Genomic DNA, 56,824 nt, shown 5'->3' with positions numbered 1-56,824 from the left:
TTACCTGAATTTCGGTGAGTTCCAGTTGGCCGGCTCATCGCCGGAAATTCTGGTGCGCGTACGCGATGGAAAGTTGACCATCCGCCCGATCGCCGGCACCCGTCCGCGTGGCAAGACGCCGGAACAGGACAAGGCACTGGAAGCCGAACTGCTGGCTGATCCGAAGGAGCTCTCCGAACACCTGATGCTGCTCGATCTCGGCCGCAACGATGTCGGTCGCATTGCCAAACCGGCCAGCGTGCGCGTCACCGAAAAGTTCGTCATCGAGCGCTACAGCCATGTCATGCACATCGTCTCCAATGTCGAAGGCGATGCACCGGATGATATCGACGCGGTCGACGCCCTCCTGGCTGCCCTGCCCGCCGGTACGCTGTCCGGTGCGCCCAAGGTGCGCGCCATGGAGATCATCGACGAGTTGGAATCGGTCAAACGCGGCGTCGTCTATGGCGGCGGCGTCGGTTATATCTCCAGCGGAGGCAGTGTCGATATCTGCATCGTCCTGCGTACGGCGCTCTTCAAGGACCGGATGATGTACGTCCAGGCCGGCGCCGGCGTGGTGGCTGACAGCGTGCCCCAGACGGAATATGAGGAAACCTGCCATAAGGCCGGTGCGCTCATCAAGGCCGCCCAGGACGCCTGGCGCTATAATTATCAGCAGAACTGATGGGCTTTACCGCGCGGATTCGCTGCCGACCGGCACCGCCTCTTTCGGCGTGCCGGACAGCTCAAAGTCGGCCTTGCCAGCGGGCATGGCCGGCTTACCTGCCGCCACAGGCTTGCTGCTGGCGGGGCTGAGCGCGGGACTTTGGGTAAAGACGTAAGCCAGCAGGGTCGCCGCACCGATAAAGGCGCAACCGGCCAGCAATGGCACGACACCCGGCAGTCGGTTACGGGCAGGCGCACGTAACAGATCCTGTGCCGTGTCCAGGCGCTCATCAAGGCGTCCGTCTGGCTGTACCGTCTCTGCTATGTCCCGAATCGTTTCCATGAGCGGAAGCTTAAGCATATTTGCCACGTCGCAAAAGTCTTCTGACGTTTAGGCTTGGAAAGCCCGGCGCTTTTGCTTACATACGGCTGCTTGCCTGGTCGCGCATTTTATCCAAAAAGTGCACGATAGCATGAACACACTTTTTGGAATGCGCTCGACGGAGGGTGCCAATGATCCTGGTCATCGATAATTACGACAGCTTTACCTACAATCTCGTCCATTACCTCGCGGAACTGGGCGCGGAAACGCAGGTCTGGCGTAACGATGCCCTGAGCGTTCAGGATGCCCTGGCCCTGAAACCGCAAGCCATCCTCCTGTCGCCGGGCCCCTGCGCGCCCGATCAGGCCGGAATCTGCCTGCCGCTGCTTCGCGCCGCACCGGAAAACATGCCGGTACTCGGCGTCTGCCTCGGTCACCAGTCCATCGGCCAGGCTTACGGCGGCGATGTCATCCGCGCCAAGACCCTGATGCACGGCAAGACCAGCCTGATCCATCACAATAATAAGGGTATTTTCAAAGACTTGCCCAATCCTTTTACAGCAACGCGTTATCATTCGCTGGCCGTAAAGCGCGAGACCCTGCCCGACGATCTGGAAGTCACCGCCTGGACCGATGACGGCGAGATCATGGGCGTCCAGCACAAGACGCGCCCGATCCACGGCGTCCAGTTCCACCCGGAATCGATCGCCACCGAAGGCGGCCATCAGTTGCTGGCCAACTTCCTCAATCTGGCCGGCATCGAAAGCCACAATCTCTATGTCTGACGCCTTCAAGCCCCTGCTGGCCAAGCTCGCCGAAGGCCAAACCCTCAATGAGGAAGACGCCGAACAGTTCTTTTCCGCCTGCCTGCGCGGCGAACCGACGCCCGCCCAGGTGGCCGCGGCTATCACCGCCATCCGCATCCGCGGCGAGACGGTCGGTGAAATCGCCGCCTGCGCCCGCGCCATGCGCAAGGCCGCCATCCATCTGGATCATCCGTATGACGTCATTGATGTCTGCGGCACCGGCGGTGACGGCCTGCACACGCTGAATATCTCGACTGCCGTGGGTTTCGTGGCGGCAGGCGGCGGGCTGAAAGTGGCCAAGCACGGCAACCGCGCCATTACCTCGAAATCTGGCACCGCCGATGTGCTGGCGGCGCTGGGCGTCAATATCGACGCTACCCTCGAACAGCAGCGCCGGGCGCTTGATGAGGCCGGCATCTGCTTCATGTTCGCGCAATCGCATCATGGCGCCATGCGGCATGTCTCGCCAATCCGCCAGCAACTGGGCTTTCGCACTATCTTCAACCTGCTGGGGCCGCTCAGCAATCCGGCCGGCGCGAAGCGTCAGGTCGTAGGCGTCCCCTCGCCGCGCTTTGTCGAACCCATAGCTCAGGCGCTGGGACAGTTGGGCGCCGTCAAAGCATGGTCCGTCCATGGTTCCGGCCTAGACGAACTGACCACGACGGGCGAAACCGATGTCGCCGAATGGCGCGATGGCTTCTTGCGCCTGTTCAAGATAACGCCGGAAGCGGTGGGCCTGCCCCGCGCGGCTTTGGCCGATATCACAGGCGGCGCGCCGGAGCATAACGCCGCTGAACTGGCCGCCCTGCTGGACGGCGAGAAAAGCGCCTACCGCGATATCGTGATGCTCAATGCCGCCGCGGCTTTCCTCGTGGCCGATACGGTCGAGACCCTGCGCGAAGGCGTCGAAAAGGCGGCCGAAGTCATTGACGATGGCCGGGCCAGGCGGGCGCTTGACACACTCATTGCCACTACCCAGGCGGTGTAACACCTAGAGCAGTATTTTGAGTTGGATCAAAATACTGCTCTAGTTTTTTGTTTTCACGCGCAATTTGCCCGAAAAGTGCTGCACACTTTGTCGGATTGCGCTCTATAACGCAACTGTTGATCCCGCGTGATGACGCGGCATGTTAGGCTGGATATGACTGAACCCACAGGAGACGATATGCTGGATATTCTCGACAGGATCGCCACCTACAAGCGCGAAGATGTCGCCACGCGCCGCGTCAAGACCACGCTGGACAGCCTCGAATCCCAGATAGCGGCGGTGGGCGCGCCCCGCGGCTTTGCCAGGGCCCTGGTCGCCAACAAGCAGCCAAACAGCCTCTCGCTGATTGCCGAAATCAAGAAGGCCAGCCCGTCAAAGGGCCTGATCCGCGAGGACTTCGACCCCAACTACCTGGCCCAGTGCTATGAGGCCGGCGGCGCATCCTGCCTGTCGATCCTGACCGACAATCCCAGTTTCATGGGCCACGAATCACACTTCCAGTCGGCGCGTGCGGCCGTATCCCTGCCCTGCATTCGCAAGGAATTTCTCGTCGATACCTGGCAGGTGACCGAATCGCGTGCCATCGGCGCCGATGCCATTCTTGTCATCATGGCGATGATCGATGATTCCCTCGCCGCCGACCTGATCGACACCGCCCATCATTATGGCATGGACGCGCTCGTCGAGGTCCACAATGCCGAGGAAATGACGCGGGCACTTAAGCTGAACTCCAAGCTGATCGGCATAAATAACCGTAATCTCAGGGATTTCCATGTCGATCTGGCTGTAACCGAAGAACTGGCGCCCATGGTGACGCCGGAACATATCCTGGTGGCGGAAAGCGGTATCTTCACGCCATTCGATGTCAAGCGGCTGGCTCGTACCGGCGCCACGGCCATGCTGGTAGGCGAAAGCCTTATGCGACAGGGCGATGTAACGGCGGCGACAAAAAAACTCTTGTCGTTAGCTTGACATTAACAAGAACACATATAGAACATCAGGCATAGGTTCATGACTTGTTCCCGAAAATTGGGGAACGAGCGCTGCTTGAGGTTTTGCCATGCTGACGACCAAACAACGCGAACTCCTGATGTTCATTCATGAACGGATCAAGGAGACCGGCGTGTCTCCTTCGTTCGATGAGATGAAGGAGGCGCTTGATCTGGCGTCCAAGTCGGGCATTCACCGGCTGATTACGGCCCTAGAGGAACGCGGCTTCATTCGCCGTCTGGCGCACCGGGCGCGGGCGCTGGAAGTCATCAAGCTGCCGGACCAGGCCACGGCCTCTGCCCCGCCGCGTGGCCGCCAGGCTTTTGTGCCGCAAGTGGTGGAAGGCAGCAGGCCCGCTCCCGAAGCCCCCAAGGCGGTCAATGACGACACACGCGAATTGCCGCTTTTGGGCAAAATCGCCGCCGGCGTGCCGATCGAGGCCATGGGTCATGAACGCGACCGCCTGCATATTCCCGAATCCATGCTGGGCGCCGGCGAGCATTATGTCCTCGAAATCGAGGGCGATTCCATGATCAATGCCGGCATTCTCAATGGTGACTATGTCGTAATCAAGAAAACAGACACGGCACAGTCTGGCGAGATCGTCGTGGCCCTGGTCGATGACGAGACCGCCACGCTCAAGCGCCTGCGCAAGAAGGGGGCGTCGATCGCCTTGGAAGCCGCCAATCCGAACTACAAGACGCAGATCTATAATGATGGCCAGGTCAAGGTTCAGGGACGTCTCGTCGGCCTGATGCGCAAGTACCACTAAAATGAAGCGTCGCCTTCGGCCTCCGAAGGCCGAGACCAGTAGCGATTGCCTCTCAGGGGCTGGGCGGCCTTGATCGCCCAGCCCTTTTTTGTACGCGTCAGTTCCAAAGCCCCCAATGTACGGAAATCACCGGCGGTGATATGATTGACGCCGCGGCATTGCGCTGGCCAGTCCCCCATTGGATTGCGCATGACCACCAGGTCGCTGGCAAGGCACAACTCAGTCAACCGCTCCGCTTTCGGCGGCCTGTTGCTGAACCAGAACCCGATCCGGAACGGATTTTGCGGAAGGGGCACGCAAGCATAGCCCTTGCAGGCATAGTTTTGATCCCTGGAAGGGTCATCCAGTAATTTCAAGCCATAGTGCTGAGTCCATTGCTCAAAGCCATATTGCCGGCCCCTGGAGCGCACCACATAGGCACTATCCCCCACACGGATCGCCGCATTGCCGCCTTCCGGATCGATCCACACATCCGGCGGCGCCACACGCGGCCACCAAAGGATGGTCGTCGCCGCCAGCAGGCCGGCCCAGCGCGCCTTGCCGCGCACTAGGCAAATCCACAGCAGACCGATGAAGGCTATGCCCAGCACATAGGGCGGCGCACTGGGCCAGTTGATCACCGCCTGCGGCAGGTGGGAAGTCAGGGCAGCGATGCGTTCGATCAGCCATAGCCCAAAACCCGCGACGCGCAAGGCTGTGCCGCCTAAAGGCGTGGCACTGAAAACCGTCCCCAGAGCCAGGGCCGGCATGACGATGAAGGCCGTCACCGGTGCCTCGAACAGGTTTGATAACAGACCATAGACCGAAAACCGGTTGAAATAGGCAATGGCGAAGGGCGTTGTGGCGGCCGTGGCGACCACCGAGGCCAGCAATGACAGCCACACCCCGCGCACAGCCGACTGGATCGCCTTCACCCACATCGGCACGCTGATTTCCCCTACCGGTTTCTTCAGGCTTTCCGCCAAGGCCAGCAACGCCGCCGTGGCGCTGAAGGACATCTGGAAACCGGGCTGGATCACCGCTTCCGGCGTCAGGCAAATGACCACGATCGCGGCGATCGCCAGCGCCCGCAGGCTGAGCGCGCGCCGATCGAGCAGGATAGCGCCAAACGCGACGCAGGCAACCACCGCAGAGCGCACTGCCGGCGCGGGGGAGCCTGACAGGGCGAGATAGAGCAGGATACAGATAATACTCAGACCCGCCGCCCATTTCTTGACCGGCACATGCAGGGCCAGCCACTGCACGCAGGCCATCAGCCCGCGCAAGGCGAAGAAGATGAAGCCGCCAACAATCGCCATGTGAACACCGGAAATCGACAAGATGTGCGCCAGCCCGGAATCGCGCATGTCCTGGATCAGGCTTTGCGGGATGAAATTCTCATGCCCGGTGACCAGCGCCGCAGCGAAGCCGCCGATGGCGTGGCCGTTCTTCCAATCCGGCGCGGTCGTCTGCACCAATCGTTCGGTAATCGACCAGCGCAGGCGATTGAGCTTCATCACCAAGTCCAGCCGCCAACCATGCGGCGGCGAGGCGATAATTCGCGGCACGCCCGGTACAAGTCCAACGCCACCAATGCCCTGATACCAGGCGCTGCGGGCGAAATCATAGCCGTCCGGCATGTTCGGCGGTGGCGGCGGATTGAGAATGGCGAAGGTTGAAATGGCGTCTCCCGGCTTGATTCCGACTGCTTCCAGCGTACCTGGCCGCAGCGAAACTCTCAGCCGCAATGGCGTGCCTTCCGGACGGACGCCACGCATGGCAATAGGCGCCAGCAAAAGTCGTGGCTGGTCCTCGCTCGGCGATACCACGTCGATCACATATGCCTGAAGCGTATAATTGCTCACCTCCGGGCTTAAAACCGGCGCTTTCACATGCTCTGTCCTCAGCTTGCAAACCGCAGCGCCAAGCGCGAACGCCGTCAGAAGGATCAACACACTGACAAGGTGACCATTCGCACCATACCGGCGCGCCAGTGCCAGCGCGACCAGGCATATCACTGCCGGTATAAGCGCCCACCACAAGGCAGGCTCGAACGGCAGGTTGAGATAGATGGCCGCCCCCGCACCCATGGCTACCGGCAACCACAGGAACAGGCGTCCTGTTTGCAGGGCCATCGCAGCCTCAGTCCGGCTTTTGAGGAAGACGATTACGGAATTCAAACGAACAGGTCTCTGAATAGCGACAAAGGGCTTGGGTTGCCGGCAAAGAGAGCTATAAGACGCTCACAAAATCGTCCCCCCTGATGTACAAATGACCATGACCCAATCCAAACCGCAAGCTGTAGTCACCCGTTTTGCCCCTTCGCCGACTGGCTATCTGCATATCGGCGGTGCGCGCACGGCGCTCTTTAACTGGCTATATGCTAAACATACCGGCGGCAAGTTCCTGATCCGCATCGAAGATACCGACCGCGAGCGCTCGACCCGCGCGGCGGTGGACGCCATTTTTGAGGGCCTGGACTGGCTTGGCCTCAAGCCGGACGATACCGTCGTTTTCCAGCACGCGCGTGAAGACCGCCACAAACAGGCGGTCACTGAGCTGGTGGCAAAAGGCCGCGCCTATGCCTGCTTCATGACCCAGGAAGAAACGGAGATCGCCCGCGAGGCTGCCCGTGAAGCCGGCCACGCCCTGCGCTCGCCGTGGCGCGACCGGACGCCTACTGTAGCGGAACTCGAACAGCCGCACGTCATCCGCTTCAAGGGACCGCTGGCCGATACACTTGTCGTACCCGACGCGGTGCAGGGCGATGTCACTTTCAATACGAAAGACATGGATGACCTGATCCTGCTGCGTAGCGATGGCACCCCGACTTATAACCTCGCCGTCGTGGTCGATGATCATGACATGGGCATTACCCATGTCATTCGCGGCGATGATCACCTGAATAACGCCGCCCGCCAGAGCCTGATCTATATGGCGCTCGACTGGCCGGTACCGACCTTCGCCCATATTCCGCTGATCCATGGCCCCGATGGCGCCAAGCTTTCCAAGCGCCACGGCGCGCAGGCGGTCGGCGATTACCAGGGCCTGGGCTACCTGCCCGAAGCCATGCGCAACTATCTGGCACGTCTGGGCTGGTCGCATGGCGATGATGAAATCTTCGATGACAAACAGGCGATCGAGTGGTTCGACATCGCGGATATCAACCGCGCACCGGCCCGCCTCGATTTCGCCAAACTGGGCTCGGTCAATGCCCACTGGATCCGCGTCGCCGACGATCAGCGCCTGGTCGACTTGGTCGCCGCCGAACTGACCGCCACCGGCCATGCGGAAACACCCCAGGCACGCGAAATCCTGGCCCGCACCATTCCCCTGGTAAAAGAACGCGCCCAGACCATCGTGCAACTGGCGGAGGCCGTTCACTTCGCTGTGGCGAAAGGACCAGTGCCGCTGGATGAAAAAACAAAAAAACTTATGACTGAGGAAACAATATCACGGCTCAATCGTCTTCACGAAAATGTGTTGACCTGGGACGACTGGAGCACCGAATATATTGACGGACAATTGAAAAATTTCGTGGAAAATGAAGGTATTGGCTTCGGCAAGATCGGTCCGGTCCTGCGCGGCATTCTGTCAGCCGGCCACCCCGCACCGGATATTTCAAAGCTTTTGGCCTCGATCGGGCGCGAAGAGACCCTTGTTCGCCTGACGGGGGGTCTTTTCATTTAGGATTACAGTTTGTAAAGCAGGCGCGACGCCGATTTAGGTGCGCCGCACACAGGACCGGCCAAACGGTCTAAACCTTTTACCGAGGTAGCGTAATATGAGCCAGACTACTCCCGCCCAAATCAATTTCGAAGGCAAGGCCGTCGATCTGCCCGTGATGAAGGGCACGCTTGGCCCGGACGTCATCGACATCCGCAAGCTGTATGCCGAAACCGACGCCTTCACCTACGATCCGGGCTTCACCTCCACGGCCTCCTGTGAAAGCAAGATCACCTTCATCGATGGTGACAAGGGCGTATTGCTGCACCGCGGCTATCCGATTGGCCAACTGGCGGAAAAGTCGTCGTTCCTTGAAACCTGCTATCTGCTTCTGCATGGCGAATTGCCGACGGCCGCCGAATTCGAGCCTTTCGAGAACTCGATCACGCGCCACACCATGCTGCACGAGCAGTTCGACAAGTTCTTCTCCGGATTCCGCCGTGACGCCCACCCGATGGCGATCATGACCGGCGCCGTCGGCGCCCTGTCGGCTTTCTATCACGACAGCCTGGATATCCATGACCTGAAGCAGCGCGAAATCTCGGCTCACCGCCTGATCGCCAAGATGCCGACAATTGCTGCCCGCGCCTATAAGTACAGCGTCGGCCAGCCGTTCGTGCATCCGCTCAACAAGCTCAGCTATTCGGAAAACTTCCTGCGTATGTGCTTCGCCGTGCCGGCCGAAGAATATGTGCCCAATCCAATCCTGACCAAGGCGATGGACCGTATCTTCATCCTCCACGCCGATCACGAACAGAACGCCTCGACCTCGACCGTCCGCCTGGCAGGGTCTTCGGGCGCCAATCCGTTCGCCTGTATCGCCGCCGGCATCGCCTGCCTGTGGGGCCCATCGCACGGCGGCGCCAACGAAGAGGCGCTGAACATGCTGAAGGAAATCGGCACGCCTGAGCGCATTCCGGAATTCATTGAAGGCGTCAAGGCCCGCAAATACAAGCTGATGGGCTTCGGTCACCGCGTTTACAAGAACTACGATCCGCGCGCGACCGTCATGAAGCAGTCGGCCGATGAGGTTCTGGAAGCCGTCGGCGACAAGAACGATCCTCTCTTCCAGGTCGCCAAGGAGCTGGAAAAAATCGCGCTGAACGATGAATTCTTCATCGAACGCAAGCTGTATCCGAACGACGATTTCTATTCCGGCATAACCCTGTCGGCCATGGGCTTCCCGACCACCATGTTCACCGTGCTGTTCGCCCTGGCGCGCACGGTGGGTTGGATCGCCCAGTGGAAGGAAATGATCGAAGATCCGGGCCAGAAGATCGGCCGTCCGCGCCAGCTCTATACCGGTGCTGCGCAGCGCGACTATACGCCGATTTCGCAACGCGGCTAAACTATTGGGGCCTGGGGGCTGTGCCCCCAGGTCTTTTCTCTATTCAAAGAAAAACCCGGTCCAATAGACCGGGTTTTTCTTTGAAACAAGGCAAGGTTTGTGGGGTCACGCCCCCTACGCCCATTAGCTTAGGCCGAGAAACGCCAATACCGCCGCTGCTGCTTTTTCAGCGGGTGGCTTCTGGCCGCGCCCCATAATATCAAGCGCCGTGAACTGTTCAGCTATCTGCCAGTCGCGCAACACTTTATCGCCCAGCCGCTCATCCACAGCCTGAACCAGATTATCGACCGTTGCGTCGTCCTGGATAAATTCCGGTGCGATCCGCTTGTCGGCCATAATATTGAACATGGTGACGTGCTTCAGCGTCGAAATCCGGCGATAGATCCAGTAGGTCAGCGGCTCAACCTTGTAGGCGATCACCATCGGACATCCCGCCAGGGCCAGTTCGGTCGAGACCGTGCCCGAACAGGCCAGGGCCAGGTTGGCGGCATTCATCGCTGAATGCTTGTCCGCTTCGCCATAGACCAGCAGCGGCTTCACCGGCCATTCCGATACACGGCGCTCAACCAGGTCACGTACCGTATCCGCTACCGGCATGACCAGCCTAAGATTTGGATGCGCGACGCTCAACCTGGCAATCGTCTCGGCAAAGAGCGGCGACAGGCGCTTGATTTCCGATGGCCGGCTGCCCAGCAAGACCAGCAGCAACGGATCATCCCGCAAATCAATCCGCTTGCGAAATGCAATGGGGTCGGCATCACTCAGGTCAATATTCAGCGCCGGATTGCCAACCACTACGGTTTTCAGGCCCGCCGCCTCGAAAAACGGTGGGTCCATCGGATGCAGGGCAAGCAGAAGATCCACCGATTGCGCCAGGGTTTTTGCCCGGCCAGGCCGCGCCGCCCAGACCTGCGGCCCGACATATTTGATCAGCCTGACCTGCGGCATCACCTTGCGGATAGCGTTGGCGACTCGCAAGGTAAAGCCCCAGGAATCGACCAGAATGACCACATCCGGCTTTTCGGCCTGCGCGTAAGCCACCGTTTCGCGGACGCGCTTCATGACGCGTCCATAAGCTTTTACCGCTTCCAGCAGCCCCAGGATCGATAGCTCCGAAATATCGAACGGGCTGACGACGCCCTGTTCGGCCATGCGCGCGCCGCCAATGCCGAAGAAGGTCAGGCCGGCGTCCGGCGCCTGGCGGCGCAGTTCGGCGATCAGGCCGGCACCCAGGGCGTCGCCGGAGGCCTCGGCGGCCACAACCATGATGCGCTTAGTGGTCATCGTGGCCATAGATGAACACTCCCAGTTCGGCGGCACGGGCGAATACGGCCGGTTTATCGACAATCAACAAGGCCTGGCTTTTCGCCACAATGCCGCAAAGGCCGGCGGCGGCGACATCCTCGACCGTTTGAACGCCGATGGTCGGCATATCCAGACGCAAGTCCTGTATGGGCTTGGCGAGCTTTGCGAGCACGCCCTTGCGATTAGCAAGCGTTCCCCGCAATGACGGATTGAGCGTATGGATTCGGCCCAGCATGGCCTGTGTACCTTCCTGCGCTTCGACGGCCAAAGTGATCCGCCCGGCCACCACTACCGCCTGGCCGACATCGAGCGCGCCGATGGCCGCCGCTATGCGCATGGCTTCCTGGGCATCTTCCATGGCTTCGGGTGACGGATCAGGCCCCGCTTGCAATCCGCAACCGATCAGCAGGTCCGGATCGGCCTCATGGGCGCCCTCGATATGATAGCCCTGGCTGGCGATAACCTTGGCGACCTGACGCAGCAGGGAATCGTCCCCGCCCCTGCCCGCTGCCTGGATGCTTTGCAAGCTCTGGTCTTTCTGCATGGCATCGAAATCGGGCCGCTGGACGTAGCCGCACATGGTCACGGCTTTGCACTGATCTGTAGCCAGTATTTCGAACAGCCGGGGGAAATCGCCAAGGCCGAGCGTATGGCCGGGGTGGTCATTCAGTTCGGCATCTGACAGACCTTTGATACGGATAACCGTATAGGGACGTTGCGTCTGCATGAGGTATCGGGCGATCTCGACCGGCAGGGCGCCGCCGCCGGAAATCAGGGCAAGTTTGGTGTGGGACATTAGCTCCGTCCTGTAACGGGGTGTGGGGTCCGTGACCCCACAAATCTTGGCTTTCTTTTCTTTCTCCGCCTAAAGGCGGGGAAAGAGAAGAAAATAAAGGCTTGGGGCCACAGGCCCCAAACCCCGAAACATGACAGTATCAATGATCCGAAGGCAAACAGATCGGCCGCGTCGAATCCTCACGGATAAACCGAACGATCTCCACCACCTGGTCGATATCGGAAAAGTTCTCCAGAACGTCATCGAGACGTTCCTGGAAGGTGCCCTCCTCGGCAAACATCATGCGGTAGGCCGTGCGCAGAGCCAAGATTAACTCGCGCGAGAACCCGCGGCGCTTCAAACCCACCAGGTTCAGCCCCTCAAGCCGCGCATGATTGCCCCAGACCGAACCGTAAGGGATAACATCCTTGGTGACAATCGCGCCGCCACCGATAAAGCTGTAACGCCCCAGGCGCGCAAACTGATGCACTGCGCAGGAACCGCCGAGAAACACGAAATCCCCGACCTGCACATGGCCGCCGATCGACGCCTGATTGGCCATGATGACGTTGTTACCAAGGATGCAGTCATGCGCGATCCCCGATCCGGCCATGAACATGCAGTCATTGCCGGCCACTGTCACGCCGCCGCCCTTTTCGGTGCCGGTGTGCATGATGACATGCTCACGCACCAGAACCCGGTCGCCAACAGTCAGTTTCGTCGGTTCGCCCTTGTGCGCCAGATGCTGCGGCGCGCCGCCCAGGCACGCAAACGGATGAATCGTGCCGTCAGCGCCGATCTCCGTCACGCCGTCGATGACGACATGCGATTTCAATACGGTCCGGTCCCCGATCTTAACCTGCGGCCCGACAATGCAGTAAGGCCCGACCTGGACGCCTTCGCCTAGCTGAGCGCCGTCATGGATGATCGCGGTCGGATGTATCGTTACAGTCATTTCGGGCTCTCAACCACCATGGCGGCGAACTCGGCCTCGCAAACGATCTTGTCGTTCACATAAGCCTCGCCGCGGAATTTGAATATGTCGCCGCGATGACGCACGACCTCCACCGGCATACGCACCACGTCGCCCGGCCGCACCGGACTGCGGAACTTTACACCATCCACCGACATAAAGAAGATGGTCTTGCCTTCAACATCTGCGTCCAAAGATTTCGACATCAGCACGGCGCCGGTCTGGCCCATAGCCTCGATCAGCAGCACGCCGGGCATGACCGGGTTTTCCGGAAAATGGCCATTGAAGAACGGTTCGTTGAAGGTGACATTCTTGATGCCGACCATCGATTTATTACGCACCCAGTCTTCGCCGCGATCAATCAGCAGGAAGGGGTAGCGATGCGGAATGCGTTTGAGAATTTCAGCGTAATCCACGCTGGCCTGAGTGTCAGTCGCATCCGGCGCATCATCAGCGGTCGTGCTCATTAAAGTCTTACCCCTTGTCCTTCGTCATTGCGTTCTTCTCCAGCCAGACCATTTCGCGCAGGAATTGCCGCGACGGCCGGGCGGGAAATCCGGATACCATGGTGGCGGCCGGTACATCCTTGAATACACAGGCGCCGGCGGCGATCTTCGCGCCCGCACCTATGTCGATATGGTCTATCACGCCGGCGCGGCCGCCGAACATGGCGCCGTCACCTACCTTGACCGATCCTGAAATGCCGGTATGCGCCGCCAGGATGCAGTTGCGTCCGATCTGGCAGTTGTGGCCGATCTGGACCATATTGTCGATCTTCGTCGCCTCGCCGATAACCGTGTCGTCATAGGCGCCGCGATCAATACAGGTGCCGGAACCGACGCTGACATCATCCTGCAGGATAACCCGGCCCAGTTGCGGCACGTCAACCAGGCCCTTTCCGTCACCGCTGACGCCAAACCCGGCCTCGCCGATATGGCCGCCCGAAAGCACCCGGACCCGGTCGCCCAATAAGGCGCAATAGATCGTGCTGTGCGCCCCGATGCGGCAATCCCGTCCGATGCGGCAGCCGGGACCGATCACCGCATAGGCTTCGATCCGCGTACCAGCGCCGATCTCGACATCCTGGCCAATCACCACGCCAATACCGATCGTGACGTCCGCCTCCATCTTCACGCTTGGATGAATGGCTTGTGTGCCCTCGTGCCGCCGCGTCCGGTAGAGCTGCGCCGCCACGCGCGCCCAGGCGGCCTGGGGACTAGCCGTCGCCAGGGCAACGCTGGCCGCCGGCACCTGATCGATGAAATCGTCGGTTACGAAAACGAATTCCGCCCTGGTCCGGTGCAGGTTCGTCAGATAGCGGCGATCACTGAAAAAAGCCGCATAACCGCTCCCTCCAAACGACAAAGGGGCGCAGGCCGTAATGAACCCGCTCCCCTTCTTTTCCGGCACAATCAGCCGGCTGGAGGTCAACGCCACCACCTGATCCAGGTCTATTTTTGAACCGATATCAAAAAAACGCGGATCAGGCATGAACGGTGTTATCTCTTGGTTACTTCGTGGGGGCTGCTCCCGCCGCCGGCTGGTCAAGCTTAACGCGATCGAAAGCCGGCAGGGTCTCGCCCGAGGCATTCATCTTGGCAACAACGTCCGTGGTGATGTTCATCGCGGGGTTGGCGTAGAGGAAGCTGGTTTGAGTCGCCGCACCATTCGTATTCGCAGTCATGTCATAATGCAACAGGGAGTCGGCTGAGAGAACCGTGGCGCAGCTCTTGGCGGTGACCACAGCGTTGATTTGCGGGATCATCTTCTGGAAGATGGCCTGCATCACTTCCTGCTGGGTGTACTGCATTTCCTGGTTGCGCTGTTGCACCTTGGCCTGGAACTTCTGGCGCTTTTCTTCCCACGCCTGAGCCTTACCTTCCCAGGCGGTCTTGCCGGCCGGGGTGGCGGCGCTGGTCTTCTGCGAAGCGGCCAGGGCCTTGTATTCGTCCTCGATGGCCTTGCCCTCGGCGCCAAGTTCGGCATCGACCTGGCCCTTCAGTTGCACGAGGCGGTCAGAGGCAGACTTGCCCATGTTCGAGGTCGACATGGCGGTCTGCTCATCGAGGACGCACTGGCCGGGAACGGCGGCGCCGAAGGTCGGCGGCGTCGGAGCAACCGGAGCGGCGGCGGCCGGCGCGGCAGCCTGCGCCAGGACCTGGGTGCCGGCGCCAGCCATCAGAACAGCGGCGGAAGCGATAAGGAAGAGTGATGCTTTTTTCATAGTTTTGTTCATCTCTGGGTATTGGTTAGAATTGCGTGGATTGCGAGAAGCGGAACGACTCGACCTTGTCATACGACTCTTTCGACAGAACCTGGCTCAGATCGAACTGGACCGGTCCCATCGGGGATTTCCAGCGGATGGTGATACCCGCCGAAGCGCGAAGAGACATATCATCGACGATATTGGTAAGCGCCTTACCAGTGGAGTCAATCTTTAGGCGATCGTCAACATTGCCGAGCGTACCTAAATCGAGAAATAGAGCGGTTTTAAGGCCATATTGGTCCGGCAGGCCGTTGGGGATACCCAGTTCGGTAGACAGGATACCGTAGGTCTGTCCGCCCAGCGCATAGCCGGTCGAGGTATCGCGCGGCCCCATGCCGGCATATTCAAAGCCGCGCATCGTATCGCCGCCCTTGAAGAAGCGGTCGTTGATGCGGATGGCATCACCGCGCCACGGAATGATCGAACCGGCGGTGCCGGAGACATGCAGGATCATGTCCTTCTTGAAGCCGTGATACCAGTGGCCTTCCAGTTCCGAACTGACATACTTCACGTCGCCGCCCAGGCCGGCAAAGTCCTGGCGCAGGGTGAACATCCAGCCACGCGTCGGCTGGATATAGTCGTTACGCAGGTCGAAGGCCAGCGAGTAGCCGACGCTGGAGGTCACGCCGGTGCCGCAGCTATAGAGCAGGCCATTACAGGCGTCCGACGAGGTATAGGTAATATCGTCGCTTCGGTAGTTGTAACGCAGGCGCAGGGACGAGAAGCCGTTCAGGCTGTAACCCAGTCGCAGGCCGGCACCGTAGGAGTCGGTCGAGTAATCGACGCCGTTATAATGATAGGAGCTCTGGAACAGGTCGAAGCCCGCCGAAACATCACGGCCCATGAAATGCGGCTCAGTAAACGAGAAGTCGATGGTCTTCTGGATCGAACCGGTCTGGACGCGGGCGCGGACCTGCTGGCCGGTACCGCGGAAGTTCTGCTGGGCGATCGATATATCAAGGATGAACTTCTGGATCGACGAGAAACCAGCGCCGAATGACAGTTCGCCGGTCGGCTGTTCGAGCACAGCCACTTCGATATTGGTCTTGCCCGGCACGGCCGATGGCTTTTCGGTGATCTTCACGCCGGTCTCATCCTGCTTGAAGAAGCCGAGGCCACGCACATAAATCTTGGAGCGTTCCAGCAGCGCCTTGTTATAGGCGTCGCCTTCCGACACCAGCATCTGGCGGCGGATGACCTTGTCGAGCGTCTGGGTATTGCCGACGATATTGATCTTGTCGATATAGACGCGCGCGCCTTCATGGACATTGAAGACCAGGTTGACATTGTGCGTGTTCGGGTCGGCCTCTTCCGAAGGCCGGATATCGACGAACGCATAACCGGCCGCACCGGCGGCGAAGGTCAGGTCATCGACGGCTTTTTCGACGCGGTCGCTCTCATAGAGCTGGCCCGGACGGATGGAGATGGCGTGCTGGAGGTTTTCGGCCTTCAGCTTGTCATTATCGGTCTTGATGGTGATGCGACCGAAATTATACTTCTGGCCTTCATCCAGGGTATAGGAAATGGCGAAGTCCTTGCGGTCCGGCGTTAGCTCGGCCACCGCCGAAATGACACGGAAATCGTAATAACCGCGATTGGTATAGTACTTGCGCAACTGCTCGCGGTCGTAATCCATCCGGTCAGGATCGTAATTGTCATTCGACGAGAAGAACTTCCACCACAGCGATTTCTGCGTGACCACGACCGATTTCAGGTCGTTATCCGAGAAGGCATGGTTGCCGATGAAGTTGACGGTCGAAACACCGGTCTTCGGGCCTTCGTTGATCTCGAAGATCAGGTCGACGCGCTTTTGCGGCAGTTCGACGATCTTCGGCGTGACGGTCGCCGAAATACGGCCGCCCTTGCGGTAAAGCTCGATGATGCGCTGGACATCTTCCTGCACCTTGGCCTTGGTGAACACGCCGCGCGGACGGATCTGCACTTCATCGCGCAGCTTGTCCTTGGTCATGGCGTGGTTGCCCTCGAAAACCACCTGGTTGATGATCGGGCTTTCCACGACCGTCACGACCATTTCATTGCCGTTCATGGCGATCTGGACATCGGAGAACAGGTCGGTGCGGTAAAGCGTCTTGACGGCGGCGTCGATCAGTTGCGCATCGACCGTCACGCCCGGCTGGAACGGCAGGTAGGAAATGATGGTCTGCGAATCAATCCGCTCATTGCCGGCCACGACGATGTGATCGACATAGGCCGTCTGTTCGGCGGCGGCCGGGGCCTGGGCTTCCTGCGGGGCGGCGCCGGCAGCCGGCGCGGCATCGGCGGGCGCCGTTGCGGGGACGGCATCCTGCGCCGGCGGCGCGGCGTCCTGGGCGTGCGCCCCAGTCGCCATAAGGCCCAGATGGGTCAGGGCCAGTACGCTGACGCCGAGAGTAAGGGAGCGGGTAAGGGTCATATGGCCTCTTGTAACCGTGGTCTTTGCGGCGCGAACGGCCGGCGAAAAAGCGAAGGGGTTGGTCAGTCGTATCACGAGAACAGCCCCCCGATGAACTTGGTCAGTCCGATATTGTTAATGTCATTCCAGAAAGCGAATAGCATTAAGCCTAATACCAGCACTATGGCAATCCGGAAGGCCGCATTCTGGAATTCGGCCGAAATCGGCTTTTTGGTCACACCCTGCCACAGGATAAAGGCCAGGTGGCCGCCATCGAGCGCGGGAATGGGCAAAAGGTTCAGGAAGCCGACGCCGATCGAGATATAGGCCATGAGTTGCAGATAGGTGAGAGTCATGCCGGCGACGATTTGCCATAGGGGCGCCTTGACCTGGGCCGCCGCTATGGTCACGTCGCCCGTCGTCTTGGCCATCCCGACAATGCCGCCGATCTGATTGCCGCTCTCTTTTCCGGTGAAAATACGGCTAATATAGGTCAGGTTTGTATCAAGCACCTGCCAGGTCTTGTTGTTGCCAATAACCAGTGCCTGCCAGGGATTTACCGGCCGGCTGATCACATTGCCGCCAACGGAAATGCCAATAACACCGCCCTTGATCGTTTCGTTGTCACGGCCTGGCATACTGAGCAGGGCCCGCTTAGGCGTCACGGTCAGGCTGACAAGTTTGTGGTTACGCTCCACCTCGACGCGCGTAGGCGTCTCGGCCCTGAGCGCGATCAGCGTCACAAAATCCTCGTTGCTCCTGATTTCGTGGCCATCCACGCTGACGAAAGTGTCGCCGACCTTCAGCCCGGCCACCTCCCCGACATTCCCAGGCAGGAATGACAGAATCGTCGGGCGGCTGATCTGATCGCCAACCGTAAAGGTAATGAGGCTGAAAAGCGCGATCGCCAGCACGAAATTGGCGGCCGGCCCGGCCAGGATGATCAGGAACTTCTGCCACAACGGCTTGAAGTGATAATAGTCCTTCACCGCCTCGGCGCCTTCGCGTTCGGTGATGGCAATACGCGAGGCTTCCAGTTCCTCCGGCGACGGCATCATGGAGGTGATGTTTTCATCGCCGGCAAACTTGACATAGCCGCCCAACGGCAGCGCGCTCAGGCACCACTCGACACCCTGCTTGTCCGTCTTGCGCAGGAGAATCTTGCCGAACCCGACCGAAAAGCGCTCGATGCGGGTCTTGAACAGGCGCGCCACGCTGAAATGCCCCAGTTCGTGAAAAGTCACGATCAGGGAAATTATCACCAGGAACGGCACGATGTATGCGATGATACTCAGCAAAACGGTTTCCCCTGACGCGTTGCGACCACGACCTTACGCCGACAACCTGGCGGTGGCGAAAAGCTCGCCCACCAGGCGCCGGATCTCGCCATCGATTTCCAGCGCGCGTGTCATGGTCCCGTCGTTCGTATCACGACTTGCGTGATCTTTGGAAGGGATAGACGGCAATTGAGCCCGCATCATGGCGGATTCGACAAATTCGGCGATCTGCAGGAAGCCGATCTGACGGTCAAGGAATGCCTGCACGCAGACCTCATTGGCGGCATTAAAGACAGTTGGCATCCCCTCCCCCGCCTCCAGCGCCTCGCGCGCCAGGCGCAGCATCGGAAAGGCCGTCAGGTCGGGCGCGCTGAAGGTCAGGGTGCCGCGCGCCGCCAGGTCGAGTTTCGGCGCCTGCCAGTCGATGCGCTGCGGCCACCCCAGGCAGTAGGAAATCGGCACGCGCATGTCCGGGGAACCCAACTGCGCCAGGGATGACCCGTCCTTATATTCGACCATCGAGTGAATAACCGACTGCGGATGGACCAGAACGTCGATCTGGCTGGCTGGCATATCGAACAGATAGGCCGCCTCGATGAATTCCAGCCCCTTGTTGGCGAGCGTGGCGGAATCAATGGTGATCTTGGCACCCATGTTCCAGTTCGGATGCTTAAGCGCCTGCTCGACCGTCACCGCCTTCAGGTCCTCGCGTGAACGGCCCAGGAACGGCCCGCCGGAAGCGGTCAGGATCAGCTTCGATACCCGCGCCGGATCGTCCAGCACCTGGAAGATGGCATTATGCTCGGAATCGACCGGCAGGACGGTGCCGCCATGGGCCTCCACCCGATCGATCAGCGCCCGGCCACAACAGACCAGCGCCTCCTTGTTGGCCAAAGCCAGGATGGCGCCGGTGCCCGCCGCCGCCCAGGTTGGTTTGAGGCCGGCAATGCCGACGATCGCCGCCATTATCCAGTCGGCCTTGCGTCCCGCCGCTTCGCACACGGCTGCCGCGCCACAGGCAATCTCAAGTCCGGACTCGCCGATCAACGCCTTGAAGGCCGGCCACTGAGTCTCATCGGCCAGAACCGTGATCGCGGGCCGATATCTCAGCGCCTGTTCGGCCAGCAGCGCCACGTTCTTTCCGCCGACCAGGGTTTCGATCACATAGTCTTTCCCCGCTACGCCCGTTTCATCGAGCAGCCGCAAGGTAGACACACCGATCGAACCGGTCGAGCCGAGAATGGATATACGCCTGGTGGAAACAGAATTCATATTTCAGTGCCTAGCATGACCAGCAGACGTATACCCCCGATGGCGACAATGGCAAACATCAGACCGTCGACGCGATCGAGCAATCCGCCATGACCGGGAATCAGCGTGCCGGCATCCTTGACGCCGAACCGCCGCTTGAGCGCCGATTCCCACAAGTCGCCCGCCATGGTGGCCAGCGCCACCAGCAAACCGACGACCGAAGCCGAGGTATCATGCTTGAAGAGGCCGGTGATATCCGACAAAGCGCCCGCCGTCAGCATCCCGGCAATCAGCCCACCGGCGAATCCGGCCCAGGTCTTGTTTGGCGAATAGCGCGGCCACAGCTTCGGGCCGCCGAAGAATTTACCCGCGGCGAAGGCGGCGCTGTCCGCCGCCCAGGCGATCAGAAAGGCGAAAAACACCCATTCCACGCCGCGCTTGCTTTGATGCAGCCACATGATGACGATGGCCGGCCAGCCGATATAAAGCGCGCCATAGGCCGCATCCACCCAGCCGACATGCAGGCGGTAGGCATAAAGGCCGGCGCACAGCGAGCCGAAGCACAGCATCAGGATAGACAGAAGGGGATGGCCCAGATAGCCGACGAACAGCGCCGCTATGGCCGCCGTCGCTACAGCCACGGCGATCCGCCCGGATATGTTGGGCGCCATCATCACCCCCCATTCGATGCAAAGAAGCGCCACGCCGACGCTGATCATCACCAGGAAGGGCCGGTGGTCCTTGAGCATGGTGATGCCGAGGACAACCGCTATTAGTACCAGGGCCGATACGACGCGAACGGCGAGTTCACGCCCCTTGCTCTTCGGTTTTCCATCAGGCACCACGGCATGGTCATCAGAGGGCTGGCTTGACATGTCCCGCTTCCACAGCGCCGAACCGGCGATCCCGGCGGGCAAATATATCCAGCGCCGCCTTCAGGGGTTCATAGCCATAATCGGGCCACAGGATATCCTGGAACACAAACTCGGCATAGGCCGCTTCCCACAGCAGGAAATTCGACAGCCGGTGTTCGCCGCTGGTCCGGATCAGCAGATCGAGCGGCGGCAGCCCCTGCGTTGACAGATACCCGCCAAAGGTCTCCGGTGTAATATCGTCGGGGTTCAGGTCGCCCGCCCGGACCTCAGTGGCGATGCGCTTCACCGCCTCTATAATATCGGCCTGCGCGCCATAATTCAGCGCCACCTGAAGGTAAAAGCGCGAATTATCCTTCGTCTTTTCATGGGCCTCATTGACCATGCCGACAATATCCGCCGGCAGGCCCGCTTCCTGGCCAACGATCCGCACACAGACGCCTTCCTTGCGCAGTCGCTCCAGATCAGACTTGATGAAGGCGCGCAGCAAGCCCATCAGGTCATTGACCTCGGCTTCCGGGCGACGCCAGTTTTCCGTTGAGAAGGCAAAGACCGTCATGTGAGTCACGCCCAGATCGACCGCCGCCGTAATGGTGCGCTTCAACGCATCGACGCCCGCCTTGTGTCCCATGGTGCGGATCTGGTTCTTCGCCTTCGCCCAGCGACCATTGCCATCCATTATGACCGCCACATGCAGCGATTTTTGGGGCCGCGCCTTCACATCATGACTCTTTTCACCCGCCTGCGGGGTTATGGTGAGAGCATCCGTGGGGCCTAAAGGCATAAAGGCAACTTTCGTTTGGCACAGGCCGGACTAAAACGCGTCACAGGTAAAACGGCGAACCGCTTAAACCTGCATGATCTCGGCTTCCTTGACCTTCAACAATTCATCGATACGCTTGATCGCCGCATCGGTAAAGCCCTGCACCTCAGTGCCGCCCTTCTTCTCTTCGTCCTCGCTGATCTCCGAGGCTTTTTCGGCCTTCTTGAGGTCATCCATGGCCTCGCGGCGGACATTGCGCACGGCAACCTTCTGGGTTTCCGCATACTTGCCGGCGATCTTGACCAGCTCCTTGCGGCGCTCCTCGGTCAGCGGCGGGATCGGAATACGCAGGGTATTGCCGTCGGTGATCGGATTGAGACCCAGACCGGCGTTGCGGATAGCTTTTTCAACGGCCGTGACCGTGCCGCGATCAAAGACATTGACGCTAATCATGCGCGGTTCCGGCACTGAGACCGATGCGCAGGCATTGAGCGGCATGGAGGAACCATAGGCATCGACCATTACTTGGTCGAGCAGCGAGGCCGAGGCCCGGCCGGTGCGCAGCCCGGAGAAATCGTCCTTCAGGGCGTCGACCGCCTTGTCCATGCGGTCCTTGTAACGGGTGAGTTCAGGCTTTGCCATGACGATATCTCGCTTATTGTGTGATGACAGTGTAGGTGCCCTTGCCGTGAATGACCTCATTCAGGGCGCCGGGCGTGCGTATGGAGAAGACCACGATCGGGATGGCGTTTTCACGCATCAGGCTGACAGCCGACGCATCCATCACCTTAAGATCCTTTGACAAGACCTCAAGATAGTTGAGGTTTTGATAGCGTTCGGCCGTCTTGTCCTTCTTCGGATCGGCAGTATAGACACCATCGACCGACGTGCCCTTGAAGAGCGCATCGCAATTCATTTCAGCAGCCCGAAGGGCAGCCGCGGTATCGGTCGTGAAGTAAGGCGCGCCGGTACCGGCGGCGAATATGACCACCCGGCCTTTTTCGAGGTGACGAATGGCACGGCGGCGTACGAACGGCTCGCATACGGCATTCATCTGGATGGCGGATTGCACGCGGGTATCGATGCCTTGCTTTTCCAGGGCATTCTGCATGGCCAGGGCGTTCATTACCGTGGCCAGCATTCCCATGTAATCGGCGCTGGAACGTTCCATGTCCCCGGCCGCCTTCGACAGGCCACGGAAGATATTGCCCCCGCCGATCACCAGGCACAGTTCCACTCCCAGGCGCGCAACGGCGGCAACCTCGGCGGCGACAGCCTTGACGGTATTCATATCGATGCCAAAGCCCTGGTCGCCCATCAGAACCTCGCCGGAAACCTTCAGCAGGATGCGCTTATAGGCCAGCGGTTCCGAAGTCTGCAGGGCTTGGGATGTCATGGTCGGCTCCGGTGAATCAGTCAGGCGTCAGATATATGACGGCTTTAGCGCTTTAAGCGCGCTTTGGATAGGCGGAAGACCCCGGCAGGGCCGGACTTCCACGCCTGATTGTCATAAAAAAGAGGCGCCGGCATGTCAAATGCCGACGCCTCCAAAAGCCCCGAAAAGGAATGCTTTTAAGCGTTTATCAGACGCCGCCCGTCATCGAGGCGACTTCGGCCGCGAAATCATCGACCTTCTTTTCCACGCCTTCGCCCAGGGCGAGACGCGTAAATGCGGTGATCTTCACCGGGGTGCCGAGGGTCTTGGCGGTTTCCGCTACCAGTTCCTCTACGGTCTGGTCCGGGTTCATGACGAAGGCTTGCTTGTGCAGAACGACTTCTTCATAGAACTTGCGGATACGGCCTTCGATCATCTTTTCGATGACCTGCAGCGGCTTGCCGGATTCCTTGGCCTGCTCGGTCAGGACGGCCTTTTCGCGCTCGACGTGTTCCTGGTTCAGATCTTCGACGTTCAGCGACAAAGGCTGGGTGGCGGCGACGTGCATGGCAACCTTGCGGCCCATTTCCTTCAGCACTTCCGGATCACCGGCCGACTCGATGGCGACGAGCACGGCGATACGGCCGAGGTCCGGCGCGATCGCATTGTGGATGTAGGTGGCGACGACGCCTTCCGACACGCTGTGCTTGGCGAAACGGCGAACGACCATGTTTTCACCGATCGTGGCGATCAGGTTGGTGATGTCGTCGGAAACGGCGGCCGCGACGTCTTCCACCGTGTTGGCGGCGATACCGGCCTGGCCGGCCTTACGCGCCAGGGCCTGGAACAGGTCGTTGCGGGCAACGAAATCGGTTTCGGCGTTGACCTCGACGGCAGCGGCGGTCATGCCCTTGCCTTCGACCTTCGACGCGATGACAACCAGACCTTCCGCAGCGACGCGGTCAGCCTTCTTGGCGGCCTTGGAAAGGCCCTTGGCGCGCAGCCAGTCCAGGGACGCTTCGATGTCGCCGCCATTTTCAGCCAGCGCCTTCTTGCAGTCCATCATGCCTACGCCCGACTTTTCGCGCAGTTCCTTGACCAGGGCAGCAGTGATTTCAGCCATGAAATCCTCCTAAGTTTGATGTTTCAGATTTCGCAGCTTCATAGCCGCGATACATGTCAATTCAGCAACAGCTTAAAGCCAATTCCGGCTTTAAGCTGTCACATGTCTCGTAAGGCCGGGCGACTTTACTCCACCGCGTTGGCCCCTATATAGGAAGCCTTAGGCTTCGCTGGAAGCGTCTGCGGCATTATCGGCAACCAGGGCCGGCTCGATCGGATCGACCGAAGCACCCAGGTCACGGCCCGAAGCCACTTGACCAGCGGCCAGACCGTCCAGAACCGAATCAGCGATCAGGTCGCAGTACAGTTGCAGGGCGCGGGCAGCGTCGTCGTTACCCGGAACCGGATAGGTGATGCCGTCCGGATCGGAATTCGAGTCGAGGATGGCGATCACAGGAATGTTCAGCTTGCGGGCTTCCTGGATGGCGATACCTTCCTTGTTGGTGTCGATCACAAACATCAGGTCGGGGATGCCACCCATGTCCTTGATACCACCCAGCGACAGTTCAAGCTTTTCGCGCTCGCGGGTCAGGGTCAGCAGTTCCTTCTTGGAACGGCCGGCCGGATTGTTGTCGAGGACGTTTTCCAACTCACGCAGGCGCGCGATCGAACCGGAAATGGTGCGCCAGTTGGTCAGGGTGCCGCCGAGCCAGCGGTGGTTGACATAATACTGGGCCGAACGCTTCGCAGCAGCGGCCACCGGGCCTTGCGCCTGGCGCTTGGTGCCGACGAACAGGACGCGACCACCACTGGCAGCCACTTCACGCACCTTCAGCAGGGCCTGGTGGAACAGCGGCAGGGATTGCGACAGGTCGATGATGTGAATGTTGGAGCGCGACCCGAACAGGTAGCGTTCCATCTTGGGGTTCCAGCGGTGAGTCTGGTGACCGAAGTGCGCGCCGGCTTCGAGCAGGAGGCGCATGGAGATTTCTGGCATAGCCATAATGTAGTATCCTTCTTCCGATAATCCGCCGCAGATAGAAAAGCTTGGCCGGGCCCATGCCCGTTTCCGCCTCGGAACGCTATCAGCCCGATTTAGGGAAGATGGCGCGCACCTGCGTGTGAGATGGCCTGCACCTATTCACAATTTCAAAAAAAAGCAAGCCTCACCGGCAAGAAAAGTACGAATTGCAACCAAAGGATCAAATCCAGCCTTTGAGCCTCTGTCACTACTATTTAAAAAGACCAAATTCAAAAAACTAGGCATCCTCCAGTTCAATGATGCCCGACATATGCTTGAGCGCCCCCCGCAGATGCGCATCCAGATTATAGCGCAGTGGCAATTTGAACTCGATGACCCCCTCCCCACCAAGATCGGCGGTCAAGCTGATCTCCCCTCCTTTAGGAGATTTCGACGCTTCCAGCTTTTCCTTCAGTTCAGCCATATTGATCACATTGGCCAGTACATGCACTCTCAGGCCCATATCATCGGTCTTGAGCGTTTCGGACATGGGACCGGCGTCATCACCGAAGAAACGCACCTCACCATCGCGGCCTTTGCTTCGCACCTTGAGAACGATCGAATTGCCCACTTCCAGATGATCGCGGTTCTTGCGCAGCGATTCCGGCGGGAACAACACCTCATACTCACCACTGGGGTCGGACAAGGTGACAAAGGCAAATTTTTCACCTGAGCCCTGTGCGGCCCGCTCCTGTTTGCGGCGGATAATACCCGCCATACGGAAGGCTTCACGTCCTTCAGATGCCAGGGCCACCGCATCGGCGTAGAGGGTGACATTCCTACGCTTGAAGACATCCAGCATGTCCTGCAACGGATGGCCCGACAGATAGAAACCAATAGCCGCCAGTTCCTCATCGAGGCGCGCCGGTCCTGACACCGTGGCCACATTCGGCAGACGCGGCCGCGACGATTCATTGGAACCGAAAAGGCTGACCTGGGAGGCCGCCCGATCCGCCGCCATGCTCTGGGCATAGGCCATAAGGATATCCGCCGCCGCCACAATTTGCCCGCGATTAGGATGGATGGAATCAAACGCCCCTGCCCTGGCGAGGTTTTCCAGTGCGCGCTTATTGACCGCCTTCGGGTCGATACGCTCCAGGAAGTCGAACAGATCGGTAAACTTGCCGCCTTCCTCACGCGCCTGAACCACGCTCTGCATGGCTTCAAAGCCCACATTGCGGATGGCGCCCAAGGCGTAAAGCACCTCGCCATTTTCGACATCGAAATCGGCCATGGATCGGTTGATATCGGGCGGGCGGATCGTGACATTGAACCGCCGGGCGTCCTGATAGAAAACTGCCAGCTTGTCGGTATTGGTCATATCGAGGCTAAAGGTCGCCGCGAAGAATTCGACCGGGTGATTGGCTTTCAGATAGCCCGTCTGGTAGGAAATAAAGGCATAGGCAGCGGCGTGCGATTTGTTGAACCCATAGCCGGCGAATTTGTTGACGAGCTCGAAAATGCTGTCGGACTGTTTTTCAGGCACACCTTTTTCGGCCGCACCGGAAATGAACCTTGCTTTTTGCAAGTCCATCTCCTCTTTCTTCTTTTTACCCATGGCCCGGCGCAGCAAATCAGCTTCTCCCAGGCTATACCCGGAAAGAACCTGGGCGATCTGCATCACCTGTTCCTGATAGATGATGACGCCGTAGGTTTCCTTAAGCACCGGTTCCAAACTGGGGTGGAGCATATCGATTTCCATCCGGCCGAATTTCCGGTCGACATAGGTATCGATATTATCCATAGGCCCCGGCCGATAGAGCGAGATAAGCGCCGTGATCTCCTCCAGCGAGCTACACTGCATCTTGCGCAGCGTGTCGCGCATTCCCTGGCTTTCAAGCTGGAACACACCGATCGACTGGCCGGACGCCAACAGATCATAGGTCGGCTTGTCATCCAGCGGCAGGGTTGAATAATCGATATCGACACCGCGCTTTTTCAGGTAGTTCTGCGCCCGCTTGAGCGTGGTCAGGGTCTTCAGGCCGAGGAAGTCGAACTTGACGAGACCGGCGCTTTCCACCCATTTCATGTTGAACTGGGTCGCCGGAATATCCGACCGCGGATCACGATACAGTGGCACCAGTTCGGTCAGAGGCCGGTCACCGATCACGATACCGGCGGCGTGGGTGGACGCGTTACGGTACAGACCTTCAAGCCTCAACGCTGTATCGAGCAAACGCCTGACCGCATCGTCGTCATCTCGCGCTTCTTTCAGGCGTGGCTCGATTTCGATGGCCTGGGCCAGGGTCGTCGGATTGGCCGGGTTATTCGGCACCATCTTGCACAGACGATCCACCTGCCCCAAAGGCAACTGCATCACCCGTCCGGTATCACGCAAAACGGCGCGTGCCTGAAGCGTACCAAAAGTAATGATCTGTGCCACCCGGTCACGACCGTACTTTTCCTGCACATAGGAGATCACCTCTTCGCGGCGCTCCTGGCAGAAGTCGACGTCGAAGTCCGGCATCGAGACCCGTTCCGGATTGAGGAAGCGCTCAAACAGCAGACCAAAGCGAAGCGGGTCCAGATCGGTAATCGCCAACGCCCAGGCCACGGCCGAACCGGCACCGGAGCCCCGCCCCGGTCCGACCGGAATATCGTGCGCCTTACCCCACTTGATGAAGTCCGAAACGATCAGGAAGTAGCCGGGAAAGCCCATCTGGATGATGATGCCAATTTCCCGCTCCAGACGCGCCCAGTAGTCTTCCTCCGGCACGGCCAGCTTGACCTGTTTCAGGCGCATTTTCAGGCCCTCGCGCGCCTGATAAGTCAGCTCTTCTGCTTCGTTGCGGCCGGCGCCGGTATCGAAGCGCGGCAGGATCGGATCGCGTTTGCTGACAAGAAAAGCGCAACGCCGGGCGATTTCCAGCGTATTGTCGCAGGCTTCGGGCAGGTCGGAAAACAATTCCCGCATCAGGACAGCCGGTTTGAACCAATGCTCTTTCGTAACCTTGCGGCGGTCTTCCTGCCCCATATAGGCGCCATCGGAAATACACAGCAGGGCCTCATGCGCCGAAGCCAGATCCTGCGTGGCAAACTGCACGTCGTTAGTGGCTACCAGCGGCACGTCATTGGCATAGGCATATTCCACCAGCCCGACTTCCACCACCCCGCCCTTGACGCCGCCCTGAGGCGATCCGTCATGTCGCTGCAGTTCAATGTAAAAGCGGTCCCCAAAGGCCTCCTGCATCATTCGAAGCGCTGTCACCGCCTCGTCCGGTTTGCCCTGACGGAACAGCACGTCTACCGGCCCATCAAAACCACCCGAAAGCAGGATCAATCCCTCGTTATGCGCGACCACCTGCTCCCAGCGGACATGCGGTTCTTCGGCGGCATCCGCATCGACATAGGCAATGGAAGACAATTTGGTGAGGTTGAGATAGCCCGCTTCATTCTGGACAAACAAAACGACGGTCGGAATCTTGCCCCAGCGTTCTGATGGCGCGCCGCCAATGCCCCTGACCGGGAGCGAACAGCCAATAATGGGCTGGACACCCGTATCCTTGCACACCTGGGAAAATTCGAGGGCGCCGAAGAGATTGCAGCGATCAGCAATTCCCACGGCCGGCATGTTCTGTTTATGGGCCAGCTTGCCCATATCATACGCCTTGATGGCGCCTTCCAGCAGCGAATAGGCCGACTTGACGCGCAGGTGGATGAAATCTTCGCTCACGACGCGCTCCTATGGGTGAACCCGGCCCGGTTCGCGCGACTCACGCCGCCAGCGACACCACATGGCACATGAGGAAAACAAAACCCGTAACGGCGGCAAATGACAACATGTTATGCAGGGCGCTGACCATTTTTCCACATTCCTTTGCGTTCTATTGATGTTCCCTAATTCATGATTTGTTCTATATTCTTGTTTTGTTCCAACCGCAATAGGGATTGTGTTCCACAGGCGGAACAAAATTATAACCTGTTGATTGATAAGTGGATTAAATTTCCGCGTGGACGTCGAAAGGCACTAACTGGCCGTCAAGCAGCCTGACCACCCGGTCCATATGCCTGGCCAGTTCCAGGTTATGGGTGGCGATCACCGCCCCCACGCCCTGGGCCTTGACGATGGCCTTGAGGGCGTCAAACACTTGCCCTGATGTCGCTGGGTCGAGATTACCCGTCGGCTCATCCGCCAGCAGCAGGCGCGGCTTGTTGGCCAATGCCCGTGCTATGGCCACGCGTTGCTGTTCGCCACCGGATAGCTGCGCCGGCAGGTGATCCAGTCGTTCCGCCAGTCCCAGGGCGGTTAACAATTCCCGCGCCCTCGCCTCGGCTTCCTTCATCGGCCGCCCCATAATGCGCTGCGGCACAGCCACATTGCCCACAGCTGTATATTCCGGCAGGAGATGATGGAACTGGTAGACGAAGCCGATCTTTTCCAGCCTCGCCTTCGTGCGCAAACGCTCGTCCGCCGAATGGAAATCCTCGCCGTCAATGCTGAGGCGGGCATTCGGCGCAGCTTCCAGCAGACCGGCGGCATGAAGCAGGGACGACTTGCCGGAACCCGACGGCCCTACCAGGCCGACCAGTTCACCGGGCATGACATCGAGATCGACGCCCTTTAGCACGGCCAGCTTGCGACCATCGCCCAGCGCGTAATCGCGGTGCAGTCCTTTGAGCGATAAAACCGGGTTACTCATAACGGAGTGCCTCCACGGGTTCGAGCTTGGAGGCCCACAAGGCCGGGAAGAAGGTGGAAATACAGGCCGCCAGCAGAGACGCGATGACCACGAACGCCACTTCGGACGGCTCCATCTTGGCGGGCACGGCATCGAGATAATAGACATCGGCGGGGAACAGCTTGGTATGCAGCAGCCATTCCAGGAAATGCTGGATCGGCCCGATGAAGGTGCAGAACAGCACCCCCAGCAGCAAGCCCGCCGCCGTGCCGGCAGCGCCGATGATCGTGCCCGTCATGAAGAAAATCCGCGAGATCGCCGCCCGGTCGGCGCCCATGGTGCGCAAAATGGCGACATCGCGCGTCTTGTTCTTCACCAGCATGACAATGCCGGAAATGATGTTGAGCGTTGCGATGATGACAATGAAGAACAGGATGAACCGCATGGCCGTGCGCTCGACCTTGAGCGCGCCCCACAGCGAGGCGTTCTGCTCCTTCCAGTCGGAAATATAGGCGCCCTCGCCCGCCGCCCTGGTCAGGGCCGGACGGTAGAGATCGATATCATAGGGCTTGTCGACCTTGATTTCGACCGTATCCCACTCGTCTTCGCGGTCGAAGAACAGTTGCGCCTGGGTGATCGGCATATAGATAAACGCTTTGTCGATATCGCTGACGCCGCTTTTGAAAATGCCGCCGACCGTATATTCCTTGCGCCTTGGCGTGGCGCCGAAAGCCGTCGAGCCACCGGGCGATACGAGCGTTACCTCGTCGCCGGCATTGAGACCCAGTTCATTGGCCACACCGCTGCCGACCAGGATGACATCCCCGCCGTAGTCGCCGACGCCGAACTGCGCCATGCCATCGGCCGGCTTTATGCTGTCACTGATCAGTTTGGTGTGCTTGAGCGCTTCAGGGATGACGCCGCGCATATAAGCCAGGCCGGTCTGACCGTGCGAATTCTGGATAAGGCCGGGCGAATCCAGATAAGGATTTGCATCAACAACACCCGGTATCGCCTTGATCCGCTTGAGCATATCATCACGATGAGCAAAATCATTGATCGGCTGACCGGAGACATAGGCATGGCCGCTGAAGGCCAGGACGCGCGACATCAGTTCGTCGCGGAAGCCGTTCATGATCGACAGCACGCTGATCAGCGCCGTCACCGCCAGCATGATGCCGGTGAAGCTGATGATGGCGATGACCGCGATGCCGCCGTCCTTGCGCTTGGTGCGGAGATATTTCAGGGCGAGATCAAATTCCCAGCCTTTGAAATTGAACAGCGACAGCAACGATGCCATGCGGCTTATGCCTTCGAGAGTTGTGCGAGGCCGGCGTCAAACGGCACGGTCAGGCGTTCGCCGGTGGCGCGGTTTTTCAGTTCGACCTGGCCGTCTGCCAGCCCCTTCGGGCCGATGATCAGTTGCCATGGCACGCCGATCAGATCCATGGCGGCGAACTTGGCGCCGGCACGCTCGTCGGTGTCGTGATAAAGCACGTCGCGGCCGGCCGATTGCAGGGCTGAATAGGCTTTTTCACAAGCGGCGTCGCAGGCTTCATCGCCCTGGCGCAGATTGACGATGGCGACATCGAACGGCGCGACGCTTTCCGGCCAGATAATGCCGGCGTCGTCATGCGAGGCCTCGATAATCGCGCCGAGCAGACGCGAAACACCGACACCGTAAGAGCCCATATGGACGGTGATTTCGCCATCGGGCCCATTGACCACGGCCTTCATCGGCTTGGAATATTTCTCGCCGAAATAGAAGATATGGCCGACCTCTATACCGCGCGCAGACACCTGCTTGTCTTCCGGCACCTCGGCTTTGAAACGAGCGTCGTCATGCATTTCCTCGGTGGCGGCATAGAGCGCAGTGCGGCCCTCGAATATGTGTTCGAGATTGTCCCAATCGACGTCATTGCCGGGCGCGGGCATGTTGATCAGGTCTTCATGGCAGAAGACGGCGCTTTCGCCGGTATCGGCCAGGATGATGAACTCGTGCGACAGGTCGCCGCCGATCGGGCCGGTATCGGCGCGCATCGGCACGGCTTTCAGGTCCAGGCGCGAGAAGATGTTCAGATAGGCGGTGAACATGCGGTTATAGGATTTCCGCGCCGCTGCCTCGTCCACGTCAAACGAATAGGCATCCTTCATCAGGAATTCGCGGCCGCGCATCACGCCGAACCGCGGGCGCTGCTCGTCGCGGAATTTCCACTGGATATGGAAGAGATTTAGGGGCAGATCCTTGTAGGACCGCACCGTGCCGCGGAAAATTTCGGTGATCATTTCCTCGTTGGTCGGACCGTAGAGCATCTCCCGCTCGTGGCGGTCCTTGATGCGCAGCATTTCCTGGCCATAGTCTTCGTAACGGCCGGATTCGCGCCACAGGTCGGCCAGTTGCAGGGTTGGCATCAACAGTTGAATCGAGCCGGCGCGCGCCATTTCTTCTTCGACGATCTTTTCGATCTTCTTTAGCACCTTGAAGCCCAGCGGCAGCCAGGCATAGATGCCGGCGGCTTCCTGGCGGATCATGCCAGTGCGCAGCATCAGGCGGTGAGAGACGATCTGGGCCTCGGCGGGATTTTCTTTGAGAAGGGGCAGGAAGAAGCGCGACAGGCGCATGGTTGAGAATCCGTGTGTAACTTGAGTTGCGCGCACCCTAGACAGTTCGGCCGGGAGAGTGAAGCGCTTTTACACGGGATTATGGCGGATTCGCGTTACGCGCCCGGAATTGTCGGAAGCGGAATATGGATGAAGTACATGAAGACGATCACAAGTCCCCAGACAACCAGCGCCACCAGGCTGTTGATCCTGACCTTCTTCCACAGGTTATGTTTGATCGGCGCGCCGGGATCATTGCCCTTGATGACCTCGGTGCCCTCCTCCACCGGCGTGCGGTTCCACAGCGGCAGAATGGCGAAAAAGGTCACCCACCAGATCATCAGATAGATGGCGGCCCAGCTAATCGGGTTCATTGGCGCTTCCTGTGACGTTTCCTGCGATTGCGGCCTAGATCAGTCCCAGACCTTCCTCCACACCTAATACCAGATTCAGGTTTTGTACAGCGGCGCCAGAAGCCCCTTTGCCGAGATTGTCGAACACCGCCACCAGGTTGGCCGTATCCTGGTCCGGATTGCCGAAGACATGGATCAAGAGTTGATTGGTATTGGCCAGCATGGCGCCATGAACCGCGCCAGTCTCGGCACTTTCCTCAGCCGAGGCGACACGTACAAATTGCTCGCCGAGATAATGCGCCGTCAGCAGGTTGCGCACCGCATCGATGTCGGGCTCGTCCGGCAACGCCCACAGATGCAGCGGCACCTGAACGATCAGCCCTTGCGGGAAATTGGCGACCACCGGCGTGAAAATAGGCGGACTTTCCAGGCCGGAGTAGAGTGTCATTTCCGGCAGGTGCTTGTGCGAAAGCCCGGTGGCGTAAAGCCGCTCATGACCCTTGCCGTGATCGGGGCCACCCTCGAATTCGGCAATCATTGATTTGCCGCCGCCGCTGTAGCCCGTCAGCGAGGTGGCGGTGATTGGAAAGAAGGACGGAATGATGCCGGCCTCGACCAGTGGCCGCGTCAGGGCAATAAAACCCGTGGCGTGGCAGCCGGGGTTGCTGATGCGTTTCGACGTCTTGATGGCGGCGCGCTGCTCATCGCTCATTTCCGGGAAACCGTAGGTCCAGTACGGATCGGTGCGGAATGCGGTCGAGGCATCGATCACGCGCACATGCGTATTTTCAACCATTGACACGGCTTCAATAGCGGCTTCATCCGGCAGGCAAAGGATGACGGCATCGGCTGAATTGAGCGCGTCCTTTCGGGCGGCGGCGTCCTTGCGCTTGTCGTCACTGAGGCGGATCAGTTCGATATCCGGCCGCTTTTCCAGCCGCTCACGGATCTGCAGGCCAGTGGTGCCGGCTTCGCCGTCGATGAAAACCTTATGGGACATGGTCTACCTTTCTCCTCCCCTGCTTGCGGCAACGCCGTTGTGGGAGAGGTGGCGAGCTGGTCTCGCCGGAGGGGGCCGCTTACGGGGGGGGGCCTCCGTCAGCTTCGCTGCCACCTCCCCCGCTACGCTTCGCTTGCAAGGGAGGAGAATAAAGAAAAAGCGCTCCGGTTGCCCGAAGCGCTTTTCCGCATGAGTTTGTGACTCGTGCGATTAACGCTTCGAGAACTGGAAGCTCTTGCGCGCCTTGGCGCGGCCGTACTTCTTACGCTCGACGACGCGCGAGTCGCGGGTCAGGAAGCCGGCGGCCTTCAGGGTCGGACGCAGGCCCGGCTCATAATAGGTCAGCGCCTTCGACAGGCCGTGACGGATTGCGCCGGCCTGGCCGGAGAGACCCGAACCCTGGACCGAAACGAACACGTCGAATTGCGAGGCGCGATCGGTCAGGTTGAGCGGCTGGGCGATCATCATGCGCAGGACGGGACGGGCGAAATACACTTCCTGTTCGCGGTCATTGATGATCCACTTGCCGGAACCCGGCTTGATCCAGACGCGGGCGATGGCGTTCTTGCGCTTGCCGGTGGCATAGGCGCGGCCATACTTGTCGAGTTGCTGGACGCGGACGGGCGCGGCCTCAGGGGCCGACGACAGGGAAGCCAGGGCTTCCATACCTTGAGCGGGAGCTTGGATATCGGACATGATTAGACGCTCCGGACGTTCTTGCGGTTCAGCGACTTGAAGTCGACGACTTCCGGCTGCTGAGCTTCATGGGGATGGGCGGCGCCGGCGTAGATACGCAGGTTGGTCATTTGACCACGGGCCAGCGGGCTTTCCTTCGGCATCATGCGCTCGACGGCCTTGGTCAGGACGCGCTCGGGATACTTGCCGTTCAGCAGTTGGCCAAGCGTGCGCTGCTTGACGCCACCGGGATGGCCGGTGTGCCAGTAGAAGATTTCGTTTTCCTTCTTGCCGGTCAGGTGGACCTTCTCGGCATTGATGACGACGATATAGTCGCCGGAATCAACGTGCGGCGTATAGGTGGGCAGGTGCTTGCCGCGAAGACGCATGGCGATGTACGAGGCCAGACGGCCGAGCACGGCGTCCTCGGCGTCGATCACGATCCACTTCTTCTCGACATCAGCGGGCTTCAGCGCCGCGGTCGTGGAGGTCAACATGATAAAATCCTTAGGTTTCCATCCGAAAAGGATATCCGGGCGGAGAAGAGCGCGGGATATACGGGAGAGACACCACCCTGTCAACGCATTATTTTTAGCAAAAACACCAGTAATCAATTGTTTTTAATAAGATATTTTATAAAGGTATTAATTTACCGTAACATTTTTCACTGTCACGAAACGGTAATACGGACGTGGCAAGCCCTGAACATAGCTCATTTGTGAGGATCAGATGCAAATTTCCCGACGTCTCATGCTTGGCGGTGCGATCGCTACCTCTTCCGCTTTCGCTGGCCTTGGCCACCGTGCCCTGGCCGCTGCCCGCGTCGAACCGGCCGCCGATCCCGGCTATCTCAGCGAAATCGAAGGCTATGGCCCGCTCCTGCCCGATCCGAAAGGCTTCATAGACCTGCCGGCCGGCTTTTCCTACACGGCGTTCTCGGCCCTGGGCGAAACCATGGATGATGGTTTCAAGGTGCCGGGCCTGCACGACGGCATGGCCGCCTTTCCGCACACTTCGCCCGACAAGGTGGTTCTGGTGCGCAATCACGAGATCAAGCACAATATCACCGATATCGGCCCACTCGGCGACCGCCACCAGTTGATTGACAAACTCGACCGCGCGCGCGTCTACGATCATGACACCAACGGCGCGCCCCTGAGCGGCGGCACCACCACCCTCGTCTACAATATCAAGACCAGGCAACTGGAAAGCCATTTCCTGTCGCTGACCGGCACCTCGACCAATTGTGCTGGCGGCGCGACGCCGTGGGGCTCCTGGCTGTCTTGCGAGGAAACCACTCAAGCGGCCGGCGACGGCGTCAAAAAGGACCACGGTTTCGTCTTTGAGGTGCCGTCGGGCTACAAAGGCATTGCCGCCCCGGTGCCGATCAAGGCCATGGGCCGTTTCAACCACGAGGCCGTGGCCATCGATCCGCGCACCGGCATCGTCTACATGACCGAGGACATGTCCGATGGCGTTTTTTACCGCTACCTGCCGAACGACACGCGCTACCTCCACAAGGGCGGCCGCCTCCAGGCCCTCGCCTTCCATGATGTGCCGCGTGCCGTCACGAGCAACAAATACGCGCATCTGTGGAACGTCGGCGACCGCCATGCCGTCACCTGGGTCGACCTGAAGGATGTCGAAAGCCCGGACGACAGCCTGCGCACGCAAGCCTATCTCAAAGGGGCCGCACGCTTCTCGCGTGGCGAAGGCATCCATTACGGCCACAACGAACTGTTCTTCGCCTGCACCTCCGGCGGCGCTAAAGCCTATGGCCAGTTGATGCGCTATATCCCCAGCCCTTATGAAGGCACGGACCGCGAAAAGGACCAGCCCGGCCAGATTGAACTGTTCGTCGAATCCGGCGACCTGCGCGTCATCGACTATGCCGATAACCTCACCGTGGCGCCGTGGGGCCACCTCTATGTCTGCGAGGACCGTTATTCCGACGTGCTGAACAACCACCTGCGCATTGTCACACCCGAAGGCAAGGTGACGACCTTTGCCCGCAATGTCGATGCCCAGCATTCGGAATGGGCCGGCGTCACCTTCTCGCCGGACGGCTCCACCCTGTTCGCCAATATCCAGACGAACAGCGTCACCGTGGCGATCACCGGCCCGTGGGAAAAGTTCAGCCGGCGGGCCGTCTAGCGAAACACCCGGTCGGCGCGCGCCACACTCCAGGTCAACCAGACCGCCAGCGCCAGCACGCAAACCGCAACCACCTGATGCGCCAATGCAAAGCCCAGCGTGACTACTGTAATCAAAGTGGTCACGCCCAGGGCCGCCTGAATCCAGGTGGCGGCCGCCAAGGTGGCCGACAGTGATTTCAAGGCATCGTCATTGATCTTGCGCGCCATCACCAGAGCATAGGCCGTGGCGAAGACCAGCAGCAGATAGGCGTTCATGCGGTGCATGAACTGCACCAGCCCCTGATCGTGCAGGAAGCTGTAGCCGACGCCTTTCGCCCAGTCGACCAGCGGGAAAATATGCCCGTTCATCAGCGGCCAGTCATTATATACCAGTCCGGCGCGATTGCCGGCCACCAGGGCGCCCAGCATACATTGCACGAAGACAACCAGCAGCAGCAACCAGGTCACCGCTTTCCAGCCGTCCGGCGCGCCGCGGCCGCGCGTTTGCCCTTCAAGCGCTTCAAGTCCGGTCCAGATCGAGCCACACATCAGAATCAGCGCCAGCGACAGATGCGTCATTAGCCTTTCCGGCGCCACCTCGGTGCGGTACTGGAGACCGGAATAAACCATCCACCAGCCGACAAAGCCCTGAACCGCGATCAGCCCGACCAATACGCCGCAGCGCCAGATCAGCCGTGCCGGTATTGCCTTCGCCAGCAACAGGCCGATAAAGCCCAGCAGATAGACCATGCCCAGCAAACGCGCCAGCAGGCGGTGCGCCCACTCCCACCAATAGATGCCCTTGAACTGCTCCAGGTTCATATGGGCGTTCATGATGCGGTACTGCGGTATTTTCTGGTAGCCCTCGAAGGCCGCCTGCCAGTCGGTCTCGTTCATCGGCGGCAACACGCCGGTCACCGGCTTCCATTCGGTGATCGACAGGCCGGATTCGGTCAAACGGGTGGCGCCGCCGACGCAAACCAGGGTCAGAACCAGAAAGGCCGCCACGAACAGCCAGACCGCTACAACGGGTGACTTGAGGGGAAGTCGCGCCATACGCTTCATTCAGATATCCAACTTTTAGAACTTTTCTTTAACACGCACCTTAATCCGAAAAGTGCGTTACACTTTTCGGGATGCGCTTAGCCAATTCCGCCGCCCGCCTCTGTTTCAAATCCTTGCCGTTTGGCTGAAGAGATTGTAACAAAGGTATGGCGTCGCTTTGATTTTGCCCATACCGCAACGGGCAATTCAAGCGCTTCGCGCACGAAAAAGGCCGAACAATGGCCAAGAAAGGACCCCTCAGCCATGACGGCAGAGAACTATATCCTCGCCACCCTGGCCGGTTTCGTGGTCGGCTGGATCGCCAACGCCATGAGCAAAAGCCGTTTCAGCTTTCCCATCAATGTTTTCGTCGCCATTTTCGGCGCCATTCTGCTCAATTTTTTCACCCAGAGCAGCGAAATGATCGGCGATCACTTTTTCTCGATCCTGATGGTATCCTTCGCCGGCAGTTCGGTATTGCTTGGCCTGTTCCACCTCACTCGCATGATCGAGCGCCGCTAATGCCAGGTCCGTTTGACCGGCTCAGCCTGCCCCAGCGCCGCGCCATCGCCTGCCTGGGGATTCTCGTCTGGCTGGGCTTTTACGTTTGCGTGGTGGCCGCACTGGCCGGCTTCCTGCATGGCGGCCAGATCACGGCCCTGATCTTCTATGCCCTGGCCGGCACCCTGTGGGGCGTGCCGATCATTCCACTGATCTCCTGGTCGGAAAATTACAAAGGGAAAAACAAGAGCAAATGAGCGAAGAAACGGCCAGACCAGTGTTGCCGGCTATCGGCAAGGGGCGACTGGAAGCCTTCAGCGACGGCGTCATCGCCATCATCATCACCATCATGGTGCTGGAACTGCATACGCCCGAAGGCGTCGACCTCCACGCCCTGCTCGATGTCGGCCATACCTTCCTGCTCTATGCCTTAAGCTTTATCTATGTCGGCATCTACTGGAACAATCACCACCACCTGCTCCACGCCTGTCACAAGATAAACGGCGGCGCCCTGTGGGCCAACCTGCACCTGCTGTTCTGGCTGTCGCTGGTCCCCTTCACCACGCGCTGGATGGGCGAAAGCGATTTCGCCACCATCCCCACGGCCGCCTATGGGCTCTCCCTGCTGATGCCCTCCATTGCCTATTCCATACTGGTGAAGGTGCTGATCGCCGTAAACGGTCGGGACAGCGCCGTCGGCCGCGCCATCGGCAGTGATGTGAAGGGATATATCTCCACAGCCATCTATATTCTGGGGCTGGCCCTGACGGTCTGGAACAGCTTTGCCGGCATCGCCTGTTATGTGATCGTGGCCCTGATCTGGCTGGTACCCGACCGCAGGATCGAGCATTAGCGGTTTCCGAAAAGTGTAACGCACTTTTCGGATTAAAAAGCGCGCAATGCTAAAAAGTCCCCGGTTCGTCAGGCCGGTCTATGCTTTAGGCATGGAACAGACCGATATCACCCAGCGCCTGCGCAAACTCGCTTTGAACCTGCTTGATGCCTACGAGCAGATCGAAACACCGACTACCTTTGTTGAGGCTGATCGCGCCGCCAAGGCGCTGATCTCGATCAGCAAGGCGATTAAACTGGCCGGAGAAGAGCCGCCCATGCTGAAGCCAGCTGTGCCGCCGATTGCTCCGGCACCACGAAAGGCGGCGGGACAGTCGCGCTATCTGGAGGTCGAGCGCCAGGCCAGGGCGCTTATCGAGGCCGACAAAGCACTTCGGGGCGGCCAGTTGAGCGATGCGGAGATAGAAGCATTGCTGGGGCCGCCTGATCCGGCCGTCAGACGGTTTTGATGGTTGGGATGAAAGACAGATCGGTGTCGCTGCGCGACGCTTTCTCAGTGGGAGCGACAGGATTGGCTCCGCTGCGCTTCGCCGAAAGCTCGCCAGCTCGCTTTTCGAACAAGGTTCGCCCCTGAGCGCAGACATTGAAATAAAAAAGGCACCCCAAGAGGGATGCCTTTTATATTTCAATGGTCGGAGCGACAGGATTCGAACCTGCGACCCCTTGACCCCCAGTCAAGTGCGCTACCAGGCTGCGCCACGCTCCGCCAAAACATAAGGAAAACAGCAGGTGTCGCCCCTAAGAGAGGCGGCTTATAGAGACGAACATCGCCTGCGGCAATCCCCAAAAGTCAGATTTCCGGGAAATTCCACCGGAAATTAACTGCGCTTCGCAAGGTCGATATGGCGCGCCAGGCTGGCCTGAGCCTCTTCCAGAGCGTTGGCGATTTTCAGGAAACTGTCCCGCATCTCGGCCGACATCGCCGCCGGCGGAACAGACGCGCCACCAAAGACCGGCTGACGCACACCTTCAGCATCCTCAGCCGCGATTTCATCCTGTGACACCAGCCCCTGCTCGGTCGCCACCACTTCGTCAGCCGGGCCGGAATAGCGTTCGCCGGAGGGATTGAGAATGGCCTTCTGGCCCTCGTCCTTGAACAGCTTCTGCACACCGCGAATCGTGAAGCCACGATCATAAAGAAGCGTCTTTACACCCATCAGCAGGTCAATATCCTGCGGGCGGTAAAAACGGCGGCCACCGGCGCGCTTGGTCGGACGAATGAAGGTAAACTTGGTTTCCCAGAAGCGCAGCACATGCTGCGGCACGCCCAGAGCATCGGCGGTCTCGGAAATGGTCCGTAAGGCGAGCGGCCCCTTGTTCACCGGTGCGCTACCTCGTTACTCGTGCGTGCCGGCGTCGACGCGCGCCTTAACGATCTGCGAAGCACGGAAGGAAATGACCTTGCGCGGATCGATGGCGGCGGGCTTGCCGGTCTTGGGATTGCGGCCGACGCGGGCGTTCTTTTCGCGCACCTGGAAAACGCCAAAACCCGAAAGCTTTACAGTATCGCCGCGCTCCAGCGCTTCAACCACCAGATCAAGCGTGCGCTCGACAATCGCCGCGCATTCCTGCCGCGGCAGGCCCAGCTCATTATGAACGTCTTCGAAAAGTTCGGCTCGCGTCAAGGTCTGCGATTTCATGGTCTCAAGCGCCCCTGCAGAATGGTTTTAACCAAAGCAAGCCAGCACAATGCCGCAATTATCGCTATCCGTCAAAGGCTTATAGAGAACTTATGATAAAAAACGTCCGTTACGGGAATAACCCTACAAGCGGATCGCCGCCGCGCCCCATGTCAGACCACCGCCCAGTGCCTCGATCAGGACCAGATCGCCGGGCTTCACGCGGCCATCCTGCACCCCCACATACCAGGCCAGCGGAATGCTGGCCGCCGAGGTATTAGCGTGCTGCGCCACGGTCGAGATAACCTTGTTCTCATCCAGGCCCAGCCGTTCGGCCACACCATTGAGAATGCGCTGGTTGGCCTGATGCGGTATGAACCAGTCAATATCGGCGATTTCGAGATTGGCCTTTTCTACCGCCGCTTCAACGGCTTGCGATATCTTGTGAACCGCGTGCTTGAAGACCTGGTTGCCCTGCATCCGGATCTTGCCGATCCGGTTTTCAGCCTCGAACGTACCGCCGTCGACATAGAGCAGATCGACCTTGGAGCCATCACATCGCAGGTCGAAACCAAGGATGCCGCGATCGGCCTTGGTCCCCTCACCTTCGACCGGCTCAACCACGACCGCGCCGGCGCCATCGCCGAACAGGATGCAGGTGCCGCGGTCGCTGTAATCGAGCAACTGGCTCATCGCCTCGGCGCCAATAACCAGCACGCATTTCGACAGGCCACGCGCCACAAAACCATCCGCCACGCTCAGGGCATAGACAAAGCCGGAGCAGACCGCCTGGACATCAAAGGCCGGACAGGTCGGCGCGCCGAGCTTGTTCTGCACGATGGAGGCCGTGGAGGGAAACGGCATGTCCGGCGTGGTGGTGGCGACGATGATGAGGTCAACCTCCGCCGCCGTCTTGCCGGCGGCCGCCAGGGCGACCTTCGCGGCCTCCACAGCCAAGTCGGAGGTCTTCATGCCGTCGTCGATCTTGTGACGCTGGCGAATACCGGTCCGTTCCGTAATCCAGGCATCGGAGGTATCCACCATCCGCGCCATATCATCATTGGTGATCACTTGTTCCGGCAGGAATCCGCCAACCCCGGTAACCGCCGATCTTAACACACGCATGTTCCTAGTTTACCTTATCGCCCGCGGCTACCACGGCTGGTGTTTCTTTCAGGTCCGCAGCCAGGCTGGCTTCCGCCGTCAGGCTTTGCGAAAACTGGGCCAGACTGTCAACAATATCACGCTCATAACCGCTGGTCGCCAGGGAAAGCCCGACCCGGATGGCGTTCGAGAAGGCGCGCGCATCCGCGCCGCCATGGCTTTTGATGACAATACCCTTCAGGCCCAGAAGCGGCCCGCCATTGCTGGCGCCCGGATCGATGCGTTTCGCCATCGCCTTCAGCGCCGAACCGGCCAGAAGCGCGCCCAGCATGGCCATCGGCCCCGATTTGAAGGCGTCCTTCAGCAGATCCTTGATAAACCGCGCGGTGCCCTCGGCGGTTTTCAGCGCCACATTGCCGGTAAAGCCATCCGTCACTGTCACGTCGACCGTACCGGCGCACAGATCCGTGCCCTCGACGAAGCCGTAATAGTTCAGGCCGAGGGTGTTTTCCTTGAGCAGCTTGTGGGCCTCGCGCACCTCTTCATGGCCCTTGACGTCTTCCGAACCGACATTGAGCAGACCGATGGACGGCTTTTTGACGCCATGCACGGCGCGATGAAAGGCGGCCCCCATCAGGGCGAATTCGATCAACTGGCGGGCGTCAGATGTCACATTGGCGCCGACATCGAGCACGGTGCCGAAACCCTTTTTATTGGGCCATGAGCAGCCGATGGCCGGGCGCTCCAGGTCATCGGTCATCATCCTGAGGATCATCTTGGAGAGCGCCATCAGGGCGCCGGTATTGCCGGCCGAAATGACCGCCCGCGCCTCGCCGGATTTCACGGCATGAATGGCATTGGACAGGCTGGTATTGCGGCGGCGGATCGCCTGGGCCGGCTTCTCGTCCATGGCCACGCATTGATCAGTATGGATGACAACCGATCGCGCCTTCAGCTTCGGCAACTTCGCCAGTTCGGCATTGATTCGCGCTTCATCCCCATGAAGCTGAAAAAAGACCGACGGATGCTCATCGAGCAAAAGCGCGGCCCCGCACACCGTTACCGCCGGGCCGTGGTCGCCGCCCATGGCGTCGATGGCAATGACTATTGCGTCTTTCGGAACAGCGGCATTCGACTGAGGTTCTGTTGCTGGCGACACGGAGCTATCTGACCTCACCTAAGCTTTTCTCACTCAAAGCACATACTCTGGAAACAAGCCGCGGACGATAGCGGCACTTTGCAACTATGCAAGCCCAATCATCCGCCAGGCAGTCCGTCATGTCGCTATTCATCGCGTTTCAACTGCGCCAGGACGGCGAAAGGCGACGGCTCCTTCACCGGTTCCGGCTCCTCGAAAACCGCGCCGGGCTTGCGCGCAAAAGGATCATAGGCTTCGCCCAGCGCTTCGATAACGTACTGGCCAAGGTCGATCTGGCCGTTTTCGATCACATCCGGTTCATCGAGATCATCCAGCGTGAATTCGCGGGCGCCGACCTCGGCAATCTCTGTGGTGACGCGCTGCTTTTCGATACAGTCGATCTCCAACTCGCTCGAAATCTCATGGGTAAAAGGCTCAAGCGTCACGCCACACTCCTGCGTGACCTCGCCCTTGAGCGTCAGGCTGACGCGCACAACCGGCTTTTCCCCCGTTACCTGACGTGCGGCTATATGAGCGACAAGGCTGTTTAGTTCGATCATGCCGAACGCCTTTGCAATCACATCGCGGCGCGCCTCGTCAGCAACCAGGTCGATTTTCAGCCCCTTGGCGGCCTGATCGAAGCGGACACGATGCTCCCAAAGTCCGGTATCCTGCTGGTCACTCATTGCTCTTCTCCACTCATTACAAGGTCTGCCGAGTCTGCATCGCTTTCAAGCGCCGCCGGCGGCGGAAAGGCCAGCCGGCCGGCCAGTACGTCATCGACCTGAAAGGCATCATACGCCGCCTGTGCATAGATGGCGAATGCCTGCGCCCGTTCAAGAACCGCCGCCGAAACCGCCTGCCCCCTAACCTCTCCATCCGCTTCGTCGTCACCATAGTCCGAACCGGCCATGATCGTGCGGGCCGTATAATCGGCCGCTGCGGTCAGGCCGGCATTTTCGCGCCACAGGTCGTCCCAACGTTTCAGGCGCGTATAGATAACCTGGCCTAGCTTTTTCATCTTCTTCGGCACGCTGAGATCGCCGACGCCCTGCTCCCGCAGGGTCGAATCAAGCGCCAGCAGGAAGGAATCAAACAGGGCCTGCGCCGTTTCCTGCGCCTGATCGTGGCGCGGATCATCCGCCGGCAAAGATTTCAACCGCGTTACAACAAGCCCGACGTGAAAGGTCAGCAGTTCAAACCGGGCCCCGATGGCGTCGTCCACGCCGTAGTCGATATAGAAGACCGGCAGCCGGGATTGCGTAACGCAGGCTAGGTAAAGCCGGTCGCCGACCTGCTTTGCAGGACGCGGTTTGAAGGCGGATTTCAGCTTGTCCAGAAGGCTTTGCATCACATATCTCTGGTTGGGTTGGCCCGATGAATATCCCTTTGGAAACAGGGATGATGTGTCGCCATTCAGGCGCTGTATCGGGCGAAAAATTTGCTGTTCACGGCCATGTTTAAGCCTTAAGCTTGCCGTAAGCCTAAATTCCCTATAGGTCAAATGCGTTTCGTTTTCTAAACAGGATATTCATGCGCCTGCTCTCCCTAAAGACAAGCTCGGCTCTGGTTGCCGCGTCCGCCCTGGCCCTGCTGGGCACGGCCTGCGCCCCCACCATGACGCACCACGGCTATCTCGCGCATGAAGCCAAGCCTTCGGTGGATATCAAGGTCGGCGACAGCCAGGCCACCGTGCTCGATAAGCTGGGCGCCCCGTCGCAGACCTCGGTCTACAAGCCGTCTGAATGGTATTATATCGACCAGGTGTCGATGAAGATGACCTACAAGCAGCCGCGTGTCACCGCCCGTTCGGTGACCGTCGTCGATTTCGACCCCAGCACCCAGACGGTCGCTACCGTAAAGACCCTGTCTCTGGCCGATGGCCGCGTACTGACGCCAAATCCGAACAAGACCCCAACTCGCGGCCGTTCGCTGACCGCGCTTGAACAGGTGCTCGGCACTGTCGGCCACCAGCGCCTTGACAACAGTCAGGACACCAACCCCGGCAACAACCGCCGACGCGATTAAACGCCTCGAACAATCATTCAAAAGCCCGCCAGATGTGTGTCTGGCGGGCTTTTTTGTTAGAAGAAAAGGTATCCACAGATAAGCCAGATAAGCACAGATGATGTGAGCTTGCCCAACGATCCGCATCGATCTTGACACTTAGTCTGGTCGCTTTGCGACCATCGATTTCGCTTATCGGAACATATACGCTTTCCACTTACGATCTGTGCTTATCTGGCTTATCTGTGGATACCTTTTCTTATAATTGCTCCCGCCGTTGCCGACGGGAGCAATATCATCAGGCGCCGTGGGCGAGCACAGCCAGCATGAGCAAGGCCACGATATTGGTGATCTTGATCATCGGGTTGACCGCCGGACCGGCCGTATCCTTGTAGGGATCGCCGACCGTATCGCCGGTCACCGAAGCCTTGTGCGCTTCCGAGCCCTTCAGGTGTTTCACGCCGTCCTTGTCGACAAAGCCGTCCTCGAAGGACTTCTTGGCGTTATCCCAGGCGCCGCCGCCGGAGGTCATCGAGATGGCGACGAAGATGCCGGTCACGATGACGCCAAGCAGCATGGCGCCCAGCGCTTCAAACGCCGGCACCGCGCCGCCGATGTAGTAGACGATGGCGAACAGGACGATCGGCGACAGGACCGGCAGGAGCGACGGAATCACCATTTCCTTGATCGCCGCCTTGGTCAGCATGTCGACCGCCCGGCCGTAATTCGGCTTGGACGTGCCGGCCATGATGCCGGAATCCTCGCGGAACTGCTTGCGCACCTCCTCCACCACGGCCTGCGCCGCGCGACCGACCGCCGTCATGCCCATGCCGCCGAAGAGATAGGGCAGCAGGCCGCCGATCAGCAGGCCAATAACCACCCACGGCGACGACAGCGAGAAGGTCAGGTTGCCCAGTCCCTGGAAGATGGCCGGGGCGTCGGTCAGACCGGCGAAGTATTTCAGGTCAGACGTATAGGCGGCGAACAGCACCAGGGCGCCAAGACCGGCAGAGCCGATGGCATAGCCTTTGGTGACGGCCTTGGTGGTATTGCCGACCGCATCAAGCGCGTCGGTGGTGTGGCGGACTTCCGGCGGCAGACCGGCCATTTCGGCGATGCCACCGGCATTATCCGTCACCGGACCGAAGGCATCGAGCGCGACAATCATACCAGCCAGGGCCAGCATGGTGGTGGTGGCGATGGCGATGCCGAACAGGCCCGCCAGCAGATAACAGCCGATGATGCCGGCCACGATGATCAGGGCCGGGACTGCCGTCGATTCCATGGAAACCGCGAGCCCCTGGATGACATTGGTGCCGTGGCCGGTGACCGACGCCTGGGCGATGGAAACGACCGGACGCTTGCCGGTGCCGGTATAGTATTCCGTCACCACGATAAAGCCCGCCGTCACCGCCAGGCCGACCAGACCGCAGTAGAAAAGCGTCATGCCGGTAAAGTGGAAGGTAGTGCCCGCAGAGTCATATTCAAATGGCGTGTCGAAGCCGAGACCGGGCAGATACTTGATCACCGCCGCCAGAGCCACGATCGACAGCAGCCCCGTGGCGATCAGCCCCTTGTAAAGGGCGTTCATGATGTGGTTGTCCTTGCCGAGACGGACAAAGAAGGTGCCGATGATCGAGGTGAGGATGCAGACACCGCAGATAACCAGCGGCAGCAGCATCATCATGCCGACATAGGGGGTTTCGCCAAAGAAGATGGCCGCCAGAACCATAGTGGCGACGGTGGTCACCGCATAGGTTTCAAACAGATCGGCCGCCATGCCGGCGCAATCGCCGACATTGTCGCCGACATTATCGGCGATGGTGGCCGGATTACGGGGATCGTCTTCGGGGATACCGGCCTCGACCTTGCCGACCATATCACCGCCGACATCGGCGCCCTTGGTGAAGATACCGCCACCGAGCCGGGCGAAGATCGAGATCAGCGACGCGCCAAAGCCGAGTGAGACCAGGGCGTTGATAAGGTCGCGGTCATGCGCCGTCTTGTGCAGCACTTCGGTCAGGTAGGCATAATAACCCGACACGCCGAGCAAGGCGCCGCCGGCTACGAACAGGCCGGTTATGGCGCCGGCATTGAACGCCAGCTTCAGACCCTTGGCCAGACCTTCGGAAGCCGCCTGTGCCGTACGGACATTGGCGCGGACCGAAATCAGCATACCGGCATAACCGGCGGCGCCCGAAAGCACAGCGCCGATCAGGAAGCCGATGGCCGACAAATAACCGAGAAAGATAAAGGCAAGTATGAAAATGACCACGCCGACCATGGCGATGGTGGTGTACTGACGCTTGAGGTAGGCCGCGGCCCCTTCCTGAATCGCCGCGGCGATTTCCTGCATACGCGCATTGCCTGCATTGGCCTTCATCAGGCCAAGAGTCTGGACGACACCATACAGCAGGCCAAGTATGCCGGCCGCTATGGCCAGCATCAAAGCAATATTCATAATGTAACCCCTGTGTCTTTATATTTGAGGGGCGCACAATGACCGCCGCCCCATTTTCGGGAATCAAAAAGAAGACAAAATACAGTGCCTTACTTTTCGATTGTGGCGGAGAGTGCCAAATGTTTACCTGAGTTTCAAGGCCATATGTTGCCGCAACCCATTATAATTCAAAGGTTTTCGCGTCACGAATGCTGCATTGCAGGGGCGCGAATACTTATAATATGTAAATTCAGACTGTTATGAAAAACGCACCGCAACACAACCAGCGGGGGATATCCGTCAGTACGGATGGCGCTTAGGGCTTTGCGACAGCACATCGATCGATTTGATGACGCCGGGGCCGGTTATTTTCGTCCATTCGCCCATCATGACCTGCTTGAAGCGCGGCTCATCCAGCAGGTAGTCCTTGCCCGTCTGGGCAAACGAGGTCCGGGACGCGGCGCGCACCAGGACATCACGGAAATAGGGTTCCTTGTCACGGAACTTGGCCTCATCGGCGGTCATGGTCAGGTTGATGCGGATATTCAGGAAGATATAATTGACCAGCCGGCCATCCACACTGATCGGGATGGCGACCGCGCCCAGTTGCACCGAGGCATTGCCAGCTTTTTTCGCCTCCCCGCCTTCGCTGGCCAGGGCTGGCGCGGCAGACAGGCAGAGGCAGGCGGCGGCACACAGCAAATAACGACGATCAGGTTTCATGCACCAATACTGGCGCCAAATGGTTGATAACGCCTGAATGAAAAACCCTCCGGGGATGCCGGAGGGCTTAATGATTAGTGGTGGCGGCGCTTGCCGTCATGCCAGTGGCCATCCTTGTCGCGCCAGCCATAGGGATTGTCATTGTCATTGCGCCAGGCGTCGCCATAGGCATAGGGCGGCGGCGTGGTGTGGCGGTAACGGTCATAATAGACGTGCTGGTAGCGATCCTGTGGCGGACGCTCCTTGTAATAAACGACCGTATAGCCCGGCGGCGGTGGGGCCGGATCGTAATAGGCGCCCTGGTAGGAATAGTATTCGCCATTGTAGCATTTTACGCTTTTCTTGCCGACATTATTACCGATCACACCGCCGATGACCGCGCCCCCCACCGTACCGAGGCCGCGTTCGTTCTTGGAAATCTGGCTGCCGACCAAGCCGCCGATGACAGCGCCGATAACGGTCCCGTTGGTCTGGGCTTCCTTCTTTTTGGCATAGCAATAGCCATCATAGCCACGCAGGTCACGCTCCTGCGCCGAGGCCAGGCTCGGCATTATCAGGCCCGCCGCCAGGCTGATCATCAGTCCCATTTTCAGAGTCGTTTTCATTTGGAATACCCTCCTCAGACTGCCGACGACATGTCCGCGACGACGGTTCTGCGCGAAAGGGCTAGGCGCAAACCGGTTTCATCGCAATTCCGGTCCCCGTTGGATTGGGTAAGGATTTTATAAGTTTTCGGAAAATGGCTATAGCGGGTGCGTAAAGCCCTTTTTCACCACGTCCAGGCGGCGGTTGTCCGACCACAGTTCCGCTCCCGCCGGAGTATCATCAGACAGGCCGATACAGGTGCCGATATCGTAAAAGCCCGCCATAATCAGCGCCTTCGCCCCGTGGTCGTCGGCCGTACACAGTATCTGGTAATCATCGCCGCCGGTGGCCAGTTCGACCGGGCTGATACCCGAGGCGATGGCAGCGCGGGCGGACAGCGAGGTTGGCACCCGGTTGAGGTCCAGCCGGATCATGAGGTTGTTGGCGCGCGCCAGGTGGTCGGCATCGGCCAGCAGGCCGTCGGAAATATCCATGGCACTGCGGGCGTGATCGCGGAGGACGGGGATCAGGTCCGTGCGGATTTCCGGTAGGTGATAGGCGCTGATCACCTCATTGACATCCTCGTGCGACAAACCGAGAAGCTGACCCTGCAAGGCTTTCAGCCCGAGGTAACCCTGGCCGATATAGCCGCTGACCAGCACCCTATCGCCAGGTTTTGCGCCCAGCCGTGACAGGGTCTTGCCGGCCGGCGCCTTGCCGAACAGGGTCATGGAAACGACCAGCGGCCCTTCGGCGGAGACCGTATCGCCGCCGAACAGGCTGAGGCCGTAGCGGTCCTGATCGATTTTCAAGCCGCGCGCGAAATCGGCTTTTTCAGCATATGTCGTGCCGCGCGGCCAGGCGGTCACGAGTTGATAGCCGTAGGGCTTGGCGCCCTTGGCGACGATATCCGACAGATTGACGCGCATCAGCTTGCGCGCCACGAGGTCAAGCGGATCGTGTTCGAAAAAGTGAACACCGCCCACCAGAGCATCGGTATTGACAACCAGATCGCAGGACGGATCACCGCCAATGACGGCAACATCATCGATCAGCCCCCTCGCCTCGCGGCTCAGGCCCGCCAGCGGTTTGAACAATTGATCAATGATGGAAAACTCGTCGGGTTCGCTCATACCGCTTTCACCGCGATCAGAAGGCCGTCATTTTGCACGTCACGGGTGAAAATACGATAAAACTTTCCGTGAGTTTCGCCCAGCAGGTGTTATTTGCGCACATCGGCGGCTATGCCATCGAGCGCGGCATTGACAAAGCGCGCCTCGGTTTCGCCATAGAAGGCGCGGGCGATTTCAACATATTCATTGATAATCACCTGAAGGCCGATATCCGGGCGGAACTTCAGTTCCCAAGTGCCGGCGCGCAGGATGGCACGGACCGTCGGATCGAGGCGCTCGATACGCCAGCCGGAGGCCAGGCGGTTGATGATCAGCGGATCGATCGCCGCCTGTTCCTTGACGATGGTGCGCGCGCCTTCGGCGAAGAAAGCTTCGTCAGCGGCCGCCAGCGGCTCGCCGTCGAGATCGCCATCGAAGCGATAGTCGGAAAATTCGCGGATGACGGTTTCGACACCGGCGCCGGTCAGATCAAGCTGGTACAGCGCCTGAACAAGGACCAGACGCGCTACGGTGCGGGCGCGCTTTTCCTTGTTGGAGAGCGCTTTTGCATCGGCTTCGTTGGCATTGAGCTGATCGATGACCGCTTTCAGGCTGGTCGGCTTTGGCGTTGCGGCGTCGCTCATTGGGTGCCATCCATCAGGCTCTTGCGCAGACCGATCATGGTCAGGCACACCTTGGCGACCGTACCGCCCTTGTCGCCTTCCGAGCGGCGGGCGCGTACCCAGGCCTGATCTTCGTCTTCCACCGTCAGGATGCCGTAACCAATGGCGAGGCGCTGCTTGTAGCTGAGGTCCATCAGGCCGCGGGCCGATTCATTGCAGACATAGTCGTAATGGGTAGTGTCGCCGCGGATGACGCAGCCCAAAGCCACGTAACCATCATAGGCGCGGCCGGCCGGACGATGAGCGGCATCCTCGGCCATGGCGATGGCGGCGGGGATTTCAAACGCGCCCGGCACGGTGACCACATCATATTCCGCCCCCAGGGCTTCCAGCGCCTCTTTGGCACCGGCCAGGAGTTCATCGGCGATATCGTCGTAAAAGCGGCTTTCAACGATCAGGATGCGAAGCGGGTTTTCAATGGTCAAAACGAGTCGTCCTCAAAAGGCGTGAAGGCAGGTCATTACGCCCTTATGCCTTCGGGAAAAAGTAAAATCTACAGGGTCTGCCAGTCGATGATGCTCAGACCATAGCCTTCAAGCGCCGCCGGCTTGGGGCGTGTACCGGACAGGGCGATCATGTCGCGCACCCCCAGATCGAGCAATATCTGCGCACCGACGCCATAATCACGCAGGCCGCGCTGGTTATGCGTTCCGCCCTCTTCCGAACCGAAACGACCGGACAGCACTTTCGGATCAGGGTCGCGCAGCAACACCATGACGGCCGGACCATTGTGCGCCGCCAGGGCTTCCATGGCCTTCTGCACGTAGTTGCTGCGGAAGGCACCGCCCTGCCCGCCCAGCACATCCGAGGCGATATCGAGCTGGTGCATCCGCACGAGCGTCGGCTTGTTCGGTACCGGCTGGGCCTTTACCAGAGCCAGATGCTCAGCGCCGTCCAGTTGATTGCGATAGACAAGTAACCGGAACTGGCCGCCCCATTCGCTCTCGAATGGACGCTCCAGAACGCGCTCGACAAAGCGCTCGGTGCGGCGGCGATAGGCGATCAGGTCGGCGATGGTGCCGATCTTCAGACCGTGGAGTTGCGCGAAAGGCACCAGATCCGGCAGGCGCGCCATGGTGCCGTCGTCATTGATGATCTCGCAGATCACGCCAGCCGGATAAAGCCCGGCCATGCGCGAGATATCGACAGCGGCTTCCGTATGTCCGGCGCGAACCAGTACGCCGCCTTCGCGGGCGACCAGTGGGAAGACGTGGCCCGGCGAGACGATATCGCGCGAATCCTTGGTGGTATCGATGGCAACGGCGATGGTGTGAGCCCGGTCCTTCGGCGAGATGCCGGTCGAGATGCCGTCCTTGGCCTCGATGGAAACCGTAAAAGCAGTGCCATTGCGGGCGCCGTTATCATGCACCATCGGCGGCAAACGCAGGGTCCTGGCACGCTCACCGGTGATCGACAGACATATCAGGCCGCGGGCAAAACGGGCCATGAAGTTGATGATGTCGGGGGTCGCCATCTGGGCCGGAATGACAACATCGCCTTCATTCTCACGATCCTCGGCATCGACCAGGATATAGGGCCGGCCATTGCGGGCGTCTTCCAGAATATCCTCAATGGAGGAGATCGGGCTGTCATAGCCATTATCCGGATTGGTGCCCAGGTCGGTGGTGATCTTATTGAGAGACATCGGGATTACTCTGTTTCAAACCAGCGGGCGGCATAGCGCGCCAGGCGGTCAACCTCAAGGTTTACGCTGTCACCGACGCTTGTTTTCGACAAGGTTGTGTGCAGCCAGGTGTGGGGAATGATGTTGACGCCGAAAGTATTGCCCTCGACTTCGTTGACGGTCAGCGAAATGCCGTCGAGCGCTACCGATCCCTTGGGCGCGATAAAACGATGCAGCGGCGCCGGCGCTTCAAAGGTCAGGCGATAGCTGTCGCCGTCCTGCTTGACGCTGATGAGCTTTGCCAAGCCATCGACATGGCCGGAAACGATATGGCCGCCCAGTTCATCGCCGATCTTCAGGGCGCGTTCGATATTGACCTTCGAGCCTTCCTGCCACTGGCCGAGATTGGTCAGGCTGAGAGTCTCGTTGGAGACATCGAGGTCATAGCTGCGGCCCTGTTTGGAAACCACGGTCAGGCAGCAGCCGGCATGGCTGATCGAGGCGCCGATCTCGACATCATCGAGGTCGAAATCGACATGCATGGTCAGGCGCACACCGGCGTCCGACTTGATCAGGGTCTCGACGGTCCCCATGCTGGAAATAATGCCCGTAAACACGTTTAGTCCTCAGATCAGTTCATAGGTTTCCCAGAGGTCGTCGCCGACCGACTGGACGCCCAGGCGCGTGAACCGCACCATGTGGTTGATATCCTCAATATTCAGGTGCCCGATCACCGGCCGGGCATCCCCGCCCAAGATGGTGGCCGAGCGGAACCATTCAAGGCGATCGATCAGGCCAGCGCGTAGAAATGCCGTGGCAATCACGCCGCCACCTTCGACAAACAGGCGCTCGATCCCGGCCGCGCTGATGGCTTCCAGCGCCGCAGCGAGATCGACGCGCTGGTGTTTCGAGGGCACTTTCAGCGCGCGAACACCCAAGGATTGCATTTCACCAGTGACTTCAGTTGTCGTGACAACATAGGTCGGGATGACGCGCGCCGTCTGGGCCAGCTTCGACGTCAAAGGCAGGCGCGAACGGGAGTCCAGCACGATCCGCGCGGGTTGGTAGCCTTCGTAATTCGGCAGGCGGACGGTCAGTTCGGGATCATCCTTCAGAACGGTTTCGATACCGACCAGGACCGCATCATGGCCACCGCGCAGTTCATGGACGACGCGCCGTGCCTCCTCGCCGGTAATCCATTTGCTCTGGCCGGAGGCCGTGGCGATCCGTCCGTCAAGCGTGGTAGCGAGCTTGAGGGTAATTTGCGGGCGCATTAGACGCTCCGAATTTCATTGGAAATTCGGCAAGGGCGACCGCCCGCCCGAGCCGGTGCGAGGTAAGCCTGAGCGGCGTCTGAGCGCAAAAGAAAAAGGTTTAATTGCAGATGGCTTGCCATTTGCAATTAAGCGTCGTCGGATGGGGAGATGTCCTGCTCGCCCAGCCCCTGCCTGATATCCTTCGGATCTTCCGGCGCATCATTGTCCAGCCCCTCATCGCCCAGAAACTTGGCGAAGTCCGAGGTCTCACGGAAATCACGATAGACCGAGGCATAACGGACATAGGCCACCACATCGAGCGACTTGAGTGCATCCATCACCAAACCGCCAACCGTGTCCGACGGGATATCCGTCTCGCCCATGCTCTCCAGTTGCCGGACAATACCCGACACCATGCGGTCCACCCGGTCCTGATCGACCGGTCGCTTGCGAAGCGCAATCGATATGGAGCGTTCCAGTTTTTCACGATCGAAAGGCGTGCGTCGTCCCGAGCGCTTGACCACCATCAGGTCGCGCAGTTGCACGCGTTCGAACGTGGTGAAACGTCCGCCGCATTCCGAGCACGACCGGCGGCGACGGATTGCCGCACCGTCTTCCGACGGGCGACTATCCTTCACCTGGGTTTCAAGGTTTCCGCAAAAGGGACAACGCATTCAACAACCTTAAGCGTAAATAGGGAACTGCTTGGTCAGCATCAGCACCTGGGCGCGCACCTTTTCCTGCACGGCCAGATCGGGCTGGCCGCCATTGGCCGCCATGCCATCGACCACGTCAGCGATCAGATTGCCGATGGTGATGAACTCGGCCTCGCGGAAACCGCGGGTGGTGCCGGCCGGGGTGCCAAGACGGACGCCAGACGTGATGGTGAAGGGCTTGTCATCGAACGGTATGCCGTTCTTGTTGCAGGTGATGAAGGCCGCTTCCAGCGCCGCTTCGGTATCCTTGCCGTTCTGGCCCTTGGGGCGCAGATCGACGGACATGACGTGGCTGTCGGTGCCGCCGGTGACAATGGCCAGGCCGCGCGAAACGAGCGTATCGGCCAGCGCACGGGCATTGGCGACGACCTGCCTGGCGTAGGTTTTGAATTCCGGCTGGAGTGCCTCACCGAAGGCCACGGCCTTGCCGGCGATGACGTGCATCAGCGGGCCGCCCTGCAGGCCAGGGAAGACCGACGAATTGATCTTCTTGCCGATGGCTTCGTCGTTCGACAGAATCAGGCCACCGCGCGGACCGCGCAGGGTCTTGTGCGTTGTGGTGGTGACGACGTGGGCATGCGGCAGCGGATCGGGATAGACGCCGCCGGCGACCAGGCCGGCATAGTGGGCCATGTCGACGAACAGGTAGGCGCCGACCGAATCGGCGATCTCGCGGAAGCGTTTGAAATCGATATGGCGCGGATAGTTGGAGGCGCCGGCGATGATCAGCTTCGGTTTGTGCTGCTGGGCCAGGTCATTAACCTGATCCATGTCGATCAGATTGGTGTCGCGCGTCACGCCGTAGGGCACGACATTGAACCACTTGCCCGACTGGTTGGCTGGCGAACCATGCGTCAGGTGACCGCCGCAGGCCAGGTCCATGCCCATATAGGTGTCGCCCGGCTGGAGCAGCGAGAAGAAGACGGCCTGGTTGGCCTGGGCGCCGGAATGCGGCTGAACGTTGGCAAAGGCACAGTTGAACAGCTTCTTGGCGCGTTCGATAGCGAGGCGCTCGACGTCATCGGCGTATTCGCAACCGCCGTAATAGCGGCGGCCGGGATAGCCCTCGGCATACTTGTTGGTCAGGACTGAGCCCTGCGCTTCCAGAACGGCCTTGGAGACGATGTTTTCCGAGGCGATCAGCTCGATCTGGTCCTGCTGGCGATGCAGTTCGCCCTTGATGGCCGCCATGACTTCGGAGTCTTGCGTGGCGAGATCGTTGTTGAAGAAGCCTTGCGGGATGAATGAGCCGGCGTTCGCGGGTGCGTTCAAGGGAGCGATTCCTGTGCTGGAGGAAGGATAAGGGGGATATGGGGAGCGTTTACGCTTATAGCCAGCACGAGGCAAGGTTTTTCCCCTGGCTCGCGGTTGCGAAATCGGCAGGCATGTGGCAATAACGGCAGGAACTCCGGACTCAAAGCACTTTGAGTGGCTATTTCTGGCGCCTATCCCCAGAACCTCCCCAATTTAAAGATATCATGCTTTCCCTCACCACGCTTAAACGCGAATGGTTGGCGAATCCGCGTAACGACCTGCTGTCCGGTACGGTCGTCGCCCTGGCGCTGATTCCCGAAGCCATTGCCTTTTCCATTATCGCCGGCGTCGATCCGGCCGTCGGGCTCTACGCCTCCTTCATCATCGCCATCACCATTGCCATTGTCGGCGGACGTCCGGCCATGATCTCGGCCGCCACCGGCTCGATGACCCTCGTTATGGCCGGTCTGGTGAAATCGCACGGGCCGGATTACCTGCTGGCCGCCAGCCTGCTGACCGGGATATTCCAGATCATCATCGGCCTGCTGAAACTCGGCAGCCTGATCCGTTTCGTATCGCGCTCGGTGATGACCGGTTTCGTCAACTCACTGGCGATATTGATCTTCCTGGCCCAGGTGCCGCAACTGATTCACGTCACCTGGCCAACCTATGCGCTGGTGGCCGGCGGACTGGCCATCATCTACGGTTTTCCCTACGTCACCAAGGCGGTCCCCTCGCCGCTTATCGCCATTCTGGTCATCACCGGGCTGACGCTATGGCTGCATCTCGATGTCAATACGGTCGGCGACATGGGCCATATGCCGACCACCCTGCCGCCCTTTCACCTGCCGAAGGTGCCGCTGACCTGGGAGACCTTCGTCACCATCGCGCCGCTTTCGGCCACACTGGCCTTTGTCGGCCTGCTGGAATCTTTGATGACCGCCAATATCGTCGATGACATGACTGATACGCCATCAGACAAGAACACCGAAACACGCGGCCAGGGCATTGCCAATATCGTCGCTTCGCTGTTCGGTGGCATGGCCGGCTGCGCCATGATCGGCCAGAGCGTGATCAATGTCAGTTCCGGCGGCCGTGGACGGTTGAGTACGCTTTGGGCGGGGCTGTTCCTGCTGTTCCTGATGCTGGCGCTGCAATATTGGGTGGGTCAGATTCCCATGGCCGCGCTGGTGGCGGTGATGATCATGGTCAGCATCGGAACGTTCGATTGGCAGTCGATCCTGCGTCTTCGCACGGCACCGAAGCAATCGAGCGCCGTGATGCTGGTAACGACCGTAGCGGTGGTCGCCACGGGCAATCTGTCCATCGGCGTATTACTGGGCGTGCTGATGAGCGTCATCTTCTTCGCCCTGAAAGTCAGCCGGCTCGTTTCGGTCGATTGCACGGAGACGGATGACGGCAAGTGCCGGACCTATACCGTGCATGGCCAGTTGTTCTTCGTATCGGCCGATCTGTTCACCAGCGGGTTTGAATTCCACGGTCATCCGGAAAAGGTGACCATCGATCTCAGCCAGGCGCGGGTGTGGGATATCACGGCGGTTGAGGCGATCGACAAGGCCGTCTTCCGCTATCGCAAGAGCGGCGCCGATGTGCAGGTTATCGGCATGAGCGAGGCGTGCAGTACGCTGGTGGAAAAGGTCGGTCAGTTCGACAAGACCTTTCTGCCGTCAGGTGCGGTCGGTCACTAGGCTCAGGACCTGTTGATTAACAGGTTTCCGAAATCAGGTTTGTTGTGTTTCACTCTTTTCAGGAGTGACTTGCCATGAGTGATTTGTTTTTGCTGTCTGAGCGCCAGTTCCACCCGCATCGCGTCCGTATTTTCCGCTGTCGCACGGTGTACCGCGTGTGGATGAC

57 protein-coding genes, 1 tRNA gene and 1 other annotated feature (1 of these 59 cut by a window edge) are annotated in these 56,824 nt (G+C 59.6%); of the genes, 14 read left to right on the top strand and 44 right to left on the bottom strand.

The annotated features are described in order from the left end of the window. Positions 1-664: the 3' portion of an anthranilate synthase component I gene (gene trpE, locus ACTHND_RS18150; RefSeq protein ID WP_440179579.1), read on the top strand. It extends 839 nt beyond the left edge of the window; only the last 664 of its 1,503 coding nucleotides appear in the window; its start codon lies beyond the left edge, outside the window; it ends in the stop codon at positions 662-664. A 6-nt stretch (positions 665-670) separates the two neighbouring features. On the opposite strand, the gene ACTHND_RS18145 is transcribed toward trpE, so the two are convergent. Continuing rightward, positions 671-988 (bottom strand): hypothetical protein, encoded by a 318-nt coding sequence (locus ACTHND_RS18145; protein WP_440179378.1) that lies wholly within the window; start codon positions 986-988, stop codon positions 671-673. Between the two features lie 170 nt (positions 989-1,158). Here ACTHND_RS18145 and ACTHND_RS18140 point away from each other — a divergent pair, with 170 nt between their 5' ends. The 4 genes from ACTHND_RS18140 (at position 1,159) to lexA (ending at position 4,523) form a co-directional block, all read left to right on the top strand. Beyond that, complete coding sequence (locus ACTHND_RS18140; protein WP_440179377.1) at positions 1,159-1,752, top strand: anthranilate synthase component II; 594 nt, start codon at positions 1,159-1,161, stop codon at positions 1,750-1,752. Continuing rightward, positions 1,745-2,761 carry an anthranilate phosphoribosyltransferase gene (gene trpD / locus ACTHND_RS18135; RefSeq protein WP_440179376.1) on the top strand — a complete coding sequence of 339 codons (1,017 nt, stop codon included), beginning with the start codon at positions 1,745-1,747 and terminating at the stop codon, positions 2,759-2,761. The genes ACTHND_RS18140 and trpD overlap by 8 nt, the downstream gene beginning before the upstream one ends. A gap of 177 nt (positions 2,762-2,938) precedes the next feature. Beyond that, complete coding sequence (gene trpC / locus ACTHND_RS18130) at positions 2,939-3,733, top strand: indole-3-glycerol phosphate synthase TrpC (protein WP_440179578.1); 795 nt, start codon at positions 2,939-2,941, stop codon at positions 3,731-3,733. 88 nt (positions 3,734-3,821) lie between these two features. Next, entirely contained in the window at positions 3,822-4,523 is a 702-nt protein-coding gene (lexA, locus tag ACTHND_RS18125) for a transcriptional repressor LexA (RefSeq protein WP_090643239.1), read from the top strand. On the opposite strand, the gene ACTHND_RS18120 is transcribed toward lexA, so the two are convergent. Next, a complete protein-coding gene (locus ACTHND_RS18120; RefSeq protein ID WP_440179375.1) occupies positions 4,520-6,637 on the bottom strand; it encodes a ComEC/Rec2 family competence protein in 2,118 nt (705 codons plus the stop codon). The genes lexA and ACTHND_RS18120 overlap by 4 nt on opposite strands. Positions 6,638-6,779: 142 nt before the next feature. On the opposite strand from ACTHND_RS18120, the gene gltX reads away from it, so the two are divergent. Together gltX and gltA are read left to right on the top strand one after the other, a co-directional pair. Beyond that, on the top strand, positions 6,780-8,192 hold the full coding sequence (gene gltX / locus ACTHND_RS18115) for a glutamate--tRNA ligase (protein WP_440179577.1): 1,413 nt from the start codon (positions 6,780-6,782) through the stop codon (positions 8,190-8,192). Between the two features lie 94 nt (positions 8,193-8,286). Continuing rightward, positions 8,287-9,576, top strand: coding sequence for a citrate synthase (gene gltA, locus ACTHND_RS18110; protein ID WP_440179374.1), 1,290 nt, complete (start codon positions 8,287-8,289; stop codon positions 9,574-9,576). A 123-nt stretch (positions 9,577-9,699) separates the two neighbouring features. Here gltA and lpxB read toward each other — a convergent pair whose 3' ends face one another. The 23 genes from lpxB to rplM form a co-directional block, all read right to left on the bottom strand. Next, the gene (gene lpxB / locus ACTHND_RS18105) at positions 9,700-10,869 is read right to left on the bottom strand and encodes a lipid-A-disaccharide synthase (protein WP_440179373.1); all 1,170 of its coding nucleotides are present in this window, start codon (positions 10,867-10,869) and stop codon (positions 9,700-9,702) included. Further along, positions 10,850-11,677 carry an LpxI family protein gene (locus ACTHND_RS18100; RefSeq protein WP_440179372.1) on the bottom strand — a complete coding sequence of 276 codons (828 nt, stop codon included), beginning with the start codon at positions 11,675-11,677 and terminating at the stop codon, positions 10,850-10,852. The genes lpxB and ACTHND_RS18100 overlap by 20 nt, the downstream gene beginning before the upstream one ends. Before the next feature lie 139 nt (positions 11,678-11,816). Next, positions 11,817-12,611 (bottom strand): acyl-ACP--UDP-N-acetylglucosamine O-acyltransferase, encoded by a 795-nt coding sequence (gene lpxA, locus ACTHND_RS18095; RefSeq protein WP_440179371.1) that lies wholly within the window; start codon positions 12,609-12,611, stop codon positions 11,817-11,819. Beyond that, the gene (gene fabZ, locus ACTHND_RS18090) at positions 12,608-13,096 is read right to left on the bottom strand and encodes a 3-hydroxyacyl-ACP dehydratase FabZ (RefSeq protein ID WP_440179370.1); all 489 of its coding nucleotides are present in this window, start codon (positions 13,094-13,096) and stop codon (positions 12,608-12,610) included. The genes lpxA and fabZ overlap by 4 nt, the downstream gene beginning before the upstream one ends. 7 nt (positions 13,097-13,103) lie before the next feature. Beyond that, positions 13,104-14,120: a UDP-3-O-(3-hydroxymyristoyl)glucosamine N-acyltransferase gene (gene lpxD / locus ACTHND_RS18085; RefSeq protein ID WP_440179369.1), complete on the bottom strand. Its 1,017-nt coding sequence runs from the start codon at positions 14,118-14,120 to the stop codon at positions 13,104-13,106. Between the two features lie 19 nt (positions 14,121-14,139). Next, positions 14,140-14,853 (bottom strand): OmpH family outer membrane protein, encoded by a 714-nt coding sequence (locus tag ACTHND_RS18080; protein ID WP_440179368.1) that lies wholly within the window; start codon positions 14,851-14,853, stop codon positions 14,140-14,142. Between the two features lie 25 nt (positions 14,854-14,878). Continuing rightward, positions 14,879-17,308 (bottom strand): outer membrane protein assembly factor BamA, encoded by a 2,430-nt coding sequence (gene bamA, locus ACTHND_RS18075; RefSeq protein WP_440179367.1) that lies wholly within the window; start codon positions 17,306-17,308, stop codon positions 14,879-14,881. 71 nt (positions 17,309-17,379) lie between these two features. After that, complete coding sequence (locus tag ACTHND_RS18070) at positions 17,380-18,585, bottom strand: M50 family metallopeptidase (protein ID WP_440179366.1); 1,206 nt, start codon at positions 18,583-18,585, stop codon at positions 17,380-17,382. A 33-nt stretch (positions 18,586-18,618) separates the two neighbouring features. Next, positions 18,619-19,836 carry a 1-deoxy-D-xylulose-5-phosphate reductoisomerase gene (gene dxr / locus ACTHND_RS18065; RefSeq protein WP_440179365.1) on the bottom strand — a complete coding sequence of 406 codons (1,218 nt, stop codon included), beginning with the start codon at positions 19,834-19,836 and terminating at the stop codon, positions 18,619-18,621. After that, entirely contained in the window at positions 19,833-20,690 is an 858-nt protein-coding gene (locus ACTHND_RS18060; protein WP_440179364.1) for a phosphatidate cytidylyltransferase, read from the bottom strand. Before ACTHND_RS18060 ends, dxr begins: the two co-directional genes overlap by 4 nt. Beyond that, the gene (gene uppS / locus ACTHND_RS18055; protein WP_440179363.1) at positions 20,671-21,471 is read right to left on the bottom strand and encodes a polyprenyl diphosphate synthase; all 801 of its coding nucleotides are present in this window, start codon (positions 21,469-21,471) and stop codon (positions 20,671-20,673) included. Before uppS ends, ACTHND_RS18060 begins: the two co-directional genes overlap by 20 nt. 63 nt (positions 21,472-21,534) lie before the next feature. Further along, positions 21,535-22,092 carry a ribosome recycling factor gene (gene frr, locus ACTHND_RS18050; RefSeq protein ID WP_440179362.1) on the bottom strand — a complete coding sequence of 186 codons (558 nt, stop codon included), beginning with the start codon at positions 22,090-22,092 and terminating at the stop codon, positions 21,535-21,537. Positions 22,093-22,105: 13 nt separating this feature from the next. Continuing rightward, positions 22,106-22,846 carry a UMP kinase gene (pyrH, locus tag ACTHND_RS18045; protein ID WP_440179361.1) on the bottom strand — a complete coding sequence of 247 codons (741 nt, stop codon included), beginning with the start codon at positions 22,844-22,846 and terminating at the stop codon, positions 22,106-22,108. Positions 22,847-23,033: 187 nt separating this feature from the next. Further along, positions 23,034-23,948, bottom strand: a complete 915-nt coding sequence (gene tsf / locus ACTHND_RS18040) for a translation elongation factor Ts (protein ID WP_440179360.1) — start codon at positions 23,946-23,948, stop codon at positions 23,034-23,036. Between the two features lie 159 nt (positions 23,949-24,107). Next, positions 24,108-24,890: a 30S ribosomal protein S2 gene (gene rpsB / locus ACTHND_RS18035; RefSeq protein WP_440179359.1), complete on the bottom strand. Its 783-nt coding sequence runs from the start codon at positions 24,888-24,890 to the stop codon at positions 24,108-24,110. A 256-nt stretch (positions 24,891-25,146) separates the two neighbouring features. Then, entirely contained in the window at positions 25,147-28,581 is a 3,435-nt protein-coding gene (gene dnaE / locus ACTHND_RS18030; protein WP_440179358.1) for a DNA polymerase III subunit alpha, read from the bottom strand. Positions 28,582-28,846: 265 nt separating this feature from the next. Further along, a complete protein-coding gene (locus tag ACTHND_RS18025) occupies positions 28,847-29,548 on the bottom strand; it encodes an ABC transporter ATP-binding protein (RefSeq protein ID WP_440179357.1) in 702 nt (233 codons plus the stop codon). Continuing rightward, positions 29,541-30,827: a lipoprotein-releasing ABC transporter permease subunit gene (locus ACTHND_RS18020; protein ID WP_440179356.1), complete on the bottom strand. Its 1,287-nt coding sequence runs from the start codon at positions 30,825-30,827 to the stop codon at positions 29,541-29,543. Before ACTHND_RS18020 ends, ACTHND_RS18025 begins: the two co-directional genes overlap by 8 nt. Positions 30,828-30,832: 5 nt before the next feature. Then, positions 30,833-32,149, bottom strand: a complete 1,317-nt coding sequence (proS, locus tag ACTHND_RS18015) for a proline--tRNA ligase (protein ID WP_440179355.1) — start codon at positions 32,147-32,149, stop codon at positions 30,833-30,835. Positions 32,150-32,244: 95 nt separating this feature from the next. Next, complete coding sequence (locus ACTHND_RS18010; protein ID WP_440179354.1) at positions 32,245-32,502, bottom strand: DUF1467 family protein; 258 nt, start codon at positions 32,500-32,502, stop codon at positions 32,245-32,247. A 34-nt stretch (positions 32,503-32,536) separates the two neighbouring features. Next, positions 32,537-33,481 (bottom strand): N-acetyl-gamma-glutamyl-phosphate reductase, encoded by a 945-nt coding sequence (gene argC, locus ACTHND_RS18005; RefSeq protein ID WP_440179353.1) that lies wholly within the window; start codon positions 33,479-33,481, stop codon positions 32,537-32,539. Positions 33,482-33,691: 210 nt separating this feature from the next. After that, positions 33,692-34,177, bottom strand: a complete 486-nt coding sequence (gene rpsI, locus ACTHND_RS18000) for a 30S ribosomal protein S9 (protein WP_090643298.1) — start codon at positions 34,175-34,177, stop codon at positions 33,692-33,694. A gap of 2 nt (positions 34,178-34,179) precedes the next feature. After that, a complete protein-coding gene (gene rplM, locus ACTHND_RS17995; RefSeq protein ID WP_440179352.1) occupies positions 34,180-34,653 on the bottom strand; it encodes a 50S ribosomal protein L13 in 474 nt (157 codons plus the stop codon). Positions 34,654-34,885: 232 nt separating this feature from the next. On the opposite strand from rplM, the gene ACTHND_RS17990 reads away from it, so the two are divergent. Then, the gene (locus ACTHND_RS17990) at positions 34,886-36,310 is read left to right on the top strand and encodes an alkaline phosphatase PhoX (protein ID WP_440179351.1); all 1,425 of its coding nucleotides are present in this window, start codon (positions 34,886-34,888) and stop codon (positions 36,308-36,310) included. Here ACTHND_RS17990 and ACTHND_RS17985 read toward each other — a convergent pair. Next, the gene (locus tag ACTHND_RS17985; RefSeq protein WP_440179350.1) at positions 36,307-37,356 is read right to left on the bottom strand and encodes a COX15/CtaA family protein; all 1,050 of its coding nucleotides are present in this window, start codon (positions 37,354-37,356) and stop codon (positions 36,307-36,309) included. The two genes, ACTHND_RS17990 and ACTHND_RS17985, sit on opposite strands and share 4 nt — an antisense overlap. Positions 37,357-37,599: 243 nt before the next feature. Between ACTHND_RS17985 and ACTHND_RS17980 the strand changes: the two genes are divergently transcribed. The 4 genes from ACTHND_RS17980 to ACTHND_RS17965 are packed head-to-tail and all read left to right on the top strand — an operon-like array spanning position 37,600 to position 39,137. Further along, a complete protein-coding gene (locus tag ACTHND_RS17980; RefSeq protein ID WP_303830341.1) occupies positions 37,600-37,857 on the top strand; it encodes a transglycosylase in 258 nt (85 codons plus the stop codon). After that, positions 37,857-38,093, top strand: a complete 237-nt coding sequence (locus ACTHND_RS17975) for a DUF2842 domain-containing protein (RefSeq protein ID WP_440179349.1) — start codon at positions 37,857-37,859, stop codon at positions 38,091-38,093. Before ACTHND_RS17980 ends, ACTHND_RS17975 begins: the two co-directional genes overlap by 1 nt. Further along, complete coding sequence (locus ACTHND_RS17970) at positions 38,090-38,689, top strand: TMEM175 family protein (protein ID WP_440179348.1); 600 nt, start codon at positions 38,090-38,092, stop codon at positions 38,687-38,689. The genes ACTHND_RS17975 and ACTHND_RS17970 overlap by 4 nt, the downstream gene beginning before the upstream one ends. 46 nt (positions 38,690-38,735) lie before the next feature. After that, a complete protein-coding gene (locus ACTHND_RS17965) occupies positions 38,736-39,137 on the top strand; it encodes a hypothetical protein (RefSeq protein ID WP_440179347.1) in 402 nt (133 codons plus the stop codon). Positions 39,138-39,317: 180 nt separating this feature from the next. Here ACTHND_RS17965 and ACTHND_RS17960 read toward each other — a convergent pair. The 7 genes from ACTHND_RS17960 to ACTHND_RS17930 form a co-directional block, all read right to left on the bottom strand. After that, positions 39,318-39,394 (bottom strand) — tRNA-Pro (locus ACTHND_RS17960). 112 nt (positions 39,395-39,506) lie between these two features. Further along, positions 39,507-40,010: a MerR family transcriptional regulator gene (locus ACTHND_RS17955; protein WP_440179346.1), complete on the bottom strand. Its 504-nt coding sequence runs from the start codon at positions 40,008-40,010 to the stop codon at positions 39,507-39,509. 15 nt (positions 40,011-40,025) lie between these two features. Then, on the bottom strand, positions 40,026-40,328 hold the full coding sequence (locus ACTHND_RS17950) for an integration host factor subunit alpha (RefSeq protein WP_018080247.1): 303 nt from the start codon (positions 40,326-40,328) through the stop codon (positions 40,026-40,028). Positions 40,329-40,451: 123 nt separating this feature from the next. After that, the gene (locus ACTHND_RS17945) at positions 40,452-41,432 is read right to left on the bottom strand and encodes a beta-ketoacyl-ACP synthase III (protein WP_440179345.1); all 981 of its coding nucleotides are present in this window, start codon (positions 41,430-41,432) and stop codon (positions 40,452-40,454) included. Positions 41,433-41,436: 4 nt separating this feature from the next. Beyond that, a complete protein-coding gene (plsX, locus tag ACTHND_RS17940; RefSeq protein ID WP_440179344.1) occupies positions 41,437-42,570 on the bottom strand; it encodes a phosphate acyltransferase PlsX in 1,134 nt (377 codons plus the stop codon). A gap of 125 nt (positions 42,571-42,695) precedes the next feature. Next, positions 42,696-43,235 carry a YceD family protein gene (locus ACTHND_RS17935; RefSeq protein ID WP_440179343.1) on the bottom strand — a complete coding sequence of 180 codons (540 nt, stop codon included), beginning with the start codon at positions 43,233-43,235 and terminating at the stop codon, positions 42,696-42,698. Beyond that, on the bottom strand, positions 43,232-43,900 hold the full coding sequence (locus ACTHND_RS17930) for a ubiquinol-cytochrome C chaperone family protein (protein ID WP_440179342.1): 669 nt from the start codon (positions 43,898-43,900) through the stop codon (positions 43,232-43,234). The genes ACTHND_RS17935 and ACTHND_RS17930 overlap by 4 nt, the downstream gene beginning before the upstream one ends. Before the next feature lie 182 nt (positions 43,901-44,082). Between ACTHND_RS17930 and bamE the strand changes: the two genes are divergently transcribed. Then, the gene (gene bamE / locus ACTHND_RS17925) at positions 44,083-44,577 is read left to right on the top strand and encodes an outer membrane protein assembly factor BamE domain-containing protein (protein WP_440179341.1); all 495 of its coding nucleotides are present in this window, start codon (positions 44,083-44,085) and stop codon (positions 44,575-44,577) included. A 277-nt stretch (positions 44,578-44,854) separates the two neighbouring features. Here the strand turns inward: bamE and ACTHND_RS17920 are convergent, their stop codons facing one another. The 11 genes from ACTHND_RS17920 to glyA form a co-directional block, all read right to left on the bottom strand. Next, positions 44,855-47,017 (bottom strand): sodium-translocating pyrophosphatase, encoded by a 2,163-nt coding sequence (locus ACTHND_RS17920; RefSeq protein ID WP_440179340.1) that lies wholly within the window; start codon positions 47,015-47,017, stop codon positions 44,855-44,857. A 279-nt stretch (positions 47,018-47,296) separates the two neighbouring features. Further along, positions 47,297-47,719 carry a hypothetical protein gene (locus ACTHND_RS17915; RefSeq protein WP_440179339.1) on the bottom strand — a complete coding sequence of 141 codons (423 nt, stop codon included), beginning with the start codon at positions 47,717-47,719 and terminating at the stop codon, positions 47,297-47,299. A 74-nt stretch (positions 47,720-47,793) separates the two neighbouring features. Beyond that, positions 47,794-48,324, bottom strand: coding sequence for a glycine zipper 2TM domain-containing protein (locus ACTHND_RS17910; protein WP_440179338.1), 531 nt, complete (start codon positions 48,322-48,324; stop codon positions 47,794-47,796). A 138-nt stretch (positions 48,325-48,462) separates the two neighbouring features. After that, on the bottom strand, positions 48,463-49,437 hold the full coding sequence (thiL, locus tag ACTHND_RS17905) for a thiamine-phosphate kinase (RefSeq protein ID WP_440179337.1): 975 nt from the start codon (positions 49,435-49,437) through the stop codon (positions 48,463-48,465). An 89-nt stretch (positions 49,438-49,526) separates the two neighbouring features. After that, positions 49,527-50,060, bottom strand: a complete 534-nt coding sequence (nusB, locus tag ACTHND_RS17900) for a transcription antitermination factor NusB (protein WP_440179336.1) — start codon at positions 50,058-50,060, stop codon at positions 49,527-49,529. Then, the gene (locus ACTHND_RS17895; RefSeq protein WP_440179335.1) at positions 50,057-50,524 is read right to left on the bottom strand and encodes a 6,7-dimethyl-8-ribityllumazine synthase; all 468 of its coding nucleotides are present in this window, start codon (positions 50,522-50,524) and stop codon (positions 50,057-50,059) included. Before ACTHND_RS17895 ends, nusB begins: the two co-directional genes overlap by 4 nt. Positions 50,525-50,592: 68 nt before the next feature. After that, positions 50,593-51,744 carry a 3,4-dihydroxy-2-butanone-4-phosphate synthase gene (gene ribB, locus ACTHND_RS17890; RefSeq protein ID WP_440179334.1) on the bottom strand — a complete coding sequence of 384 codons (1,152 nt, stop codon included), beginning with the start codon at positions 51,742-51,744 and terminating at the stop codon, positions 50,593-50,595. Between the two features lie 5 nt (positions 51,745-51,749). Beyond that, positions 51,750-52,340, bottom strand: a complete 591-nt coding sequence (locus ACTHND_RS17885; RefSeq protein ID WP_440179333.1) for a riboflavin synthase — start codon at positions 52,338-52,340, stop codon at positions 51,750-51,752. 9 nt (positions 52,341-52,349) lie between these two features. Further along, a complete protein-coding gene (locus ACTHND_RS17880; protein ID WP_440179332.1) occupies positions 52,350-52,997 on the bottom strand; it encodes a RibD family protein in 648 nt (215 codons plus the stop codon). A gap of 128 nt (positions 52,998-53,125) precedes the next feature. Next, positions 53,126-53,653 carry a transcriptional regulator NrdR gene (nrdR, locus tag ACTHND_RS17875; RefSeq protein WP_090643348.1) on the bottom strand — a complete coding sequence of 176 codons (528 nt, stop codon included), beginning with the start codon at positions 53,651-53,653 and terminating at the stop codon, positions 53,126-53,128. A 9-nt stretch (positions 53,654-53,662) separates the two neighbouring features. Beyond that, a complete protein-coding gene (gene glyA, locus ACTHND_RS17870) occupies positions 53,663-54,967 on the bottom strand; it encodes a serine hydroxymethyltransferase (protein ID WP_440179331.1) in 1,305 nt (434 codons plus the stop codon). Between the two features lie 135 nt (positions 54,968-55,102). Beyond that, positions 55,103-55,157 (top strand) — a sequence feature (sul1 is cis-regulatory element that is thought to sense ions involved in sulfur or methionine metabolism; They are found in Alphaproteobacteria). Between the two features lie 16 nt (positions 55,158-55,173). On the opposite strand from glyA, the gene ACTHND_RS17865 reads away from it, so the two are divergent. Continuing rightward, positions 55,174-56,658, top strand: coding sequence for a SulP family inorganic anion transporter (locus ACTHND_RS17865; RefSeq protein WP_440179330.1), 1,485 nt, complete (start codon positions 55,174-55,176; stop codon positions 56,656-56,658). Positions 56,659-56,824 lie beyond the last annotated feature (166 nt).

It is taken from the genome of Asticcacaulis sp. (assembly GCF_051954415.1).
In the GTDB taxonomy this organism is placed as follows: Bacteria; Pseudomonadota; Alphaproteobacteria; order Caulobacterales; family Caulobacteraceae; genus Asticcacaulis.
Note: the sequence above shows the minus strand (reverse complement) of the source record. Positions and strands in the feature narration are given on the sequence as shown.

Bases quoted from the DNA above. Each gene is read 5' to 3' on its own strand.
- ACTHND_RS17880 (WP_440179332.1), bottom strand. From the start codon at position 52,997: ATGCGCCCGCAAATTACCCTCAAGCTCGCTACCACGCTTGACGGACGG.
- uppS (WP_440179363.1), bottom strand. From the start codon at position 21,471: ATGCCTTTAGGCCCCACGGATGCTCTCACCATAACCCCGCAGGCGGGT.
- bamE (WP_440179341.1), top strand. From the start codon at position 44,083: ATGCGCCTGCTCTCCCTAAAGACAAGCTCGGCTCTGGTTGCCGCGTCC.
- ACTHND_RS17920 (WP_440179340.1), bottom strand. From the start codon at position 47,017: ATGAATATTGCTTTGATGCTGGCCATAGCGGCCGGCATACTTGGCCTG.
- argC (WP_440179353.1), bottom strand. From the start codon at position 33,481: ATGTCCCATAAGGTTTTCATCGACGGCGAAGCCGGCACCACTGGCCTG.
- ACTHND_RS17910 (WP_440179338.1), bottom strand. From the start codon at position 48,324: ATGAAAACGACTCTGAAAATGGGACTGATGATCAGCCTGGCGGCGGGC.
- ACTHND_RS17945 (WP_440179345.1), bottom strand. From the start codon at position 41,432: ATGCGTGTGTTAAGATCGGCGGTTACCGGGGTTGGCGGATTCCTGCCG.
- ACTHND_RS18060 (WP_440179364.1), bottom strand. From the start codon at position 20,690: ATGTCAAGCCAGCCCTCTGATGACCATGCCGTGGTGCCTGATGGAAAA.
- ACTHND_RS17950 (WP_018080247.1), bottom strand. From the start codon at position 40,328: ATGAAATCGCAGACCTTGACGCGAGCCGAACTTTTCGAAGACGTTCAT.
- rpsB (WP_440179359.1), bottom strand. From the start codon at position 24,890: ATGGCTATGCCAGAAATCTCCATGCGCCTCCTGCTCGAAGCCGGCGCG.
- frr (WP_440179362.1), bottom strand. From the start codon at position 22,092: ATGGCAAAGCCTGAACTCACCCGTTACAAGGACCGCATGGACAAGGCG.
- lexA (WP_090643239.1), top strand. From the start codon at position 3,822: ATGCTGACGACCAAACAACGCGAACTCCTGATGTTCATTCATGAACGG.
- nrdR (WP_090643348.1), bottom strand. From the start codon at position 53,653: ATGCGTTGTCCCTTTTGCGGAAACCTTGAAACCCAGGTGAAGGATAGT.
- lpxD (WP_440179369.1), bottom strand. From the start codon at position 14,120: ATGCCTGATCCGCGTTTTTTTGATATCGGTTCAAAAATAGACCTGGAT.
- ACTHND_RS18020 (WP_440179356.1), bottom strand. From the start codon at position 30,827: ATGGCATCGTTGCTGTCGCTGTTCAATTTCAAAGGCTGGGAATTTGAT.
- ACTHND_RS18140 (WP_440179377.1), top strand. From the start codon at position 1,159: ATGATCCTGGTCATCGATAATTACGACAGCTTTACCTACAATCTCGTC.
- tsf (WP_440179360.1), bottom strand. From the start codon at position 23,948: ATGGCTGAAATCACTGCTGCCCTGGTCAAGGAACTGCGCGAAAAGTCG.
- ACTHND_RS17965 (WP_440179347.1), top strand. From the start codon at position 38,736: ATGCTAAAAAGTCCCCGGTTCGTCAGGCCGGTCTATGCTTTAGGCATG.
- ACTHND_RS18145 (WP_440179378.1), bottom strand. From the start codon at position 988: ATGGAAACGATTCGGGACATAGCAGAGACGGTACAGCCAGACGGACGC.
- ACTHND_RS17935 (WP_440179343.1), bottom strand. From the start codon at position 43,235: ATGAGTGACCAGCAGGATACCGGACTTTGGGAGCATCGTGTCCGCTTC.
- ACTHND_RS18010 (WP_440179354.1), bottom strand. From the start codon at position 32,502: ATGAACCCGATTAGCTGGGCCGCCATCTATCTGATGATCTGGTGGGTG.
- lpxA (WP_440179371.1), bottom strand. From the start codon at position 12,611: ATGACTGTAACGATACATCCGACCGCGATCATCCATGACGGCGCTCAG.
- ACTHND_RS17990 (WP_440179351.1), top strand. From the start codon at position 34,886: ATGCAAATTTCCCGACGTCTCATGCTTGGCGGTGCGATCGCTACCTCT.
- thiL (WP_440179337.1), bottom strand. From the start codon at position 49,437: ATGAGCGAACCCGACGAGTTTTCCATCATTGATCAATTGTTCAAACCG.
- ACTHND_RS17970 (WP_440179348.1), top strand. From the start codon at position 38,090: ATGAGCGAAGAAACGGCCAGACCAGTGTTGCCGGCTATCGGCAAGGGG.
- gltA (WP_440179374.1), top strand. From the start codon at position 8,287: ATGAGCCAGACTACTCCCGCCCAAATCAATTTCGAAGGCAAGGCCGTC.
- ACTHND_RS17985 (WP_440179350.1), bottom strand. From the start codon at position 37,356: ATGAAGCGTATGGCGCGACTTCCCCTCAAGTCACCCGTTGTAGCGGTC.
- gltX (WP_440179577.1), top strand. From the start codon at position 6,780: ATGACCCAATCCAAACCGCAAGCTGTAGTCACCCGTTTTGCCCCTTCG.
- rpsI (WP_090643298.1), bottom strand. From the start codon at position 34,177: ATGTCCGATATCCAAGCTCCCGCTCAAGGTATGGAAGCCCTGGCTTCC.
- bamA (WP_440179367.1), bottom strand. From the start codon at position 17,308: ATGACCCTTACCCGCTCCCTTACTCTCGGCGTCAGCGTACTGGCCCTG.
- ACTHND_RS17975 (WP_440179349.1), top strand. From the start codon at position 37,857: ATGCCAGGTCCGTTTGACCGGCTCAGCCTGCCCCAGCGCCGCGCCATC.
- ACTHND_RS17980 (WP_303830341.1), top strand. From the start codon at position 37,600: ATGACGGCAGAGAACTATATCCTCGCCACCCTGGCCGGTTTCGTGGTC.
- ACTHND_RS17865 (WP_440179330.1), top strand. From the start codon at position 55,174: ATGCTTTCCCTCACCACGCTTAAACGCGAATGGTTGGCGAATCCGCGT.
- nusB (WP_440179336.1), bottom strand. From the start codon at position 50,060: ATGAGCGACGCCGCAACGCCAAAGCCGACCAGCCTGAAAGCGGTCATC.
- fabZ (WP_440179370.1), bottom strand. From the start codon at position 13,096: ATGAGCACGACCGCTGATGATGCGCCGGATGCGACTGACACTCAGGCC.
- ACTHND_RS18080 (WP_440179368.1), bottom strand. From the start codon at position 14,853: ATGAAAAAAGCATCACTCTTCCTTATCGCTTCCGCCGCTGTTCTGATG.
- trpD (WP_440179376.1), top strand. From the start codon at position 1,745: ATGTCTGACGCCTTCAAGCCCCTGCTGGCCAAGCTCGCCGAAGGCCAA.
- ACTHND_RS18120 (WP_440179375.1), bottom strand. From the start codon at position 6,637: ATGGCCCTGCAAACAGGACGCCTGTTCCTGTGGTTGCCGGTAGCCATG.
- ACTHND_RS17930 (WP_440179342.1), bottom strand. From the start codon at position 43,900: ATGCAAAGCCTTCTGGACAAGCTGAAATCCGCCTTCAAACCGCGTCCT.
- dxr (WP_440179365.1), bottom strand. From the start codon at position 19,836: ATGAATTCTGTTTCCACCAGGCGTATATCCATTCTCGGCTCGACCGGT.
- ACTHND_RS17915 (WP_440179339.1), bottom strand. From the start codon at position 47,719: ATGAAACCTGATCGTCGTTATTTGCTGTGTGCCGCCGCCTGCCTCTGC.
- proS (WP_440179355.1), bottom strand. From the start codon at position 32,149: ATGCGCCTGTCGCGCTTCTTCCTGCCCCTTCTCAAAGAAAATCCCGCC.
- ACTHND_RS18025 (WP_440179357.1), bottom strand. From the start codon at position 29,548: ATGAGTAACCCGGTTTTATCGCTCAAAGGACTGCACCGCGATTACGCG.
- ACTHND_RS18100 (WP_440179372.1), bottom strand. From the start codon at position 11,677: ATGTCCCACACCAAACTTGCCCTGATTTCCGGCGGCGGCGCCCTGCCG.
- ribB (WP_440179334.1), bottom strand. From the start codon at position 51,744: ATGTCTCTCAATAAGATCACCACCGACCTGGGCACCAATCCGGATAAT.
- pyrH (WP_440179361.1), bottom strand. From the start codon at position 22,846: ATGACATCCCAAGCCCTGCAGACTTCGGAACCGCTGGCCTATAAGCGC.
- lpxB (WP_440179373.1), bottom strand. From the start codon at position 10,869: ATGGCCACGATGACCACTAAGCGCATCATGGTTGTGGCCGCCGAGGCC.
- trpC (WP_440179578.1), top strand. From the start codon at position 2,939: ATGCTGGATATTCTCGACAGGATCGCCACCTACAAGCGCGAAGATGTC.
- rplM (WP_440179352.1), bottom strand. From the start codon at position 34,653: ATGTTGACCTCCACGACCGCGGCGCTGAAGCCCGCTGATGTCGAGAAG.